This is a genomic window from Bradyrhizobium sp. Arg237L (assembly GCF_029990105.1).
Lineage (GTDB): Bacteria > Pseudomonadota > Alphaproteobacteria > Rhizobiales > Xanthobacteraceae > Bradyrhizobium.
Map to the genome: position 1 here is coordinate 1 of NZ_JAQMIL010000057.1, position 56,574 is coordinate 56,574.

Sequence of the window (56,574 nt, forward strand, 5' to 3'; positions counted from 1 at the left end):
GCCGTCTATCTGCCGGTCGCAGCCGGCGGCGACGGCTCGCTGCATCTGACGGAGGCCTTTGGCGTTCGCGGTGCATTCAACCACAACTGGGACCCATATTGGTCGTCGAGCCTCTTCGGCTCGTATGTGGGCGTCCGCTATGATGGCGCGGCCAAGGCCTTCATTTGCGCGAACTACACCACGCCCGGCAAAGCCGTCAGTGCGGACTACGTCTGCAACCCCGACTTCAACTTGTCGCAGCTTGGTCTCATCACCCGCTGGACCCCGGTCAAGAACCTGACCTTCTCCGCCGAATTCATGTGGTTCCACCTCGACCAGAAATTCCAGGGCTCCGCGGTCCTTGGAGCTTCGGCCCCCAAGCCTACCGCGCGCTACGAGTTCAGCGATCAGGACACGTTCCAACTGCAGCTTCGCGCCCAGCGCAACTTCTGACGGGGTTGCATCGAAGCTTAGCCTGCTGATCGTGGCGGCCAATGGTGAACTGACACCGGCCGTCACTCGTGCCGCCCGCCGTGAACAACGCTTTTCGACCATCGCCTTCATCTCACGCATCGGCGCATTAGCCCGAGTGGCGCTTCGCATCTTTGGCGGGCGTCGAGAGTGAGACCGCTGATCGGACCCTCCATAACGCCAGAATGCCGGAATCGGCCTTGTTGTTGCGATTCATTCGCAACTACGCCGAGGCCGAAATGCGACCCTCGCAACTTGTAAAGCACCCAGGAAGTGCTTTACTGTTTGACATGATCAAATTGCTCCCGGAAACACCGACGGCGACCCTGCGCTATGCGCTCGCACCCGATGAAGCGGGCATCGCTGCGATCGAGGCGACGTTCGCCGCCTATGACCGGATGATGGCGATTCTCGCCGAGGTTGCCCCTGTCGGCGCCAATCTGGTCGCTCTTCATGCCCAGGCCTACGAAAGGATCCGGAAGGAGACCGATCTACCGGCGCGCCTCGTCACGCTCGGCTTGCGCGGCCGCGCCAACTACGTGCCGGGCGCGACCGTGCGTCGCATTCCGCTCGACGAGAAGTTGTTCTCGATCAAGGGACCAACTTCACTCACCGTTAGCACTGTCAAAGGACGCGTCTTGGTCCCATTCGAAGTGCCGGGATATCTTGCCGGCTGGGAAAGCCCCTTCCCGGCTCACTTGGTCTCGGACGGCAGGACTTATGAAATCCACATCGCCGTCAAATCGAAATCAACACCACCGGAGGAGAAGACGATGGTTCACGAAGGTATCCTTGCACGCATGGGACGGTTGCTGGCGGCCATCGCCAGCCAGACGCTCGACAACGCGGAAAACAGCAACAAGGTCGCCCTCGTGAAACAGGCGATCCGCGAGATCGACGCCGGCGCTGACGAGGCGCGCCATGCGCTCGGCAAATCGCGCGCCGAAGAATTCCGCCTCAAGCAGCGGCGCGAAGAACTCGACGCCGAAGTCGCAAGCCTGAACGAAAAAGTGCGTCTGGCGCTCACCGAGGGTCGCGAAGATCTCGCGCGCGCCGGCGTTGCACGACAAATTGATCTTGAGTCCCAGGGCATTGCACTCGAACGCGCGATGGATTTCGTCGAGCTCGAAATCGACGAACAGACCAAGGCGTTACAGGCGATGCTTGCGGCACGACGCGAAGCGGAATCCCGGCTTGCCGATCTCGAGAAAAGTCTCGCGCAGCAAGCGGTGCATGAAACCGGACGGGCTTCAGCCGCGACCAAAACTGTGAGTCCCGATCGGGCCATGGCGGCGATCGCGCGGGTGACGGGTGTGCCTGCCTCCAGCGTCTTCGCCGACAAAGAGCTCGACGAGCTCGATAGACTGCACCGCGAGAAGGAAATCGCGGCGCGGCTTGAAAGGATCAAGTCGCAACAATGAGTGCAATCGGCGACATTCTGCTCGCCCCCGACGTACGGCCCTTCGCGGTCGCGGCAGCAATCATGGTGGCCTTGGGCGGTATTGAACTGCTCACTACCATGATCGGATTTTCAATCAGCGAATTCTTCGGCAAGGATTTTTCTGTCGACGCCGAGAACAACGGCCTCAACGGTCTGTTTCTCTGGATCAATGCCGGCCGACTGCCCCTCCTGATCCTCATCATCCTGGCGCTCGGCATCTTCGCCATCGGAGGATTTTTGATCCAGGGCCTCGCTCACAGCGTGGGCACCGCCCTGCCGGTTTCGATCGTTGCACTGGCCGCCGCCGCCGCCAGCGTTCCTCTGATCAGAACCACAAGTCGCGGTCTCGCCCGCATCATCCCGCGGGACGAGACCTATGCGGTGAGCGATAGCGACTTTGTCGGCAAGGTCGCCACCGTGACCGTCGGTCCTTTGGATCAAGGACTTCCCGGTCGCGTCCGTCTCAAGGATGTCTTCGGCAATTGGCATACCGTGTCGGCGCGTGCCGCGAGCGATTCCGAGGCGTTGCCGGTCGGCGCCGCTGTCTTGCTGGTCGACCGTGACGCCAAGAGCTTTATCGCAATTGCCGCACCCGCCGACTTGATTGAACAACAAGCATCATCCAGCAAAGCATAATACAGGGCATAATCATGTGGGAACTTGCTGTACCCGTCGTCATTGGCGTCCTCGCCATCCTCGTCATCGGGTTGATGTTCGCCAAACTCTACAAACGGTCGACGCGGGATGAAGCGTATGTGCGGACCGGGCTCGGCGGCCAGAAGGTCGTGCTCGACGGCGGCTCGGTCGTTCTCCCGATCTTCCACTCGACGGCGGCGGTCAACCTGAAGACGCTCCGGCTCGAAGTCGTGCGCGGCGGCCCGGATTCCCTGATCACCAAGGACCGCATGCGCGTCGATATCGGTGCGGAGTTCTATCTGCGCGTCAAACCCGACACTTCTTCGATCGCGCTCGCGGCGCAGACGCTGGGCAGCCGCACCAACAACGCCGTCGAACTGCGCGAATTGATCGAGGCCAAATTCGTCGACGGCCTCCGCTCGGTCGCTGCGACCATGAATCTCGAAGAGCTCCAGGAGCAGCGAGCGAAATTCGTCAAGTCGGTGCAGGATGCGGTCGGCGCCGATATCGAGAACAACGGCCTCGAGCTTGAATCGGTGTCGCTGACAAGGCTCGACCAGAGTGACATCAAGCATTTCAACCCGAGCAACTTCTTCGATGCCCACGGTCTCACCACGCTGACCAACATCACCAAGCAGCGTGAGCAGGAACGCAACCAGATCATCCGCAATACAGAAGTGAATATCGCCCAGCAGGATCTGGTCGCGCGCCAGACCACGCTGACGATCGAGCTGATCAAGCGCGAGGCGGAGTTGGCCCAGCAGCGCGACATCGCCAACAAGACTGCCTCGATGCGCGCGGAGACGGCGCAAGCCGAGCAGACGGCCCTGCAGAAGGAAGCCGAATACCGCATCCAGCAGGAACTCGCGGTCGCCAACAAGCAGACCGAGGCCAACCAGGCCCGCGACACCCGGAAGATCGAAGCCGATCTCGCGGTCAAGCGGCGCACCACCGAAGCTGATCGTGAACTCGAGATCGTCGCGCAAGAAGCGGCGATCCTGGTCGCCGACAAGAGCAAGGACCAGTCGGAAGCGCAAACCATTGCCGAAACTGCGCGCGCGCTTGCGATCGCCGCGGAGGAAAAGGTCACGACCGCCCGAGCCACCGAAATCGCCGAACGCGACCGCATCATCAATGTGATCGCGGCGCGCAAGGTGGCCGAGACCGAGGCGATGCCGATCACGGTCATGGCACAAGCCGAACGGCAGGCCGCCGACAACAAGGCGGAAGCCACCAACGTGCTCGCCCAGGCCGATGCCAATGCCGCCACCACCCGTGCCGCCGGCGTCAGGGCGCTCGGCCAGGCCGAAGCGGAAGTCGCGACCTTGAAGACCGAAGCGCGCAACAGACTGAGCGCGGCGATCATCGAGTACGACCTCAATCTCGCGCGCATCAACGTCATCCCGAACGCGCTTGCGGAGGCCGTCAAGCCGGTCGAGAAGATCTCCGACATCCGGATCTTCGACACCGGCGGCATGCTCGGCCGCGGCGGCAGTGGCCATTTGAATGGCATTGGCGGGATAGGATTGGGCGACGGCCTCGCCGCGCAGTTGCTGTCGGTCTCCGCCTTCAAGCCGATGATCGACAAGATCCTGAGCGAGGCCGGTTTCCCGACGGGACCGGATGCGCTGACCAGCCTCACCAGCGCGTTGGCACAGCGGAAGGCGGAAGTGGGCGCCGCCGAGGAAGTGCCAGCGGCAACCAACGGCGCGGCGAGCCCGGCGCCAGCCGCTGCGTTGAGCAAGCCGGCGGCGGAAACGAGGGCATAGTCCCGAACCATCCATCGCATCCAACGGCCCGCCGTGTTCCCCCCACGGCGGGCCTCCTGCTTATCGGGAAACGGGTGGGATCGGAGAAGCTCAAACCACACACTTTGGCGGACTCAAAACTTCGACGGAAGTCTGCCATGTCCGCCCTCAAGACCCCTCACCTGCCTTCGACCTTCGGCCGCCTGGCCTGGTCGAACCTCGCCGCACAGTCGGCTGAGCAGATCGCGCTGGCCGCTGCTCCCATCGTAGCGGTGCTCCTGCTCGGCGTCGGCGAGGGCCAGACCGGCCTGCTGCAGACCGCACTGACGCTGCCCTTCATCCTGTTTGCGATCCCCGCAGGCCTGCTCGCCGACCGCTTCTCGCGGCGCGTCCTGATGGCGGGTTCCGAGGCGTTGCGCGCGGCGGCGCTGGCCGCAACACTGCTCCTAATCTTGCTCGGCCTGTTGACGCTGCCGCTGCTTTCGGTGCTCGGCTTCATCGCTGTGTGCGGGACGGTTGCCTACAGCGTGGCCGCGCCTGCGCTGGTACCGTCGCTGGTGACGCCGGATCAGTTGCCGACGGCGAATGCGCGGATCGAACTGGCCCGCACTGTCGCTTTCGCCAGCGGGCCGGCGCTCGGCGGCGTGCTGGTCGGATGGGTCGGTGCCGCGCCCGCCTTCGGATTTGCCGCCGCGCTTTCGGTGATCGCCGTGGTGCTGCTGGCCGGTATCCACGAGCCGGGCCGCGCGCCGGCGCCCCGCCGACATCCGGTGCTGGAGATCAAGGAAGGCGCCGTGTTCGTGTTTCGTCATGAGTTGCTGCGGCCGGTGTTCATCACCCAGTTCATCTTCAACACCGCCTCCTTCCTGCTGCTCGCGGTGTTCGTGCCCTATGCCGTCAGGCATCTCGGCCTCTCCGCAACCGGTGTCGGCACCACGCTCGCGATGTACGGTGTTGGCATGGTGGTCGGCGCGCTTGCGGCGACGCGGGTGATGCGGCGTCTTGCGTTCGGCACGGTGATCGGGCTCGGCCCGGTGACGGGCTTCATCGCCTCCACCATCATGGCGCTGACGACGATCGTCCCTACGCCGCTGCTTGCGGGCCTAAGCTTCTTCCTGCTCGGCGTCGGCCCGATCCTGTGGGTGATCTCGACGACAACGCTCCGGCAATCGGTGACGCCGCCTTCGCTGCTCGGCCGTGTCTCCGCCATCAACATCATGAGCTACGGCGCGCGCCCGCTCGGCTCTGCACTGGGCGCGATCGTCGGCGGGCTTTTCGGCGCGGAGACCTGCCTCTACCTTGCCGCGGCAATCTTCGCCGCGCAGGCGCTGGTGATCCTGCTGTCGCCGGCGGTCTCGCTCGTCAGGCAACCCGACATGGTCAGCGAACCGGCGGCGTGTTGATGAGAGAAGGACTCAACTGACCTCATCCACGATTGGAGAATGTTTTACGTCATGACCGGATGTCCAGCCATGACGGCAAAATTAGTGGCTAGTCTTTCCCGCTTTGTATGATACATGTCATTCAATATCCGAGCGGGAACACCATGACTGACCAGACTGCAACCCTTGATGCTGCCGCCGCATCTCGCCCCCGATCCTCCTCCGGCGTGCTGCAGATCGCGGTTCTGGCCGCGCTTGCGGCGACCGGCACGCTGGCCACCAACATCCTGCTGCCGTCGCTGCCGCAGATGGCGGCCTCGCTGAACGTGACGACCGCGGCCGTCACGTCGGCCATCACGATCTTTCTCGCCATGTTCGCGCTCGGCCAGCTCGTGGTCGGTCCGATCTCGGATCGCTTCGGCCGTCGCTGGCCGGTCCTGATCGGTTTCGCGGTATTCTTTGCCGGCAGCGTCTGGTGCAGCCTTGCAGAAGACCTCCCGAACCTCTTAATCGGCCGCGTCGTCCAGGCCGCCGGCGCCTGCGCAACGTCGGTGCTGTCGCGCGCCATTGCCCGCGACCTGTTCACCGGCGCCGCCTTGGCGCGGGCGATGGCGCTGATCATGATCGCGATGGCGGCCGCGCCCGGCTTCTCGCCGCTGCTCGGCGGCGCGCTCGATCACTATTTCGGCTGGCGCTCGGAATTCGTGCTGGTCGCGGCCTTTGCAGCGCTTGGCGCGCTCGCCTATGGCGCCGCACTCGGAGAGACCCATCGTTCGACGCGGATCCCGCTCAACCCCCTCGCCATCATCAGCACCTATCTCGGCCTGATCGCGGATCGCCGCTTCGTGGTGCCGACGGCAACCGTCAGCCTGATCATGGGGAGCCTGTTTGCGATGTTCTCGGCCGCGCCCCGGATATTGATCGAGGCGCTGCATTTTTCGCCAATCGAGCTCGGCCTGTTCTTCGCCGGCACGGTGCTGATTGTATTCGCCTCCGGCTGGCTCGCGACAAGGCTTGCGCCGCGCTTTGGCCTCGACCGCTCGATCAAGGGCGCGCTATTGGCAGCAGCCATCGGCGGGGCTGCCATGCTCTTCGTCTCGCTCTTCACCCCGAGCTTCCTGCCGTTCCTGACTGCGATGAGCGTGTTCCTGCTCGGCATGGGCATCGTCAACCCACTCGGCGTCGCGCAGGCGCTCTCGCCCTTCGGCGAAAAGGCGGGTGCGGCTTCCGCGCTACTCGGCTTCTGGCAGATGATGAGCGCGGCGATCGGGGTATGGCTCGCTGCGACCGTGCCGCACGAGGCGATGTTCGGGCTCGGCGTGGTGCTGACCGCTTTCTCACTGATAGCGGTCGTCCTGTACGCGCTGCGCACAAAGTAGGCCAGCGCGTAGCCCGGGTGGAGCGGAGCGCAACCCGGGACATCTGCGTCCGCGTTTGCGGCCGTCCCCGGGTTACGCTGGCGCTTCACCCGGGCTACAGATAAGGCGGAGCTAGCTCGCGAGGTAGCGCTCGTACTTTCCGGCCACCACCTCGTCCGCTGCAATGTCTGGATCGAGCGTATAGAGATTCTGCGCCCGGCTGATGCCGCGCAAGGCGAAGCGGCCGGTCGAAACCAGATAGTTCCGCCCTGCCCCATCCAGGCCATCCCGGAAGGCCTGCGAAGTCAGCAGCTCCCGGTCGACCGAGCTGCACATCGAAGCGATCCGGCTGACCTCATTGACCGCGGGCCCTACCACGGTGAAATCGAGCCGGTCCTCGCTGCCGATATTGCCATAGAACACCTCGCCCACATGCAAGCCGACATAGGCTGAGGTGGTCGGCCGTCCCTCGCCGGCACGGCGGGCGTTGAGCGCATTCAAATTGCGGCGGAAGCGGTGCTCGGCGCGGAGCGCGGCGCGCTTGGCGATCGCCATGTTCTCCTGCGTGAACATTGCCAGCACGCCGTCGCCGATCAGCTTCAGCACCTCGCCGCCGGCATCGTGGATCGCGTCGATGGAAGCCTGGGCATAATCGTTGAGGAACGGGATGATCTCGTCCGGCCCGATGCGCTCGCTGATCGCGGTCGAGCCGCGAACGTCCGAATACCACAACACTGCCTTGATGCGCTCGGTGACGCCGCGCGAGATGCGGCCGCGCATCACCTGCTCGGCGGTCTCGCGCCCCAGATAGACCCGCCCCAAGGTGCGTGCGATGTCGACCTGCGCTGCTGATTTCACCGCCAACCCAAGGACCGGCACCAAGTCGCGCAGCGCCGCCATGTGATGCTCGCCAAACCCCTCGGACTGGCGGGTGGTCCAGTAGGAGTAGAAGCAGTCCATCTCGCCGATCGTGCCGGCTTCGCCGAACCGGTGCACGAAGGAGATGAAATGCTTGTGGCCCTTTTCCGCGAGTTCGTTGATCATCGAGAAATCGAGCGTGGCGCAATCGGCCAGGTCGATCGCCATCTCGTCCTGCCCGCTTTCCAGCATGTGGTAGAAGGTCGAGCGCCGCCAGGTCTGGCTGGCATCGCCGCTGCTGGTCGAGCCGTATTCGAAAGCATCGCTTTCGTTGGTCTCGCTGTCGTTCCAGCGGAATCCGCGGCCTTCGAAGATCGGGTGCAGCGTGTCGATGAAGACGATGGCGCGCGACAGCGGCATTCCGGCCGCGCGGCAGCGTTCGCAGAAGCCGCGCAGCAGGTCGTTTTCGGGCAGGCCCGTCAGACCCTGTCTGACCAGCCAGTTCATCAGGCGCAGGCGGGGTGTGAGTTCCATACGCGGATTATGCCGGGCAATCATGTCGCGCGAAAGATCGGTCGGCGCTCCTCGGGCGCGACTTGACGACACTTCCGCGGCAGCGGCAAATGCGGGAACAACGAGGCAAGACAGAAACGCGACGGACCGATGAGCGCCCGGCAGCTTCCGATCATTCTGGCGCTCGGCACCACCCAGACGCTCGCCTGGGCCTCGAGCTATTACCTGCCCGCGGTGCTCGCTGATCCCATCGCCAGCGATCTCGGCATCGCGCCCAACTGGATCTTCGCCGCCTTCTCCGCCTCGCTCGTGCTCTCGGCCCTGCTCGGCCCCCGGATCGGCCGCCAGATCGACCTGGTCGGCGGCAGGTCCGTGCTGTCGATCTCCAATCTGACGCTGGCGGCAGGGCTGGTGCTGCTCGGCCTCACGGAATCCATTCCGCTGCTGCTGCTCGCCTGGCTCCTGCTCGGGATCGGCATGGGATATGGCCTCTATGATGCCGCCTTCGGCGCGCTCGGGCGCATCTATGGCGAGGCGGCGCGGCGCCCGATCACGGGCATCACGCTGATGGCGGGCTTTGCCTCCACCGTCGGCTGGCCGCTGAGTGCGTGGGGGCTGGAGACGATCGGTTGGCGCGATACCTGCTTTGCCTGGGCGGCGGCACATCTTCTGATCGGCCTGCCGCTCAACTGGCTGATGTTGCCGCCAATCCCCGGCGCCAAGGCCGCGGCGGCCAATGCGGTGAAGCCGCATATCCCGATCGACCGGCCGATGATCCTGCTGGCGTTTGCGTTCGCGACCGCCTGGACCGTCACCGGCGCGATGGCGGCGCACTTCCCGCGCATCCTGGAAGCGGCCGGCGCGACCCCGGTGCAGGCAATCGCCGCCGGCGCCCTGATCGGGCCGGCCCAGGTCGGCGCGCGCACGATCGAGGCGTGGCTGCTCAGCCGCTACCACCCGCTGCTTTCGACCGAATTGGCCTGTCTCGGTCATCCGATTGGCGCCGCGATCGTGGCGATCGCCGGCGGCGGCGCGGCAAGCGTCTTCGCGCTTTGCCACGGCGCCGGCAACGGCATCCTGACCATTTCGCGCGGCACCCTCCCGCTCGCGATCTTCGGCGCGCAGAATTACGCCTACCGCCTCGGCATCATCGGCGCCCCGGCCCGGATGGCGCAGGCGGCGGCCCCGTTGCTGTTCGGGCTGTTGCTCGAGCGCATGGGCAATGGCATCCTGATCGTCTCCTCCGGGCTCAGTCTCGCGGCGCTCGGCGCACTGCTCCTGCTGCGCGACACCAAGCCGACACCACAATAGGCAGCCACTCCATCTGCTCCATCACTCATAAAACGCCGGTGCCATCTTCAGGCTATCGCGCTGGGCCTTGTCGTGATTGATCCAGAGTTGCGCCTTCTCTTTCGTGAGCGTCTCCGCGATCTTCTGCATCGAGGCCGTCGTCTGCTCCTTGCTGGCATTCATCGACGGCACCCGGCGGTTATCCCAGTTGTCCCTGAAGTGAACGGCGTCGCCCGAAAGTACGACCGCCCCGGTCTTCGGCAGTTTCACCAACAGCGACTGGTGGCCCGGCGTGTGCCCGGGCGTCGACAGGATCACCACATTGCCGTCACCAAACACATCGCGGTCGCCGTCCAGCTTGGTCACCGGATGCTCCGCCTTGAAGCGCGGCTGGTTGTCGGCACCGGGCCAATCATATTCGGCTTTCTGCACATAGAGCATCGCGGTCGGGAACATCTCCACATTGCCGATGTGGTCGGGATGGGTATGCGAGACCGCCATCGCCTTGATGTCGGACGGCTTCACGCCGATCTGGTCGAGCTGCGCGGCCAGCGTCTTGGGACGCCGCCAGGTCACCGCTTTCGGATCCGGCGGCACGAGCCCGTCGGGCATGCCCGCCACCGCGTCGGGAATACCGGTATCCCACAGGAACCACCCTTGCGCGTGCTTGATCAGATAGCAGTTGTCGACGAAATCCATCGACTTGCCTTCGTTGACACCGGGCGACCAGCGCGAGATGTCGCCCGCAACACCCTCTCCGCAATTGAGGATGTAAAGCTTCTCGACGCCGGGCTTTTCCGATTGCGCCCGCGCAGGACCCGCAGCCGCCGCAACCGACAGCAACACCACCGCAACACCGATTGTTGTCTTCACGTTCTGCTCCCTCGACCAATCGACCCCAGCGTTCGAGGAAGGAATATTACGTCATCGCCAGCGGCAATCGTCGCCATTGACGGTCTTTTGATCTCTCAAGCGGCGTGCGCCGGCTCGTGATGCGGACACGTCTCGACCTCGATCGTGACATGGCTGAGACCGTGCAGGCCGCCGAGGCGGCGCTTGTAGGTCGCGGGCGGCAGCGGATGGTCGGAGACAACCGAGATCACCGCCGCGCGATGACCGGGGCCAACCTGCCACAGATGCAGATCGGTGACGCGGTCGCCCTTGGTCTCGAGCCGGTCGCGAATGACCGCCTCGAGCTTCTTGTCGGCGCTGACGTCGAGCAGGATCGCGCCTGACGCCTTGATCAGGCCATAGGCCCAGCTCGCGATCACGGCGCTGCCGATGATCCCGACTGCCGGATCGGCCCACACCCACCCCGCGGACATCGCAACCAGCAGCGCCGCGATGGCGAGGATGGAGGTTGCGGCATCCGCCATCACGTGGACATAGGCCGCTCGAAGATTGTTGTCGTGATGGTGATGATGGTGGTCGTCATGGTCATGAGAATGGCCATGACCGTGATGATGGTCGTGGTCGTCTCGCAGCAGCCAGGCGCTGGTGAGGTTGACGGCAAGTCCGAGCACCGCAACCGAGATCGCCTCGCCATAGGCAATGGACACCGGATGGAACAGCCGGTCCACGCTTTCCCAGGCGACCTGCACGGCGATCATCGCCAGGATGATCGCGCTGGCAAAGGCGGCGAGATCGCCGAACTTGCCGGTGCCGAAACTGAAGTGCTCGTTGCCCAACTGGCGCCGTGCGAACAGATAGGCCAGCCCGGCAATGCCCAGCGCCGCCGCATGCGTTCCCATGTGCCAGCCGTCGGCGAGCAGCGCCATCGAGCCGGACCACCACCCCGCCGTGATCTCCCCGATCATCATGACCGTGGTGAGCGCCACCACCAGCCAGGTGCGCCGTTCGTTATGGGCGTGCGTCGCTCCCAGGAACGCGTGATCGTGGGTCCACTGTTCGATCGAATGCGAATGCATGGTTCATCTCCGGATAGTCCGCCCGTCGAATATAGCGATTGCGACGGACGGCCGTTAGACTAGTTCCTCGGGCGCGAGTTTACAGGCGGCGCCGTCGGCCTCGACCTGCAGCGTCGCATGATGGATCTTGAAGCGGTGCGAGAGCTCCGTGCAGACGCGGTGCAGGAACGCATCGTCATGTCCGCCCGGCCGCACCAGATGGGCGGTCAGCGCCGTCTCGTTGGTGCTCATGGCCCAGATGTGCAGATCGTGCACCTCCGAGACGCCATCGAGCGTGCGCAGAAAATCCCTCACCTCGACCAGTTCGATGCCCCTCGGCACCGCATCGAGCGCGAGGTTGACGCTATCGCGCATCAGACCCCAGCCGCTGACCAGCACGACGATCGCGATGACGAGGCTGATTGCCGGGTCGATCCACAACCATCCCGTCGACATGATCAGCAGGGCGGCGATGACGACGCCCAGCGAGACGCTGGCATCGGCGGCCATATGGAGATAGGCGCCGCGGATGTTGAGGTCGCCGTGCCGGCCGCGCATGAACAGCAGCGCCGTGCCGCCATTGACGAGGATGCCGAGCGCCGCGACCCAGACCACCGTCCAGCCCGCCACCTCGGCCGGCTCGCGCAGCCGGTTGACCGCCTCCACCGCGATGCCGCCGACCGCGACCAGCAGGAGCCCGGCATTGAACAGCGCGGCGAGGATCGAGGCGCGGCGATAGCCGTAAGTATGCGTCTCCGTCGGCCGCCTTCCCGCAAGCCACGCCGCGCCCCATGCCAGCAGCAGCGAGAACACGTCGGAAAGATTGTGGACGGCATCGGAGATCAGCGCCAGCGAATTGGCGGCATAGCCGAACACCAGCTCGGCGATCACGAAGGCGGTGTTGAGCGATGCGCCAATGGCAAACGCCCGGCCAAAATCATCCGGGGCATGGCTGTGCCCGGCATGATCATGCGCATGGGAGTGATCGTGATGTTGATGCGCCATGGGAAGAATTTATAGCGCGCCGATTTACGAATACTATTACAGCAATTTCGCTGTCGTTCCGGCCTTGAGCCGGGACCATAACCACCGCTGGCGATTGTTGAAGCGAGAAAACGTAGCCCGGATGGAGCGAAGCGTAATCCGGGACTATCTCGACGCGGATGGGCCGGCCCCGGATTGCGCTTCGCTCCATCCGGGCTACAACAGCCAGCCACTACTCGATCCCGCGGTTGAACTTGTTCGACTTCGGCAGACCGTGCGCGAGGCGGCCGGCGTCGGCGCGGTTGCCGCGCCAGTCGGCGAGCTCCTTCATGCTCATGCCATGCTCGCGGCCTGCGGAGTCCTTCCAGGTCAGGCCCGCCTTGGAATCGAACACCGCGACGTCGGACAGCGAGGCGCTGGTGTATTTCTGCAACCGCACGCCGCGGCCGCGGGCCATTTCCGGCACCTGGTCAAGCGGGAACAGCACCATCTTGTGGTTGGTGCCGATCACCGCCACGGTGTCGCCTGCGACGGTTGCGAGCGTGCGCGCCTCGTTCGGCATATCGACATTCAGCACCTGCTTGCCCTTGCGGGTGGTGCCGACGCAATCGTCCTCATTGACGACGAAGCCCTGCCCTTCGCTGCTCGCGACTAGGAATTTGCGGCCGCCCTTGTTGACGAACAGCGACACGATCGCGGCATCTTGCTCCATGTCGATGAACATGCGGATCGGCTCGCCATGGCCGCGGCCGCCCGGCAGCTTTGCCACATCGAGCGAGTAGAATTTCCCGTTTGTGGCGAACAGCAGGAGCTTCGACGTGGTCTCGGCAAAGAAGGCATGATCGAGCTTGTCGTCGGTCTTGAAGGCAAGGCCCGAGAGATCGGCAACATGCCCCTTGAGCGTACGCACCCAGCCCTTCTCGGAGATCACGACGGTGACCGGCTCGCGCTCGACGAAGGCTTCTTCGATCGCGGCGAGATCATGCTCGGGCGCATCCGCAAAGGTGGTACGGCGCTTGCCGAGCGGCGTCTTCGGCCCGAACATATCGCGGACCTTCCGCACCTGCTCGCCGACCTTGGCCCATTGCTCGGTCTCGGAGCGGAGCAGCGACTCGATGCCCTTCAGCTCCTTGCGGAGGTCCTTCTCCTCGGTCCGGATCTCGATCTCCTCCAGCTTGCGCAGAGAGCGCAGGCGCATGTTGAGGATGGCTTCGGCCTGGATCTCGGTGAGCTTGAAGGTCTTCATCAGCACCGGCTTCGGCTCGTCCTCCGTGCGGATGATCTTGATCACCTTGTCGATGTTCAGATAGGCGATCAGGTAGCCGCCGAGGATTTCCAACCGGTTCTCGATCTGGCCCTTGCGGTAGTTGGAGCGGCGCACCAGCACATCGCGCAGATGGTCGAGCCACTCGCGAAGGCACTCGGCGAGGCCCACCACCTTGGGGATGCGGCCCTTGACCAGCACGTTGAGGTTCAGCGAAATCTTGCTTTCCAGCTCGGTCAGCCGGAACAGCGATTCCATCATCAGCTCAGGGTCGACCGTGCGTGACTTCGGCTCGATCACGAGACGGATGTCCTCGGCCGATTCGTCCCTGACGTCGCCGACCAGCGGCAGCTTCTTCTCGTTAAGCAGCTCGGCGATCTTCTCGACCAGGCGCGATTTCTGCACCAACCAAGGGATTTCGGTGATCACGATCACCCAGGTGCCGCGCGCACCCTCTTCCTGTTTCCAGCGCGCGCGGGTGCGGAACGAGCCGCGGCCGGTGGTGTAGGCCTCGGTGATCGCTTCCTTGGAATCGATGATGATGCCGCCGGTCGGGAAATCCGGTCCCTTGACCCACCGCAACAGGGCCTTCGACTTGGCGTCGGGCTTCTCGATCAGATGTAGCGCGGCGTCGCACAGCTCGGCGGCGTTGTGCGGCGGGATCGAGGTCGCCATGCCCACCGCGATGCCTTGCGAACCGTTGGCGAGTAGGTTCGGGAAGCCGCCCGGCAGAACCACCGGCTCCTTCGACTGGCCGTCGTAGTTGGCGCGGAACTCGACGCCGTCCTCGTCGATGCCCTCGAGCAGCAGCCGCGCGACATCGGTCATGCGCGCTTCGGTGTAGCGGTAGGCAGCCGGGTTATCGCCGTCGATATTGCCGAAATTGCCCTGGCCGTCGACCAGCGGATAGCGCGAGGAGAAATCCTGCGCGAGGCGCACCATGGCGTCGTAGATCGCCTGGTCGCCATGCGGATGGAACGAGCCCATCACGTCGCCGACGATCTTCGCCGATTTCTTGAACGGCGAGCCCGGATCGAGGCGCAGCAGCCGCATCCCGTAAAGGATGCGCCGGTGCACCGGCTTCAGCCCGTCACGGGCGTCCGGCAGCGCGCGATGCATGATGGTCGAGAGCGCGTAAGCGAGATAGCGCTCTTCCAGCGCATCGCGCAGCGGTACCTCGTGAACCTCTGGCGGTTCCGGCGGAATCAGTGCTTTTCCCATGCCGACGGGTTAACCGCTTCGGGCGAATCGGGCAAGAATCGATTCGGCACCATACCCCGCAGAAAAAGCCCGATTTTTCAGCCCGCGCCCGCTAGGGTCGCGGGATCCGGCGTGGCATGGCCATCGGCGATGTTGAATTGCGGGATATGGCCGAGCCCGGTCACGAGACTGGCATCGGCGCCCAGCACCTTCTTCCACTCGTGCCCCTCGGTCAGGATCACGCCGACGCCGACGACCTCGGCGCCGGCCTGCCGCACCAGCTTCAAGGTCGCAGCTAGGCTCGAGCCGGTCGCCACCACGTCATCGACCACGACGACCCGCCTGCCCCTCAGGAGCGGGATCGCCCGGCGGTCGAGCAGGAGTCGCTGCGAGCCGGATGAGGTCACCGATTGCACATATTCGACCAGCGCGTCGCCCAAATGAATCTTCGGTGACTTCTGCACGATGACATATTGGTCGAGCCCGAGATGACGCGAGACTTCGATCGCAACGGGAATGCCGAGCGTCGCCGCGCCGACCACGATGTCCGGCTTCTTCTCCTTCAGCCGCACGGCCAGCGCCTTTCCGATCCGCTCGCCGAAGCCGACGCCCATGTCGATCACCATCAGCAGCGAAATCGCCAGCCGCTCGTTGATTGCGACGAGCGGCAGCTCCGTCGGCTCGCCGCCAACGTCGACGGTATAGGTGGCGGGTGTGAGTGCGCTCATGTGGTCCTGCCCCGGCTTGTCAGAGGAAAGTCGGTCTGGATGGTGAGCCAGCCGATGTCGCGCCAGCTTGTGCGCGCCATCTTCGGGTCGAAGCCGTAGATCGACAGCGCCAGCGCGATCGTCTCAGCCATGCGAAACGTCTGCACCATCAGAGGCACGCCGCGCGCCAGCGCGTAGAGAATGCGTCGCGGCAGCGGCCCGCGGTCGAGTTCGAGGCCCCGCGCCCGCTGGGTCTCGCCGATGCTGTAAAACTCCTCGCGCATCAGCGGGATCATGCCGATCACGAGCACCAGCACGAGCGTCAGCGAACCCGGCAACCGCAGCCGGCTGCAGGCCGCGAGCAGCGTGCCGGCCGAAGTGGTCTCGATCGCGACGAAGAAACTGCCGGTGGTCGCGATCAGGCGGAATGCCATGCGCAGCGCATCATCCATCGCAGCGGCGAGCGGCGTCCCGTTCCAGACGAAGCTCAAGGTCCAGCTCAGCGTCACCAGGCCGCCGACCAGCGCCATCAGTTTCAGATAGCCTTTGGTCTGCGGCAGCCGGCAGGCAATCACGACCGCCAGCACGATCGCGGCGAGCAAGCCGGCAACGAACGCGCTGCCGGCGACCCAGCCGAGCGATGACAGCACCAGCGCCGCCAGCAATTTGACGAACGGATTGATGCGATCAAGCCGATGCACGGTGGCCTCCTCCGATCGACGCCGCATTGCGATCCGGGCGCGGCCAGCCGCGGCGCGCGAATACGTCCGAAGACCAGGCCGCCTCGGTCGTCCCGTCGAACGCCAGCCGGCCATCCTCCAGGATCAGCACGCGGTCGGCGGCGCGGTCGACAAGCTGCAGGTCGTGCGAGACCAGGAGCGCCGCACAGCCCCGCGTGCGGCAGCGGTCGAGGAAGGCCAGCACGCCGGCACGCGAGACGCTATCGCAGGCGATCAGCGGCTCATCCAGGATCACGACCGACGGTGCGGTCGCCTCGATGCAGACCAGCGCCAGCATCAATTGCTCGCGCGCCGACAGCGCGAATGGCGAAAGCTCCGCGCGATCGCCGAGGCCGACGCCCTTCAGAAGCTCGATCGCCCGCTCGCGATGCGCAGCCACGGCCTTGGCGCCGGCATCGCCGCCGGACAGCGAGAACACGACCTCCTCCACGACCGAGAGCAGGAAGAACATCCGCCGCAAGTTCTGCGCGACATAGCCGATCTCGCGCGCCCGCTGCGCGATGGTCCAGCCGGCGCTATCGCGGCCGCCGATCTCGATCGCTCCGCCGGCCGCCTTCTGCAGGCCGAGCAGCGTGCGCATCAGCGTCGTCTTGCCGGCGCCGTTGCTGCCAATCAGCCCCGCCACCTCGCCTTTTCCAAGCGAAAGCTCGATCGACCGCAGCACCGGCTCGCCGTTCGGACGGCGGAGCGTACTCGAAAGCTGCTTGACCGAGAGCGCCGCGTCCGACTGTGCCGGCTGCACCACAGCCCGAGGCACCGGCGGCGCAAAGGGCGGCTCGATACCGGCGACCGCATACGGCGTGGTAGCGCGCACGGCCGCCTGCCAGGGCAGATCGTCGACGATGCCGCCCTCCTTCAGGAACACCACGCGATCGGCCACATCATCGAACCGGGCGAGATCCTGCTCGGCGATCAACAGCGTCAGCTTCGTTCTCTTAAGCTCGCGCAGGATTCCGATCATGCGCAGCCGCGCGTCAGGATCGAGCCCGCTGGTCGGCTCGTCCAGGATCAGTACATCCGGCTGCCAGACCAGCGCCGAGGCGAGCGCCGCAATCCGTCGTTCGCCGCCCGAGAGCGTGCGCACCGTGCGCCCGATCAGCCGGCCGATATTCATCTGCTCGATCACGCTGCCGACGCGCGTGCGGATCTCCGCCTGCGCCACGCCGCGGTTCTCCAGCGGAAAGGCGATCAGATCCTCGACGGAAAGGTCCCAGACCTGGTCCTCGACCGATTGCAGCACGAGGCCGACGCGGCGAAACAAGTCGCTGCCGCCGATTGCCCCGAGATCGGTGCCGTCAAGCGATACCGCGCCCTGCATGTGGTGAGGCCGGATCAGCTTCGGAATGAGACCGGCCGCGACCGCAAGCAGCGTCGATTTTCCCGAACCGCCCGCCCCCGTCACAATCGTGGTGCTGCCGGCTTCGAGACAGAGGTTGATATCGGACAGCACGTGAGCGTCGGCCCGAAAGCCGACGCTCACCCCACGCAGATCAAGCATCAAGTAGCGCTCCCGAAGGGCGGTCAAAACCGGTGCAGCGTGCCCCGACTGATGCCGGCAAGCAGCCTTGCGCCCGGACGTACCAGCAGCGGCGTTCCGATCACCATCGGCACGATGTCGGACAGGCCGATATAGAGCATCGCATACCAGAACGGGAAAATGCCGAGCACCGCCAGACTCGCCGACACCGCCGCCACCATGATTATGCCGACCACCGCGCAGATCACCGCTATCTTGAGCAGCACCGGCATCGACAGATCGAAATTGGTCTTGCGCAGATTGACCAGCATCGGCGGCACGGCGCCCGTGAGTCCGACCATGATGCCGTCGACAACAAGCGAATGCGCGGGAATGAAGGTGCCGGCGAGCAGCGACCAGACGATGGTGCCGATATAGCCGCAGATGAACCCGCTCTTCGGCCCGAGCAGAAGCCCGATCAAGGGCGGCAGGAACGCGAAGATGCGCCACTGGATCACGCCCGGCACGAGCTGGATCGGATTGGCGTAGGCCCACAACACGCCCGTCGCCACGCCGCAGACGACCGCAAGGACGATGGGAAAGAAACCGACCGAGTCGGATTCGCTGTAGGTGATTTGCGTACTCATTGCATGCTCCCCGTCATGAGTTTGCCCTGAGATCTTTCAGGCAAGTTTCGGGCCATGCGGCATGGAACAGGCCGAGGGGCGCACGCAATAGAACCACCATGTGTAGGTTGGCAATTTCGGCGCGCATTGCCGTCAGGACGGGGTGACCGCGATCCGGGCCCGACGGCGCACCACCGCGTTGATGAAGCCGTCCCTGGCGTCGGAATGCCCCTGCCCGCGCGGCTCGAGCACGTTGCGCAGGAGGAAGCGGCCGGTGAGCGCAAAGCCGTCGAGCAGGTCCTGGTCCGAGCAGGCACCCGCGCCGTCATCGTCATCGCGCAGGAAGGGCGGCAGCCGCATCAGGCGGTCGCGCCAGGGTTCGCCGGCGGCGCGCGATACCGCCCCGCCCGATTTCGGCGAGACGTAGACCAGTTCGGAGGTCGCGCCGGTCGCCGCGCAGTTCGAGAGGTCGAGCCCGAAGCCGAGTTCGGCCAGCATCGCCAGCTCGAAGCGGATGAGATGGATAGCGGCACCGCCGGCATCCTCGAAATCATCCAGCGTCCGCTCCAGCATCTCGTAGATGTCCTGGTGCGGATCGCGTTCCGGCAACAGCCGCGCCAGTGAAGCCAGATGGGTGACGCCATAAACGGCATGCGATGACGCGAGCAGGTTCGCCGCGCGCAACTGCGTACCGTCGAGCTGGTAATAGCCGAGATGTTCGTCGAGCCGCGCCCGCCAGATCGCGGTGACGCTGTTGCCGGGCTGCAGCAGCGGCCGCATCCGCGCGCTGGCTCCGCCGCGCACCAGGCCGAGATGGCGGCCGTGCTCGCGCGTCAGGAGCTCGACAATGGCGGAAGATTCGCCATGCCGCCGCACCCCGAGCACGATGCCCTCGTCGGTCCACTCCATGGGGTGGAGAGTAGCATGTAGGGTGGGCAAAGCGTAGCGTGCCCACCTCTCTTGCACCGATCGTGAATGGTGGGCACGCTTCGCTTTGCCCACCCTACGGCTAATCCGCCCTACGCATCCTCACGCGTTGAACCAGCCGTGGGCGTCGCCGGTGAAGGAGAAATAGAGCCCCGCCGCCGTCAGCGCGCAGGAGATCACCTCGACGCCGCTGTCGAGCTGGATGCCGGTGCTGCCGATCACCTGCAACAGCGAGATCACCGACAGCAATAGCACCGCCGCCAGCACCCAGCGCGGCCAGTTCTTGCGGTGCTGCGCCGCCAAATAGACGAAGTAGACCAGGAGCAGGATCAGGCCGGCCTGCATCCAGGTGACGACCGTGATCATCTGCTCGGTCATCTCGCCACCCGGGGTGCGGTCCTGGAACGCCACCGACAGCGCGTCCAGCGTCAGCGACAGATACAGCAGCACCTCGAACAGAAGCACGTTTCTGGGTACTTTCATCGGAAGAGCCCGATCATTCCTTGGGAAACTCCAGTCCCATTTCCCGGTAGCGGTCGGGATCGTCGCCCCAATTTTCGCGCACCTTGACGAACAGGAACAGATGCACGGGAACGCCCGTGATCTCGGCGATCTCCTTCCGCGCCTCTGCGCCGATCGACTTGATCGTGGCGCCGCCCTTGCCGAGCACGATCTTGCGCTGGCTCTCGCGCTCGACAAAGATCGTCTGCTCGATGCGGATCGACTTGTCGTTGCGCTCGGTCCAGCTATCGGTCTCCACCGTCGATTGGTACGGCAGTTCCCGGTGGAGCTTTTGGTAGATCTTCTCCCGCGTGATCTCGGCCGCCAGGTGCCGCATCGGCGCGTCCGACATCTGGTCCTCGGGATAGAGGAACGGCCCGGCGGCCACCATGCTTGCCAGAGCCCTGCGCAGATCGTCCACACCATCGCCTGACAACGCCGAGATCATGAAAGTGTTCTCGAACCGCAGGCGGTCGTTGGCGGCCTTCGCCAAGGCGAGCAGCTTTTCGCGCGGCACCAGGTCGATCTTGTTCAGCACCAGGATCTTCGGATGGGCCACGCTATCGAGCTTGGCGAAGATCGCCTCGGCTTCCGCATCGATGCCGGACTTGGCATCGAGCAGCACGCAGACGAGGTCGGCGTCATGCGCCCCGCTCCAGGCAGTCGACACCATGGCGCGGTCCAGCCGCCGCCGCGGCGCAAAGATGCCGGGCGTGTCGACCAGGATAATCTGCGCATTGCCCTCGATCACGATGCCGCGGATCAGCGCGCGCGTCGTCTGCACCTTGCGCGAGACGATGGTGACCTTCGAGCCGACCAGCGCGTTGACGAGCGTCGACTTGCCGACGTTCGGCGCCCCGATCAGGGCGACGAAGCCGCAACGCGTCCCGGCCGGATCGGCCTCCGCCCTCGACTCAGCCGTCATGACTGCCGGCGCCTTCGCGGGCGATCATTGCGGACGCCGCCGCCTTCTCCGCCGCGCGCTTGTTCGGGCCGACGCCTTCGGCCGGCGCCAAGCCCGGCAGATCGACGGCAACGCGGAATTGCGGATCGTGATGCGGCCCGGTGCGTTCGACCTCGCGGTAGACGGGCGTCGGCAGGCCCCTGCTCTGCGCCCATTCCTGCAGCATGGTCTTGGGATCGCGCAGCGGCCGGCGGAGCTTGCGCATCCGGTCGATCCAGTTCCGCTCGACGAATTTCGCCGCGGCCTCGTAGCCGCCGTCGAGGAAGATCGCCCCGATCACGGCCTCGCAGACGTCGCCCAGCACGGATTTGCGCAACCGTGCCCCCTCGACCGCCTTGACCATGCCGAGCTTGATGTCGTCGAGCAGGCCGAGTTGCTCGGCGACGTCGGCGCAGCTTTCCTTGCGCACGAGATCGGCGAGACGCTTCGACAATTCGCCCTCGTCCGCGCGTGGATGGGCGCGATAGAGCATGTCGGAGATGATCAATCCGAGCACATGGTCGCCGAGGAACTCAAGCCGCTGGTAGCTGTCGGCGCGGTGGCGGGTGGCCGGCTTCAGCGCGGAAACATGGGTGAACGCCGTCATCAATAGCGCCGGATCCGAGAACTTGTAGCCAATACGCGCCTCGGTTGCGGCGACCGCCTCCTTCTCGGCGACCGCCTTGCTGGCCTTGCTGCGCTTCTTCTTCGGCGCAGCGGTGCCGACCGCGTCGGGCTGCTCGCTCGGCTCGCCGGCAGTCGGAAGACTCTGGATGACAGGCGTATCGTCTTTCATCGCACGATGGTGAATAGGCGATTCCAGCGCACCGCGGACGGCCAACGCCAGAACATCCAGGCGTGCTCGCCCTCGCCGATCGAGAAGAAGATCATCTGCGCGCGGCCGACGAGGTTCTCGAACGGCACGTAGCCCACCGACGACAGCACGCGGCTGTCGGTCGAATTGTCGCGATTGTCTCCCATCATGAAGAAGTGGCCGGCCGGCACGGTGTAGACATTGGTGTTGTCGTAGAAGCCATTGTCGACGCAATCCAGCGTCTCATAGCTGACGCCGTTGGGCAGCGTCTCCTTCCAGCGCTTGACGCGTGCGGTCGCCTCGGATCCGCAGGGGTCCTCGCCGATGAAGTCGCTGAGCCGCTCGCGCTTGATCGGGACGTCGTTGATGTGGAGCAGCCCTTCCTTCATCTGGATGCGGTCGCCGGGCAACCCGATCACGCGCTTGATGTAGTCGGTCGAATCATCCTTCGGCAGGCGGAAGACGACGATGTCGCCGCGGTTCGGCTCCGAGCCGAAGATGCGGCCGGAGAACAGGGGCGGCGACAGCGGGATCGAGTAGTGGCTGTAGCCGTAGGAATATTTCGACACGAACAGGTAGTCGCCAACCAGCAGCGTCGCCTTCATCGAGCCGGACGGGATGTTGAAGGGCTGGAACAGGAAGGTACGGATCACGAGCGCGATGATCAGCGCATGGATGACGACCCGGACTGTCTCGCCGAGGCCGCTTTCGGATTTCGTCCCTGTGGTCACGCTCATCGCTTTCCCAATTCCCGCAACTGCCTTAACTGCGCGGTGGCAGAACGCGCTCCTCACGCGAATCGCGCTTTCCGCGTTCGCGTCACGAAGATGGTTCCTACGTCTGGTGTAGAGAGCAAGTCCCGGCGCGAACCCGAATTTGCCCTGGCTCGGTTTACCCTGCGGCGTTTTAGACGGTTGTTACGGGGCGCGCAATCAAGAGCCGCGTTAAAACTTCATAATCAATTGAAAAATCAACGATTTTTTAGTTTTACCCGATTCCGGAGCGCCGCACTGTCCACCGACTCAAGGTTTGGCCGGTGCGACCGCCGAAATTATGACGAAGGCCTGCGCGAGCGGCCAGTCGTCGGTGATCGAAAGGTCGATCTGCGCCTCGAGTCCATCAGGGGTGATTTGCTTGAGCCGCTCCAGTGCCCCGCCGGTCAACCGCATGGTCGGGCGCCCCCCGGGCAGGTTCACCACCCCCATATCGCGCCACCAGACGCCGCGCATGATCCCGGTGCCGAGCGCCTTGGCGCAGGCCTCCTTGGCGGCGAAGCGCTTGGCATAGGTCGCGACCACCATCTTCTCGCTGTTCGCGCGGCGCAGCGCCTTGGCGCGCTCGACGTCGGTGAAGATGCGATCGAGGAAACGGTCGCCGTGGCGCTCGATCACCTTGGCGATCCGGGTGATGTCGATCAGGTCGGAGCCGATGCCGAGGATCATGCCGCGCCCGCACCCTCGATCGCCTTGCGGCCACGGTCCATCGCCTCGCGCATGGCGCGGACGGTCTCCTTCAAGCCGACCAGGATCGCCTCGCCGATCATGAAGTAGCCGATATTGAGTTCCCTGATCTCGGGCAATGCCGAAATCGTCTCGGCCGTGTCATAGTCGAGCCCGTGGCCGGCATGGACCTCGAGCCCGGCCGCCTGCGCCATTTTGGCGCCTTCGACGATGCGCCGCCACTCGGCTTCCGCTTTTTCCCTGTCGCCGTCGACCACGGCATCGCACCAGCCGCCGGTGTGGATCTCGATCACCGGCGCCTTCAGCCTCGCCGCCATCTCGATCTGCCTGGGGTCGGCGGCGATGAACAGGGACACCCGGATGCCGGCGTCGCTCAGCCGCGCGATGAACGGGGCCAGGGCATTATGCTGGCCGACCACGTCCAGCCCGCCCTCGGTAGTAAGCTCCTGCCGCCGTTCCGGCACCAGGCAGACCGCATGCGGCTTGGTGGCGAGCGAAATCCGCAGCATGTCGTCGGTCGCCGCCATCTCGAAATTGAGGGGCTTTGATATCTCCGCCTTCAGCCGCGCCATGTCCTCATCGCGGATGTGGCGCCGGTCCTCGCGCAGATGCGCGGTGATGCCGTCGGCACCGGCCTCGATGGCCAAGAGCGCCGCGCGCACCGGATCGGGCCGCGCCCCGCCCCGCGCATTACGCAGCGTCGCGACGTGATCGACATTGACTCCAAGGCGGAGCGGCGGAACGGGCATGATGTAACTCGCTGCCAGAAAACCTAGACTGTCATGCGCGGGCTCGACCCGCGCATCCATCTTCTTGAAAAGATGGATTGCCGGGTCAAGCCCGGCAATGACGATGACCTACCCATTGACGCGCTCGACCCGCGCGACCACGGCCTTCGCGCGCAACTGGGCGAGAATAGCGCTCAAATGCTTGAGGTCATAGACCTCGAGGTCGATGGTCAGCTCGGTGAAGTCAGGCGAGCGGCGCGACATGTGGATGTTGTCGATGTTGCCGTCATGCTCGGCGATCACGGTCGCGATCTGCGCGAGGCTGCCGGGCTCGTTGACGTTGTGGACCAGGATGCGCGCCGGGAAGCGCTGCGGCATGGTCTCGTCGATGTCCCAGCGCACATCGAGCCAGCGCTCGGGCTCGTCCTCGAAATCCTTCAGCGCCGGCGACTGGATCGGATAGATCGTGATCCCCTCGCCCGGCGTCACGATGCCGACGATGCGGTCGCCCGGCACCGCGCCGCCGTTCGGCGCGAACTTGACCGGCAATTCGGAATTGATGCCGCGCACCGGGATCACCGAAGCCGCGCGCGCCGGATGCGGCGGCGTCTGCGCCTTGGCGGCAAGCGCCTTCCTGGTGCCGTAGCGCACCAGCCGCTCTTCCTTGTAATCCGGATACATCGCGCGCGCGACGTCGGAGGCTTTCAGTTCGCCACGGCCGACGGAAACCAGGACATCCTCGATCGAGGTGCGCGCCAGCCGCGGCAATGCGCCTTTCAGCTTGTCGTCGGCGTATTCGATCTTGGCGCGGGCGAACAGGCGGTCGATGATGCGGCGGCCGAGCCCGGCATATTGGTCGCGCACCGCCGCGCGGGTGGCGCGCCGGATCGCGGCGCGCGCCTTGCCGGTGATCGCGAGCGCTTCCCAGGCCGACGGCGGCGCCGACTGCGCCTTCGAGGTCAGGACCTCCACTTCATCGCCGTTCTGCAGCTCGGAGGACAGCGGCGCGAACTTGCCGTTGATCTTGCAGCCGACCGCGCTGTTGCCAACGTCGGTGTGAACGGCATAGGCGAAGTCGATCACATTCGCGTTGCGCGGCAGCGCGATCAGCTTGCCCTTCGGCGTGAAGCAGAACACCTGATCGTGAAACAGCTCTAGCTTGGTGTGCTCCAGGAACTCTTCCGGATTGGCGCTCTCGGAGAGAATGCCGATGGTGTGGCGCAGCCAGGCAAACGCGTTGGACTCGTGCTTCAACCGCTCGGTCGGCGAGCCCGTGCCGTCCTTGTAGAACGCATGCGCCGCGATGCCGAATTCGGCGATCTGGTTCATCTCCTCGGTGCGGATCTGCAGCTCGACGCGCTGCTTGCCGGGACCGATCACGGTGGTGTGAATCGAACGGTAGTCATTCTGCTTCGGCGTCGAGATGTAGTCCTTGAAGCGCCCGGGCACGACCGGCCAGGTCGTGTGCACGACGCCGAGCGCGCGGTAGCAGGCTTCGACGTCGCCGAGCACGATCCGGAAGCCGTAGATATCCGACAACTGCTCGAAGCCGATCGACTTGCGCTCCATCTTGGTCCAGATCGAAAACGGCTGCTTGCGCCGGCCGTACACGCGCGCGGAAAGGCCGTTCTTCTGCAGGTTCTTCGAAAGCTGGCTTTCGATCTCGCCGATCAGATTGCGGTTGCGCTCGGCGAGCGCATCTAGCCGATGCTTGACCACCGCATAGGCTTCCGGATCGAGCACGTGGAACGAGAGGTCCTCGAGTTCCTCCCGCATCTCCTGCATGCCCATGCGGCCGGCGAGCGGCGCGTAGATATCCAGCGTCTCCTCGGCGATGCGGCGGCGCGAGGCCGGCGGCACGAACTCCAGCGTGCGCATGTTGTGCAGGCGGTCGGCGAGCTTGATCAGGAGCACGCGGACGTCATCTGCGATCGCGAGCAGCAGCTTGCGCAGGTTCTCCGCCTGCTTGGCCTCGCGCGAGACGAGCTCGAGCCGCTTCAACTTGGTCAGCCCCTCCACCAGCGCGCCGATCTCGTGGCCGAACACCTGGTCGATCTCGGCCCGCGTCGCCTCGGTATCCTCGATGGTGTCGTGCAGCAGCGCCGCCACGATGGTGGCGTCGTCGAGCTTGAGGCCGGTCAGGATCGCCGCCACCTCGAGCGGGTGCGAGAAATAGGGATCGCCCGACGCCCGGGTCTGGGTGCCATGCGCCTTCATGGCGTAGACATAGGCGCGGTTCAAAAGATCTTCGTTGGTATCGGGATTGTAGGAGCGGACGCGCTCGACCAGGTCGTACTGCCGCATCATGCGGGCGCGTGGCTTGGGCGGCTTCTGCACCACCGCGGAATCAGGCGCCACCGCGACCGCGTCGGTCGCAGCCTGCATCTGGCGGGGTGTGCGGCGCCAATACGCCATGGAATGACTGCCTCAACTCGCGAGCCAACCGCGGCTCGCGCCTTTAATCTAGTGCGCTTTCGAACCAAGCTTTAGCCTGTTCGAACCGAAAATCGTTCAATTTCCGTCAAGGCTTGAGGGACGCATCTCGCGGTCGGAATGTCAACAAAAGCAAAGGCCCGGGCAGTGCCCGGGCCTTCAGCCAGTTCAAACGTGTTGGGGACCGCCGCGAGGACCTATTCGTCCTCTTCGGGCTGCTCTTCCGGCGGCGCGAGGCCCTCGAGGCCCTTCAGCAGCTCTTCCTCGGTCATCCGCTCCATCGCCACTTCGGTATCATCAGCATCGACGCTGGCGCCGGCCGAACCGATCAGCGGCACGGTGTCGGGCTCCGGCTCGTCGACCTCGACGAACTTCTGCAGCGAGTGCACCAGTTCCTCGCGCAGGTCTTCCGGGGAAATAGTCTGGTCCGCGATCTCGCGGAGCGACACGACCGGGTTCTTGTCGTTGTCTCGATCAACCGTGAGTTGTGATCCCGAGGATATCATCCTAGCGCGATGGGCAGCCAACAGGACCAGGTCGAACCGGTTGTCGACCTTATCAATGCAATCTTCGACGGTGACGCGCGCCATATGCTGTCGCTCCGTTAAGTTGGGACAGGAATTTGCTGATTATTGTGCGTTAGTTATAGGGCGAAGCGGGGTTTCGCAAGATTAAATTTGTGATTTGCCTTCGCCCAAACCTCTGCTAACCCGTGAGGGGGCCAGAAGGCCGGAGCGTCCGTAACGCGGCTAAGCGCCGTTGTGGACAAGTAACTCTCTTCATTGCATCGTCAAAAGTGTAGGTATTTCGCCCTCGCCGCACCATAATTGCGATGGTGACTGTGGTTGGGAAAGATTCACCGGACTTTAGGCTGCAACGCGAAACTAAGGTGCGCGGCTCGTCGCCGCTGCGCCGAGAAGCTAACAAAAGGCGAGAAACTTTGATGTCGTCACCCGTTTCCAACAAGATCGCGCTCTTTATCGATGGAGCCAATCTGTATGCAACCGCCAAGACGCTCGGGTTCGACATCGACTACAAGCGCCTCCTGAAGGAATTCCAGAGCCGCGGCACCCTGCTCCGCGCCTTCTACTACACCGCGATCATCGAGGATCAGGAGTATTCGTCCATCCGGCCGCTGATCGATTGGCTCGACTACAACGGCTACACCGTCGTCACCAAGGCCACGAAGGAGTTCATCGACGCCAGCGGCCGCCGCAAGGTGAAGGGCAACATGGACATCGAGCTCGCGGTCGATGCGATGGAACTTGCCGAGCATATCGACCAGATGGTGCTGTTCTCCGGCGACGGCGATTTCCGCTCGCTCGTCGAGGCGGTGCAGCGGCGCGGCGTCCGGGTAACCGTAGTCTCGACCATCGCAAGCCAGCCGCCGATGATTGCCGACGAACTCCGCCGCCAGGCCGACGTCTTCACCGACCTGGTGGAACTGCAATCCAAGCTCGGCCGCGACCCGTCCGAGCGCCCGGCCCCGCGCGAGCGCGGCGAGTCTCGCCACCACGCGCCGCAATTCCTGCAGCGCGCCACCACCACGGCGCCCCGGGCCGATGACGACGATTTCGACGACTAGCCTCCTTCCCGCCTCCATCGAACCCGACCGCAACTGCCCGCTCTGTCCGCGGCTCGCCGAGTTTCGCGCCGAGGCGCGTACGAAGCAGCCGGGCTGGTTCAATTCGCCGGTGGCATCCTTCGGCGATGCAGATGCGCGGCTGCTGATCGTCGGGCTGGCGCCGGGGCTGCAGGGCGCCAACCGCACGGGGCGCCCCTTCACCGGCGACTATGCGGGTGACCTGCTATACGCGACGCTGCTGGAGTTCGGCTTTGCCGAGGGCGTCTACGAGGCGCGACCGGACGACGGCTTGCGGCTGATCGATTGCCGGATCAGCAACGCCGTGCGCTGCGTGCCGCCGCAGAACAAGCCGTTGCCGATCGAGATCAACACTTGCCGAAAGTTCCTGGTGGCGACGATCGCGACCATGCCCAGGCTGCGCGCCATCGTCCTGCTCGGCCGCATCGCGCATGAATCGACGGTGAAGGCGCTCGGCCTGCGCAATGCCACTGCGCCCTTTACGCACGGTGCGGTGCACAAGGCAGGCAATATCCGCCTCTACGACAGCTACCACTGCTCACGCTACAACACGAATACCGGCGTGCTCACGCCAAAGATGTTCCGCGACGTATTCGCTCAGGTGCGCGCGGACTTGGATCGCTGATCCGGTAGGGGTGGGCAAAGCGCAGCGTGCCCACCTTTCTTGCACCGACCGTAAATGGTGGGCACGCTGCGCTTTGCCCACCCTACAAATCTAATTGCTTACCGGATTTTCCCGCAGCCATTCCAGCACGTCGCCGGCGTTCCGGTCGGGCGGGAACACGGGATAGAAGACGTGGGTGATGCGCCCGTCGTCGATGATCAGCGCCAGCCGCCTGATCAGCGTCAGCCCCGCCACCTCCATGGTCGGCAGTTTGAGCGCTCGCGTCAGCTCGAGCGTCTCGTCCGAGAGCACCGGAAACGGCAGATGCAGGCGCGAGGCCATCTCGGTCTGGTATTCGTTGCTCTGCGTCGAGAGGCCGAACACGTGGCTGGCTCCGGCGGCCTTGAGCTCGGCGAACAGGTCGCGGAAGGCGCAGGTCTGCGGCGTGCAGCCGCGCGCACCTGGGATCATGTCCCAGTCGTCGACGAGCGCAATCTTGCCGGGCTCGCCGGTGCGCGGATAAGCGAACACCACGGTGCGTCCCTTCAGCGAAGACAGTGTCACTGACGTATCGTCGGTCGCCACCAGGCTGACTGGCGGGATCGCCATGCCCTCCAGATGCGCGGCGCCGCCATCATCGGTCGGCGCGGGGATCTTGCTCCAGTCGACTTCAAGCAGGTTTGGTTGAGCCATCTTACGCTCCGTCATGTGGCGAATGGCGAGTAGCGAATGGCGAATAGGGAAGGTCTCCGCCACTATTCGCCATTCGCCACTCGCTATTCGCTTATCTCACCCCCGCGCGCGCAGCAGGCGGCCCTTCTCGCGGCCCCAGTCACGCTTCTTTTCGGTCTCGCGCTTGTCGTGCAGCTTCTTGCCCTTGGCGACCGCGAGCAACAGCTTAGCGCGACCGCGTTCGTTGAAATAGAGCTTCAGCGGGATCAGCGTCATGCCTTCGCGATCGACCGCGCCCATCAACTTGCTGATCTGCTTCTTGTGAAGCAGCAATTTGCGCGGGCGCTTCGGCTCGTGATTGAAGCGGTTGGCCTGCAGGTATTCCGGGATATTGGCGTTGATCAGCCATATCTCGCCGTTCTTGGAATCCGCATAGGACTCCGCGATCGTGCTCTTGCCGCCGCGGATCGACTTCACCTCGGTGCCGGTCAGTGCAATGCCCGCCTCGATGGTGTCCTCGATCGCATAGTTGAAGCGCGCCTTGCGATTCTCGGCGACGACTTTGATCGGACGTTCGTTTTTCTCGGCCACTTCAGGATTTCTTGAGGAGATCGCGAATTTCGGTCAACAATTCTTCCTGCCGGGTCAATTTCGCCGGCGCCGGCGCTGCCTCTTGGCTGCGCTTCAACTGGTTCATGAGCCGGATCACGATGAACAGCACGAAGGCGACGATCAGGAAATTCAGGGTCAGCGTCAGGAAACTGCCCCAAGCCAATACGGCACCTTGCTTCTTGGCGTCCGCGAGGTTGCTGGCGGTAACCGCCTTCGACAGCGGCGTGAAGTAGTTGGAGAAGTCGAGCCCGCCGGTGATCGCGCCGATCACGGGCATGATCACGTCGCCGACCAGCGAATTCACGATCGCGCCGAAGGCCGCGCCGATGATGACGCCGACCGCGAGGTCGACGACATTGCCCTTCATCGCGAACTCTTGGAATTCCTTGAGCATGCGAAGCCCCTTCTCCTCGACCTGGCCGACCGGACCAGCCAGGCGCCACCCGACGTGCTTTAGTTAATCAGGCCGGCATGCACCATGGCACTGCGCACGGCCACGCGCGTGGATTCGGCAACCGGCACCATCGGCAGCCGCAGCCGCTCCTCCAGTTTGCCCAGCAGCGACATCGCGTATTTCACCGGCCCGGGATTGCTCTCGACGAAGAGGTTGGTGTGCAGCGGCATCAACTTGTCGTGCAGCTTCAGCGCGGTCGCGACATCGCCCTTCTGCCAGGCGGCATGGAACTCGGCGCATAGCCGCGGCGCCACGTTCGAGGTCACGGAGATGCAACCATGGCCGCCATGGGCCATGTAGCCGAGCACGGTCGCGTCCTCGCCCGAGAGCTGGTTGAAATCCTCGCCCATCGCCGCCCGCTGCTGCGACACCCTCACCATGCTCGCGGTGGCGTCCTTGACGCCGGCGATGTTCTTCAGTTCCCACAGCCGCATCATCGTGTCGACCGACATGTCGATCACCGAGCGCGGCGGGATATTGTAGATAATGATCGGGATTCCAATCGCATCGTTGATCGCCTTGAAGTGCTGGTAGAGCCCCTCCTGGGTCGGCTTGTTGTAATAGGGGGTGACGACCAGCACGGCGTCGGCGCCGGCCTGCTCGGCGTGCTCGGACAGCTCGATCGCCTCCTTGGTCGAATTGGAACCGGCGCCCGCGATGACGGGCACCCTGCCCTTGGCCTCACTGACGCACCATTCGACCACCCGCTTGTGCTCGTCATGGCTGAGCGTCGGGCTTTCGCCCGTGGTGCCGACCGGAACCAGGCCGTTGGTGCCCTCGGATATCTGCCAGTTCACCAAGGAGCGAAAGGCCGCCTCGTCCACGGAGCCGTTCTTGAATGGCGTCACCAAAGCGGTGAACGAGCCGCGGAATTTTGTCTTGGCTGCCATGGACTTCCTCCAAACACTTCTAAGGGTTGCGGCGCGGGTCAGAAAGGCCAATTCATATCGAGTCCGGCGGCCAGGCGAAAGGGCCGCAGTCCCCGTCCCATTGCCAGCCGCGATTTTGCCGCTGTCATGGCGCAAATATCGCTTCCGCGACACTTTTAGCAATTTGTCCACATATTCAATCAAATACAGCTAAGGCCTCAGCGATCAGATGATTCGCCGCCGCAGAGGAAAGCCGTGACCCCTTCCCCCCGCGCTGCCGCATTGCGATCGACCGCCTTGGCGACATCGCTAGCGTTGGCCTTCGCCCTGGCCGCGATGGCAGAAGCCGCGGCCGGCCCAAATGTTCCCTTGCCAAAGCCGCGGCCGATCGCGCGCAGCGTGGTTCCGAAAACCACGCCTGCCACCACCACACCCGCAGCCGCCAAGAATACCGCCACCGCTCCCAAAGCTACATCGTCCAACGCACCTGCTCCGCCCCCAGCCCATTTGGCGCCGGCCACGCGCCAGCATGCGGCGCCGGCGCGGAGCAAGCCGACGGTGCCTGCCGCTGTGGCCGCGACCTCATCGACTTCGCAGAGCGACAAGGACGCGCTCGAGAACGTCATCGAGCTCGTCCGCAAGCAGAAGCCCGGCGATGCGACCCAGGTCGAGGCGACGATCTCCGACCCCGTCGCCAGAAAGCTCGCCGAGTGGCTGATCCTGCGCAGCGAAAACAACGGCGCCTCGGTCGAACGCTACCGCGCCTTCATCTCCGCCAACCCGAGCTGGCCCTCGCAGACCTTCTTGCGCCGCCGTCTCGAGGCTGCGCTTTGGGACGACCGCCGCGAGGATGCCGCGGTCTGGTCGTGGTTCGAGAACGAGTCGCCGGTGTCGGCCAAGGGCCGGTTCGCGCTGGCCAAAGCGATGCTCGCACGCGGCGACCGCGCCAATGCCGAGCGGCTGGCGCGCGAAGCCTGGCGCAGCGATCCCATGAGCGAGGACACGGAAACCACCGCGCTCGACCTGTTCGGGGCGCTGCTCACCGCCGGCGATCACAAGGCGCGCATGGACACGATGCTCTATGGCACCGAGCAGGAGGCTGCTGGCCTGCGCGCGGCCAAGCGGCTGGGCTCGGGCTATCTCGCGCTCGCCAAGGCACGGATCGGCGCCAACAAGAGAGCATCCAACCTGAGGGCGCTATTGGAAGCGGTGCCGCGCGAACTGCACGGCGACACCGGCTATCTGTTCGCCCGGATCCAGTTGCTCCGCCGCGAGGAAAAGTTCGCGGAAGCGGCGCAGTTGATGCTGAGCACGCCGAAGGATCCGGCGAGGCTGTTCAATGTCGACGAATGGTGGATCGAGCGGCGCCTGCTGGCGCGCAAGATGATCGACGTCGGCGAGAACCGCACCGCCTATCTGATCGCGCGCGATGCGGCGCTGCCCGCACGCGACATCTACAAGACCGAGCAGGAGTTCACCGCCGGCTGGATCGCGCTGCGCTTCCTCAGAGATCCCGGGCTCGCCGCGCAGCATTTCGCCCGCATCGGCGTTGGCAGCGTCAATCCAACCGCGCTGGCGCGCGCCGGCTATTGGCAAGGCCGCGCCGCCGAAGCCGCCGGCCGCAACCAGGAGGCGCGCGCGGCCTATCTGCGCGCGGCCGAGCAATCGACCAGCTATTACGGACAGCTCGCGCGGGCCAAGCTCGGCTTGCCGCAGATCGAGCTGAACGGTGTCCCGGGCGCACGCGGCCGCGGCGTCGAACGGTTGGAGATCGTGCGCGCGGCGCAACTGCTCTATGAGCTCGACGAGCGCGAGTTCGCAATTCCCCTGCTCGCCGACATGGGCGAGAACGGCGACCCTGAGGCGCTGGTCGGGCTCGGCGAACTGACGGCGCGCTACAGCGATGCGCGCGGCATGCTGTTGATGGGCAAGGCCGCGCTCAACCGTGGTCTGCCGTTCGACTTCTACGCCTATCCCATCAACGGGATTCCGTCCTTCAGGTCGATCGGCCCGGACATCGAGCGGAGCATCGTCTATGCGATCGCGCGGCAGGAGAGCGCGTTCAATCCGGCCGTGGTTTCGCCGGCGCAAGCCTATGGGCTGATGCAAGTCACGCCGGATGCGGGGCGCTATGTCTGCAAGCGCGCCGGCGTCGCGTTTGATCTGAACCGGATGAAGACCGACTCGGTCTACAACGCCGCGCTTGGCGCCGCCGAGCTCGGCGGATTGCTGGAGGACTATCGCGGCTCCTACATCCTCACCTTCGCGGCCTACAATGCCGGCCGCGGCAGCGTGCGGAAATGGATCGATCGCTACGGTGACCCGCGCGATCCCAAGGTCGACGCGGTCGACTGGGTCGAGCTGATCCCGTTCTCCGAGACGCGCAACTATGTGCAGCGGATCATGGAGAACCTGCAGGTCTATCGCGCGCGGTTCGGTGGCGGCACGCGGCTGCAGATCGAAGCCGACCTCCACCGCGGTGCCAGCGTCGAATAGGCGAATAGCGAATAGAGAGTGGCGAATGGCAGGGCAGGTTGGCGGTCCCGAGCAGCGCGCTTAACGACAGATGCGGCGACCCTGCTGTTGCGAACACACGGAGGCCCTGGGCTGGTTCGGAGTGCCATCTGTGAGCGCGAAGAAGGGCGAGATCGTCTGAGCCGGGCTGCAAGCCATGGGCGCCGAGACAAGATTGCGGGGAACAGGGAACCCAGAGGGCTTTCAACCGCCTGAGAGGCCGTTCCGCGTTATTTCTCGACACCGGTAAATGTTAGGGTTCAGCCAGCCGTGACAGCCTGCCCTATCCCCTGGCAAGCCGATCGCACCATAACTCTTTGAAATAACTAGAATTACTGCAAAAATCCACTTTCAAGATCAGCACTGTCCGATCGAGTCGCGTGTTAAACGTCAGATGTTATCCACAGCGTAATCAGGCCTCGGGTCGCCAACGCCAGCGCACAGTCCGGTGTCCCCTCAATCTGCCGCTTGCGGCTCGCCCGCGCGTCGTGCATATCGGCGCAGCCGGAGACGTGGCCGAGTGGCTGAAGGCGGCGGTTTGCTAAACCGTTATAGGCTTGTAAAGGCCTATCGAGGGTTCGAATCCCTCCGTCTCCGCCATTTGCACTCTATAGTTCGATATTGCCTCCGATCACCGCATTCTACCAAGCGGGTCTAGCACCGCTGATTCTACTGTCTTGGAGACTAGTTCGGCGCAATCAGGCGGCTTACGACCCCAAAGCGGACCTGACGCGTCGGTGCAGTCCGTCGGGCGACTAAGCAGGAACGTATGTCAGCCTGACCGTGTCCTCGCCAACGAGATCGGTGGAAACAAGGCGGAGCGGCGGTCGGGGACCGGCGAAGAATGGCTTGCCGCGACCAAGCACGATGGGGTGGAAGTAGAGTCGATACTCATCGATAAGACCAAGGTCGGTTAGGCTTTGTGCCAGGTCCGGGCCGGAAACTGTAATCTCTCCAACAAGCCGAGCCTTCAGGCCACGTATCACCGCCTCGATGTTATCCTCGACAAGTGTGGCGTTGGGGCCGACTGAGTTCAACGAGCGCGACACGACCCACTTCGGTTGGCGCCGCCACGCCGCCGCGAACTCGTGATGCTCCGCATTCCACTCAGGACGGTCTTCGTCCCAATAACGCATAACCTCGTACATGCGGCGACCGTACACACTGCCGGTCAGGTCGCGCACGTGCTCTATCCAGTGACGAAAGAGTGCGGAACTTGGCGCAAATTCCTGGTGATCGACATAACCGTCCAAGGACTGGTTCATTCCGAAGACGATCTTTGCCATGCTACCAAATCTCCATCCCAAGATCTTCACGATAGTATGAACAGAGTGATGCAGAAAGTGGAGTTGGCCGCAAACTGCGTGCCGCGTTGTCGATGCCGGTAAGATATGTGATCGGACAGAGCGGCTACATCCTGTATGCAGAAATCAATTCTGATTACACCCGCCGACCCGAGCCGGAGAACTGCTGCCCGCGCTCAAGAAGGCGGCGAACGTCTCCGCTTAAGATCGTTCGTGCAGGGCGCCGGCATCACGCTGCAGGTGCCCTCGCCGTCTAGCTAACGTGCGGCCCCTCCCGCTCGGCTTTTTACTTGCGATACTGCGCCGGAGGCTGCGGGTTGTTCGCCGGATTGGTGTCGTGCTTGGAAAGTCGCGTGATCAGCTTGCCGCCGACAAGGGGCTGCAAGTCTGCTTCCAGCGCGTCAGCGAGCGGCTTGGCATAGACTTCATTACCGTCAACATAGAGCGTGAACGACTTGACGTATTTCGCCTGCTTTTCAGGATCCTCGATCGTCGCTTTGGTCCATGCGTAAAGCGGATAGTTTTCGGTGCCCCGCTTCTCAGCTTCAGCCACATAGTCGGCGAAGGCATCGAACTGAGACTTCATCGTCGCATGATGTCTGGCGAGGATGTCCGCCAGCGGCTTGATTGCCGGATTGTCGGGATCGCGCCGCGCCACTCCGGCAAGCTCGTCGCCGAGATAGATCCGCACCTGGAATTCCCATTGCTTACTCATCGTTGGCTTCCCCGAGGCCGTCACGAGCTCGCCTCGTCGGCTATCTAAACAGATGTACGCTACGGACCATCGGCCAAGCTCCCGACCAATCGCCCTTGATGCGACGCCGTCCTCTCGCGGTCCAGACAAAAGTGGTTGAATACCTTCGCAGAAATCGCCAAGCGGGATGCATCTCCGCAAACACCGGTCAGCCGATCCGCATCGAAAGCTCGACGTCCCCACCGAATGGCGTGGACATGTAACCGTTCGCGGGCGAGCGAACATGCGCCAGGTAGTCGGGGCTGTAGTCAGCGTTGTCGGCGACGATGAAGGCGCCCGGCCGGAGGCGGCGCTCCACCAGGCTCAGTATCTCGGGATAGAGCGCCTTGGCGCCGTCGAGCAGCAGCAGGTCGATCGTTTCGGGGAGATCGACGCTCAGCGTCTGCAAGGCATCTCCTTCTCGGATCTCCACGAGGTCGATGAGACCGCCGGCGGTCAGATTGTCGCGGGCCCGTGCGGCCTTGGACGGCTCGAACTCGCTGGAGATCAGGCGGCCACCGCCATTGTCCCGCAGCGCTGCGGCGAGATGCAGTGTCGAGATGCCGAACGAAGTCCCGAACTCGACGATCACCCGCGCGCCGCCGCCTCGCGCCAGCATGTAGAGCAGCGCGCCGGTCTCTCGCGAGACCGCGAGCGGAAGATCTTTCAGCCGGCCGTAGAACTCGCGGTAGTCGGTCTTGCTTCGCATCAGACGCGAATGCTCCTCGCTGGAGAGATCGGCCACTGCAGGATTGGCCGCGGGCGAAGCCGCATCGGCCTCTTCGAATAAGCGATCCAGCAAGGGAGCAAGCGGGATGGTGGTCAGGGTGGTCATGCAGGTCTCCACTCTCGGATGAGCGCGTTCTTGCGCCGGATCAGAAATACGACTAATCCCTCGCATTTCCTATTCGCATTACCAGGCCACTCCATGACCGATCGGCGAAGTACCCGGATTTCCTCACGAAAACAGCCCAAGCAGGCGCGCTCGGCGGAGCTCGTCGCCGCGATTTTGGATGCTGCTGTTCAGGTTTTGGCGAAGGAAGGCGCGCAGCGCTTCACCACGGCGCGCGTGGCCGAGAAGGCCGGAGTCAGTATCGGATCGCTGTACCAGTATTTTCCGAACAAGGCGGCGATCCTCTTCCGACTGCAGAGCGACGAATGGCGGCAGACGACCGACCTGTTGCGCGGAATCCTCGAGGACAACCAGCGACCGCCGCTCGAACGGCTGCGCACCCTGGTCCACGCCTTCGTGCGCTCGGAGTGTGATGAAGCCGCGATGCGTGTGGCGCTCAATGACGCCGCCCCTCTCTATCGCGATGCGCCCGAAGCGCAGCAAGCGATGGCGTCGGGCGAGCGCATTGTCCAGGTCTTCATGCAGGAGGCGTTGCCCGAGGCATCAGAAGCAACTCGCGCGTTGGCCGGCGACCTGATCACGACGACGCTGACCGAGGTGGGCAAGCAGTTCTCGGAGACCCCTCGCTCGCCCACAGAGATCGAAGCCTATGGCGACGCCATGGCCGATATGTTCTGCGCGTACCTTAAAGATCTCGGGCACTGCTGAGATCGGCGGCAGAGCCGATCGCAACGGACCGATCAGCGCCGCGGCCAAGGATGATCGCGGCGACGAGCTCCGCCGGCTTAGTGCGCCGTCATCCAGGCGCGGGCTTCGCGCTGCGCCGCGGCGATCTCGGCTTCCGTCATCTGCTCGGCGATCTCGCGCCGCATCACCATGGCATCCGTACGGCCCTTCAGGGCGGCAAGGTTGAACCACTTGTGCGCCGCGACCAGGTTGACCACGCCGGAACGGCCGCTCGCCCAGTAGAGACCACGCTCGAACAGCACGTCCGAGATCGCGGTCGCGTCCACCGGAATGGCCGTCTCCAGATTGATATGTCCCTGAAACATTCTCGTAGCTCCCCTTTTTTGTTGTTGGCCGCTCTCCCCCGAGCGCGGCCCCCGTCCACATCTAACGCCTTACTTCCCCAACGCCGTTTGCCGGCTTGTTGAGGGAGATCATGACGGGCAAATTTGAAAAGCAGTTTAAGTATCGCGATGAACGGGGTGTAAACGCGGGGGGCGCGGCGAGTTCCCGAAATCCGAGAAGTGCCTGCAGCACAATGGTTTATGCGCAATGGTGAAGTCTGGTTTACCCTGGCGGTTGGCGGAACGATAACCATCGCGCGCAAACGCCAACTGGACGCGGCAGCACCGCCGCCCGCCATACGGCAGCGGAAGCCAACCGGTCGTCATGTGGGAGAGATCAGGCAATAAAAAAGCCGGCACCAAACGGCCGGCTATTGGAACGAGGGCGTCGGCGAACACGTCAGGATCAGATCTCACGATGGGCCTTGGGCCCTGTGAAATTGCGGAGCCGAATAGAGGTCCGCACCGAACGAAGAAACCTGTTTCTTCTGCCGGATCGACTTCGAAGGGCAAGCCCTTCTTATAAGGCGATCCAGCCGTTTGACCTGATGTCTCGCCGACACCCTCTTTCGTCAACCGGATCCGCCTGAGTGGATTGCTCCAAGGAAGCAGATCGTCCGAAGGTCCGGGTGACGGGCCGGCGTCAATCCGCCGGCATCCTCTCTCGGGCGAGAGTTACTTCTTCTTCTTCGCGACCTTCTTGGTCTTCTTCGCAGTCTTCTTCACTGCGCTCTTCGCCTTCTTCGCCTTCTTAGCTTTCTTCGCCATGTTGCCCTCCAATATCGTGAGATGGCTATACTTCGCTGCGTGCACTCGGGAATCGAGATGCACTGCATCCCGAATACACCAACACATCGAAAAAAACAGCGTCCAGCTTAAGGAAGTGTTGATGTTACGAGGCGCGAGAAGTATGCGCGCGCCAAGCGCAAGCGCGACGTTGCGCTGACGCGGTGATGCAGGAAATGCAGAGTCGATCGACATCGACACTCATCGCGAATGCAGAAAGTGCCTGTGCCACAGGCATTTCTTGAATTCTCGTTTCTTCGCGCATGATGCGACGGAGATGTCGGCGCAACTCACGAGGCCTGCCGAGAAGGCGTTGCGCAGGCGTTGAGACGCCAATTCCGGCTACAAAAAAAATTTCGTGGGTAAGCCGTATCGGCGGCATCTCCGCCCGCCGAAACGGCCTTTTCGGACGAATCTCGGCCGACCGATTCGGTGGAGGGACGATCCCGACGCGGTGATTGAAGGCGTGAGAAGCGAGCCGCGGACGCCTTCGCGCATCGCACAGAGCGCCTGCTGCGATGCCGTTCGCGTCCGCGAGCGATGCGTTCAGAGGCCGAGCTTCGACTTCAGGAGATCGTTCACAGCCTGCGGGTTGGCCTTGCCGCCAGACGACTTCATCACCTGTCCGACGAACCAGCCGATCATCTGCGGCTTCGCTTTCGCCTGCGCCACCTTGTCCGGATTGGCGGCGACGATGTCGTCGACCACCTTCTCGATCGCGCCGAGGTCAGTGACCTGCTTCATGCCGCGCGCTTCGACGAGCGCACGGGGATCGCCGCCTTCCTGCCAGACGATCTCGAACAGGTCCTTGGCGATCTTGCCGGAAATCGTCCCCTCGCCGATCAGGTCGATGATCGCGGCAAGCTGCTCGGAGGAGACGGGCGAGCCCGTAATATCCCGGCCTTCCTTGTTGAGGCGCCCGAACAGTTCGTTGATCACCCAGTTGGCCGCGAGCTTGCCGTCGCGCGCACGGTCGGCGAGGCGGGCAAGCACCGTCTCATAGAACTCCGCGCTCTCGCGCTCGGCGACCAGCACGCCGGCGTCATAGGGCGACAGCGCGAAGTCGGAGATGAAGCGCGCCTTTTTCTGATCGGGCAGCTCGGGCAGCTCGGTCTTCAGCTCGTCGACGAACGCCTGGCTGAACTCCAGCGGCAACAGGTCGGGATCGGGAAAATAACGATAGTCGTGCGCCTCTTCCTTGGAGCGCATCGAGCGCGTTTCGCCCTTGCCCGGATCGAATAGCCGCGTCTCCTGGTCGATGCTGCCGCCGTCCTCGAGGATCTCGATCTGGCGCCGCGCCTCATACTCGATCGCCTGGCCGATGAAGTTGATCGAGTTCATGTTCTTGATCTCGCAGCGGGTGCCGAGCGGGCCGCCCGGCTTGCGCACGGAGACGTTGACGTCGGCGCGCAAGCTTCCCTTCTCCATGTCGCCGTCGCAGGTGCCGAGATAGCGCAGGATCGAGCGCAGCTTGGCGACGTAAGCCTTGGCCTGCTCGGCATCTCGGATGTCGGGCTTGGAGACGATCTCCATCAGCGCGACGCCGGAGCGATTGAGGTCGACATAGGACATCGTCGGCGACTGGTCGTGCAGCGACTTGCCGGCGTCCTGCTCCAGATGCAGCCGCTCGATGCCGACGGTGACGCTGCGGCCGCCTTCGAGCTCGACCAGCACCTCGCCCTCGCCCACGATCGGCGACTTGTACTGGCTGATCTGGTAGCCCTGCGGCAGGTCGGGATAGAAATAATTCTTGCGGTCGAACACCGAGCGCAGGTTGATCCTGGCATTCAGCCCGAGCCCGGTGCGCACTGCCTGCCGCACGCATTCCCCGTTGATCACGGGCAGCATGCCCGGCATCGCCGCGTCCACCAGCGAGACATGGCTGTTCGGCTCGCCGCCGAACGCGGTCGAGGCGCCCGAGAACAGCTTTGAATTGGAGACGACCTGGGCATGGATCTCCATGCCGATCACCATCTCCCAGTCGCCGGTCGCGCCCTTGATGAGCTTGTGTGATGTGACAGGTGCGTTCATTGGTCTCGGTTTCCGGACAATTGATATCTGGGACGGCTTTGGGCTTCGCGCAACGGACCGCGGCAGTCAAGCCGGAGAGCATGATCCGGAAAAGATCATGCTCAAACAAAGGGATTCGGGTGGTCAAAGCCCGCGTCGAAACGCCTGGTAGGACTTGCTCAGGCGGAGTGCGTCGGCCCCGCCCGCGATCAAGAGGTCGACCTGTTCCGGCGGCAGCGCGAACCGCGTCGGGATCGCGTTCAGGATGCCGGCGCGCTCTTCGCCCAACTGATCGAAGCCGAGCCGCTCGACATAGATGTGGACGTCACCGCATTGCCAGTTGCCGCCGACGCCAAGGCGGGCGCGATCGGCCGCCGACAGTCCGCACCGCCACCGCTTCAGCTTGCCCGACCATTCGGTGGCAAGCCCCGAGAATGCCGCGTAGCTCGAGCGCACGCTGGCATCGATGGCGGTGTCGGCCGCCGCCGCAACCAGCTCCGCCCCGCTCGGGCCTTCGAGGCGCTGCGCGAAATCGCCGGATATGCCGCGCCCGGCATCGACCACCATGAACAGGATCCGCTGGAGCTTCACCGCCTGCCGCTCCGTCAACGGCTGGTACGGCCGCTCCGCTGCCAACAGCCCGATGGTGAGACCGGACAGGCCAAAATTGTCGACGAGCCCGCCGTCCAGCAGCTTCACGTAGCGCATGGAGCCGTCGCGGTAGCGCGCATTGGCCTCGGCGAACGAGCGCAGCAATGGCTGCGCGTTCGGGTCGCGCCGCACGCGTTCGAGCCAGGCCGGCAGCGGCTTCGAGCAGCCGCCGGGATAGGTCTCCAACACGATCGGCGCGAACGCGAGCGGCACCGCGGCCGATGCGGCAACCGCTTCGGACACACGGTAGGAGCGGATGTCGCTGCACAGTGCGTCAAAGGAGGTCTTTCCGAACACGAACGGCGTGCGGTTATAGATGTCGGAGGCGTTGATCCAGACCTTTGGCCGCCGGTCCTCGCGCAGCGCATCGAACCGCGCGCCGTCGAACAGGTTCTGGTCCAGCCACTCGGTGAGCTGGCTGTTGTTGACGCCACCGGCGAGCGCACGGCCGATATTGCCGAGCGAGACATTGGTCCTCAGCCCCTCCTCCGCATTCCGCAACAGGAAGCGTTCGCGGAAATCGTCGAGCGCGGCGCGCTTCTTCAGACCGAAATAGGCGGCGGTGATCGAGCCGCCGGACACGCCGGAGACGAAGTCGACACGATCGAGCAGGGTCTTCGCTTGGTTAGAACCGCCGTGAGAGCGATCGAGCTCCTTGAGCACGCCGAACGAGAAGGCCGCCGCGCGCGTGCCGCCGCCCGAGAAGGACAGCGCGACCAGCACGTCGTCGTCATAGCTTGGGATGTCGCGCCCGAGATTGCTGTCGGCGAGCGCATTGGCAAGCGGCACGTTGCTCGGCAGGTTGTAGACGGTTGCGCATCCGGCAAGCGCCACCGCAAAACTGGCCGCCAGTATCGTCGACAGCCACGCCCCTATGCCCGATCTACGCACAAACACCCTCTTGCCGCGCCCCCGCCACGCTTCCCTATCGCGGGCAATCTGGGCGCCCGCGTGGCGCGCAAAGACAGGGCCAATGTCCATCCGGGCGAATTGAATTGCGGTCAAGTAAAGAAACCGCGTCAAAATGAACCACGAAAGCCTTCACAACTTGGAGAGGTTAGAGCGTTTTCGAGCGAAGTGGACACCGGTTCGCGTAGCAATCAAGTTTACGCAGATTGCGTAGACTTATCTGCGCAGAAAACGCGTCAAACAACAATCTAGAGCAGCGCAGAGACGATCCGCTCCCACTCGGCATCGAGGGCATCCTTGGCCACCGGTTGGCCCGCCCGGCGGTACCAGTAGCCGGCATTGCCGACATCGCCCTCGACGCGATGTAGATAGGCGTGCACCCAGGCGGCCTCGGCGGTGCTTTCGTCCTGCACGATGCGGTGCGCCTTGTCCCAATTGCCTTTCGCCGCCCACCACAGCGCCGCCAGCGGCGGCGACAGCGAAGGCTCCGGCGCGGCGTCGTTGAGGCTGGCGCGGAAATCGGCCATCTCACCACCACCTCGGCGGCGTAGAGCGTCCGGCCGCCTGCTCGATCACTTCGCCGAGCGAGAACAGCGTCTCTTCATCGAAGGCGCGCCCGATCAGTTGCAGCCCGAGCGGCAAGCCCTGCGCATCCTTGCCGGCGGGGACCGCGATGCCGGGCAGGCCTGCCATGTTCACGGTCACCGTGAAGATGTCGTTGAGATACATCTCGACCGGGTCAGTGCCGCCCTTCTCGCCGACGCCGAACGCCGCCGACGGCGTTGCCGGCGTCAAGATCGCGTTCACGCCCTTGACGAAGCAGTCCTCGAAGTCGTTCTTGATCAGCGTGCGCACCTTCTGCGCGCGCAGGTAATAGGCGTCGTAATAGCCGGCCGAGAGCACATAGGTGCCGATCATGACGCGGCGCCGTACCTCATCGCCAAACCCTTCGGCGCGGGTGCTTTCATACATCTCGCCGATGCTGCGGCCGGGCACGCGCAGGCCGTAGCGAACACCGTCGTAGCGCGCCAGGTTCGACGAGGCTTCCGCCGGCGCCACGATATAGTACGCCGGCAGTGCGTATTTGGTGTGCGGCAGCGACACCTCGACCAGCTCGGCGCCGGCGGCCTTCAGCCATGCCGCACCGTCACTCCAGAGCTTCTCGATCTCCGCCGGCATGCCGTCGAGACGGTACTCCTTGGGGATACCGATCTTCATCCCCTTCACCGACTTGCCGATCGCAGCCTCGTAATCGGGCACGCCAATGTTGACCGAGGTGGTGTCCTTCGGATCATGCCCCGCCATCGAGCGCATCAGGATCGCGGAATCGCGCACCGTGCGCGCGATCGGGCCGGCCTGGTCGAGCGAGGACGCGAATGCGACGATGCCCCAGCGCGAGCAGCGGCCATAGGTCGGCTTCACGCCGACGGTTGCGGTGAACGCGGCCGGCTGGCGGATCGAGCCGCCGGTGTCGGTCGCGGTCGCGCCCATGCAGAGCAATGCGGCGACGGCGGACGCCGAGCCGCCGGAGGAGCCGCCCGGCACCAGATGCGTGTTGGAGCCCTCGCGCCGCCACGGATTGACCACCGGGCCGAAGCACGAGGTCTCGTTCGACGAGCCCATCGCGAACTCGTCATTGTTGAGCTTGCCGAGCAGGATCGCGCCGTCGCGCCAGAGCTGCGAGGTCACGGTCGATTCGTAAGGCGGCACGAAATTGCCGAGGATCTTCGAGCACGCCGTGGTGCGGATATCGCGCGTCGCGAACAGGTCCTTGATGCCGAGCGGGATGCCGGCGAGCGGACCGCCATCGCCCTTGCCGATCTGCTCGTCGGCGGCTTTGGCCATCTCGCGTGCGCGGTCGGGCGTCTCCAGCACATAGGCGTTGAGCACGCGCGCCGCTTCGATCGCGGCAAGATGCGCGTCGGTGAGCTCGCGTGCGGTGAAGGATTTGCTCGCCAGGCCCTCGCGGGCCTCGGCGATCGTCAGCGATGTCAAATCGGTCATCTATTTATTGATCGGGCTGCAGAAGAACGGAGACAGGGTCTTGTCGTCGGCGGGGTCGTCCTTTTTGGCGCGCGCCTTGTCGGCGGCCTCGAGCTGATCCAGCACGGTTTGCATCACCGCATTCGGATCGGCGGCCTTGCCCTGCCGCTCCATCACGTCGAGATAGTTCATGTAGGCCTGATAGGCTTTTTCATCGTCGCAGAGCAGACACATCGGACTTCCCGCAAAACAACAGAGAGAGGAGCTTACTCGACGACCTTCGGCACCAGGAAGAAGTGATTCTCGGTGGCCGGCGCATTGCGGACGATATCATCCGCAATCTCGCCGTCATTGACCACGTCGGCACGCTTCTTCATCTCCATCGGAGTGACCGAGGTCATCGGTTCGACGCCCTCGACATTCACCTCCGAAAGCTGCTCGACGAAGGCGAGCATCGCGTTCAGCTCGCCCTGCAGATGGGGAACTTCAGCCTCGGAGACCGCGATCCGCGCAAGCTGCGCGATGCGGCGGACGGTCGTGGCGTCGACTGACATTATATAAGGCCTTTGGGCAGCAACATCAGCCCGCCGTATAGCAGACGCCGGTTTTGCGCCGCAACCCGCAGGGAACGTAGCCGTCTCTCCAATGAGAGAGCCCCGTAGCCCGGGTGGAGCGTCAGCGTAACCCGGGGCCGCCCGTAAATATTGATGCAGGTGTCCCGGGTTGCGCGTTCCGCTCCACCCGGGCTACGAAGCAAGCGATGTGGCGCTAGCGGGCCAATTTGCCCATCCGCGCCAGTGCCTCGCCGGCCAGCGTCCGGGTCAGCTCGGCCGCCGGCATTTCGCGGCCCAATGGCAGCGCCTGCCCGGCCCACATATTGGTGAAATCGACCCTGCCGAGTTTTTCGGCAGCCATCTTCAACGGCGCCAGCGCGGTTGCGGCATGCGGAAAGGCCGGCGCATCCGGCGAGATTGGCCCGATCTCTGACATCACGCGGTTGGCGACCCCGCGCGCCGGCCGCCCCGTCATCACATTGGTGATCACGGTGGAATCGTCCCTCGCCTGCGCCAGCGCTGCACGCGCCGCCGGGCCCACCCTGGATTCCGGGCAGCGCAGATAGGCACTGCCGATCTGCACGCCGGAGGCGCCCAGCGCGAACGCCGCCGCGATCCCGCGTCCGTCCGCGATGCCGCCGGCCGCGATCACCGGCACCTTCACCGCATCGACCACCTGCGGCACCAGCGCGAAGATGCCGGGCTGCTCGGCAATATTGTCGGTCAGGAACATGCCGCGATGGCCGCCCGCCTCCGCGCCTTGCGCGATGATGACATCGGCGCCGTGCTCCTCGAGCCAGACCGCTTCCTTCACGATCGTCGCCGACGACATCACGATCGCGCCCGCTTCCTTCACGCGCCTGAGCAGCCGCTCCTCCGGCAGACCAAAATGGAAGCTGACGACTTCCAATTTCAATTCCTCGACCATCTCGCACATCGCATCATCGAACGGCGCGCGATTGGCGGCGTTGACGGGCGCCGCGGAATCCAGCCCAAGCTCCTTGTAGTACGCCGCAAGCCGCGCCTTCCAACGCGCCTCGTGCTGCGGATCCGGATCGTCCGGCTGGTGGCAGAAGAAGTTCATGTTGATCGGCGCGGAGACACGCTGGCGGATGATGTTGACCTGCTCGCGCGCCTTCGCCGCCGTGAGCATCGCGCAGGGCAATGAGCCGAGCGCACCGCCTTGCGCGGCCGCGATCACGAGGTCTGCATCCATCACGCCGGCCATCGGCGCCAGCACGATCGGAAACTCGGTCTTGAACAGATCGATAATTCGGCAGTCCGGCCACATGATTCAACTCTCGCGTTGGCTCGTTGCTAGTAACCTTCTCCCACAACGGGAAAAGACGAGATGCGCCGAATGAGGGGTTCTCTCCACGGGCGCACGTGTTCGTGGAGAGAACCCCTCACCCAAGCGAATTCGGTCGCAGCCGCCAGAGATGCCCTCTCCCACAAGGGGCGAGGGCGCATCAACCGGCAGCATCGAGCCACGATCAATTCAGCGCGAAAGCGTTTATTGCCCGAAAACCCCCATCTCGACAGTCAGATTAGGCAGCGCTACCATTCTCTCGAAATGAATACTTGAGAACGCTGCCATCTCAATAATGAAACGCAGGCTGCGATCATGGAACTCACCGACCTCCAGACCTTTGCAACTGTCGCCCGTCTCGGCGGCATCACCCGCGCCGCCGATGAGCTGCACACCGTGCAGTCCAACGTCACCCAGAGGATCAAGGCGCTCGAAGCCGAGATCGGCACCGCGCTGTTCGAGCGGCACAGCCGCGGCATGACGCTGACCGGCGCGGGGCGACGGCTGCTCCCGTATGCGCAACGAATGGCCGCGCTCTCACGCGAAGCGATGCTCGCCGCGCGCGATGATGGCGAGCCGAAGGGACCGCTGGCGATCGGCTCCATGGAGACGACGGCCGCCGTCCGCCTGCCCGTGCTGCTTGCCGAATTCCATCGCCGCTTCCCCGCGGTGCGACTGACCCTGAAGACCGCGACCACGACCGATCTCGTCACTGCCGTGCTTGATGGCACGCTGGACGGCGCCTTCGTGGCCGGTCCGATCGATCACGCCGAGCTCACCTCCACCCTCGCCTTCCGCGAAGAACTGGTGCTGGTCACCGCGCGCCGCTGGGCCAACCTCGCCGCCTTGCGTGCGGGCACGTCGGAATCCGGACCGACCGCGCTGGTGTTCCGCACCGGCTGCACCTATCGGCAGCGGCTCGAGCAGATCTTCACCGACTTGGGCTGGCCGTCGGCCGCACGCTTCGAGCTCGGCACGCTCGACGGCATGGTCGGCTGCGTCGCCGCCGACATGGGCGTGACGCTGTTGCCGCGCGTCGTCGTCGAGCGCAACGCGTTGCATGCCAGCGTCAGCATCCACGCGCTCGATCCATCCTATGCGCGCGCCGAAACGATCTTCATCCAGCGCCGCAGCGCCCATCAATATAGCGCTCTGCAGAGTTTTGCCGCCTGTCTCGACAAGGACGATCAGGTCATCGCGGCCTGACCGCTCGTTCCGCTCCGCGAAATCCGGAAAGCCTTATTTCTGTGACGGAGCCATCACAGGTTTCGCGCGTGCGGGCACCCGTATGGTGCGGGCCCGCCATCAAAAATTTTTGGATCGTGCCCCGCGTCTACGTTAGTATGTGGCGCTTTCTACCAACAACCATAACGTCAACATCTGGGAGGGACTGCGATGCGCACCGCATTCGTGTTGTGCTGTTCTGTTGCTTTGTTGGTTACGGTCGGAACGGCAAGCGCACAAGACTGGACCAAGTCGAAATGGGGGCCGAACGACGAGATCGGCGCCGCCAACTACATGACGCCAGAACTCGTCGTCAAAGCCGCATCATTGGTGAAGACCGGCAAGACCTACGCGCTCGGCATTCCCGTCGATACCAAGACGCCGGCCTATCCGCCGCGCAGCTTCAAGATCACCATCGTTCAGCCCGGACAGGCCGGCAGCTCCGGCATCGGTCCGAACAAGGCGACCTACAATGACGATATCATCGATACCTGGGTCGGCATCGGCAGCCAGCTCGACGGGCTCGGCCATCTCGGCATCGAGCACGTCTACTACAACGGCAACAAGCTCGCCGATTTTGCCGATCCTACGGGCTTGAAGAAGCTCGGCATCGAGAAGGTGCCGCCGATGGTCGCCCGCGGCGTGCTGCTCGACATGGCCGCCTATTACAACACCGACGTGGTCAAGGAGGGCACCGCCTTCAACGTCAAGGAGATCGAGGAAGTCGCGAAGAAACAGGGCGTCGAGATCCGCCAGGGCGACGTCGTGATCTTCCACACCGGCTGGCTTAGCCTGATCGGCAAGGACGACAAGCGCTATTCCGCGGGCGAACCCGGCCTCGGGGTCGAGGGCGCCAATTATCTCACCGGCAAGGGCGTGGTGGCCGTCGGTGCCGACACCTGGGCCGTCGAGACCATCCCGTTCGAAAGCCCCAACGTGTTCGAGGTGCACCAGATCCTGCTTGCCAAGAACGGCACCTACATCCTGGAGAACATGGACACCGCCGAGCTCGCCAAGGACAAGGGGTATGAGTTCCTGTTCGTGCTCGGTCAGCCGCGCTGGCGCGGCGGCGTACAGAGCATGATCAACCCCATCGCGATCCGCTGACATCAGCCGCGAACGCGCTTCCACCTCTCTCCGCTGGGGAGAGGTGGCCCCGTAGCCCGGGTGGAGCGGAGCGCAACCCGGGGGCATTTGCGTCAGCGTCGGCGAGCGTTCCCGGGTTACGCTGCGCTTCACCCGGGCTACCGATCTTCGCCTTCCCGCTGGGGGGAGGTGAAGGGCGGCTTTGCCTCCGCAGGGCACCACGTGTTAATCGCATCCTCATGCCCGCCCCTGTCCTCCCCCTGATCGAAGCTGTCGCGCACTGGCCTGAACGTGGCGCGTTGATCGGGCTCGATCTTGGAACGAAGACCATCGGCGTCGCCGTCTCCGATCCCGATCGCCGGCTGGCTACTGGCGTCGAGACCATCCAGCGCAAGGCGTTCAAGGCCGACGCGGCACGGTTGATGGCGATCGCCGGCGAGCGCAACGTGGTCGGCTTCGTGCTTGGGCTTCCCATCAACATGGATGGCAGCGAGGGGCCGCGGGCGCAATCGACCCGCGCCTTTGCCCGCAACCTCTCCAACCTGACCACGCTCGCGATCGGGCTCTGGGATGAGCGGCTCTCGACGGCGGCGGTCGAACGCGAATTGATCGGCATGGATGTCAGCCGCGCCAGGCGCGCTGAAGTGATCGACGAGCACGCCGCGATCTTCATCCTGCAGGGCGCGCTGGATCGGCTGGCAAAATTGCGGGGCGAGCGCTGAAGCATGGCCGTCGTCATCGCGGCGCTGTTGCCGACATTCCTCTTGATCGTGCTCGGCTTCATCCTGAAGCGGACGCTACTCAAGCCGGAGACGCAATGGCACGGCCTGGAACGGCTGACCTATTACGTGCTGTTCCCGGTGCTTTTGATCCAGACGCTGGTGAAGGCCGACCTGACAAAGGTGCCGATCGGCGGCGTCGGTGGCGCGCTGTTCCTCTCGGCGCTGGCGATGTCGCTACTGTGCCTCGCACTCCGCCCGCTGCTCGCACGCAGCGGCGTCGACGGCCCCGCCTTCACCTCGGTGTTCCAGGGCGCCACCCGCTGGCAGACCTATGTCGCGCTCGCGGTGTCAGGCAGTCTCTACGGCGATGTCGGGCTCGCGCTCGCCTCCGTCGCGATGGTCGCGATCATTCCGCTGGTTAATGTCTTCAGCGTCTCCGTGCTCGCACACTACGCCGCGCCGCAAAAGCAATCGGCCGGCACCATCGTGATGACGGTGGTGAAAAACCCACTGATCTGGGCCTGCGTCGTCGGGCTCCTCTTGAACGTGACCCACTTCCCACTGCCAAAGCTCTGGCATGACGTCGCCGACGCGCTCGGCCGCTCCTCGCTTGCGATCGGCCTGCTCGTCACCGGCGCCGGCCTGCACCTCGAAGGCATGTTCCGTCCGAGCCTCGCCGCCAGCGTCACGGTGTTCCTGAAGCTGATCGCCCTGCCCATGCTTGCTGTGACACTCGGGCTCGCGTTCGGGCTGTCCGGCCCGAGCCTTGTGATCGTCGCCGTCGGCTCGGCGGTACCCACTTCCTCTTCGGCCTATGTGCTCGCCCGCCAGATGGGCGGCGATGCGCCGCTGCTCGCCCAGATCATCACGCTGCAGACGATACTGGCGGCGATTACGATGCCCGTTATCATCGCGCTCGCGGCAAGCGGGCTTTAGATATAAGGCCCTATCAGGAAGAAGTAGACGGTGTTCATGGCTGAATGAAGCACCACCGTCAGCCAGGTTGAATTGCTGCGCCAACGAAGGTGGCCAAGCACAAGGCCCACGACGAAGATCTCCAGCCGTCCAAACCAATCATATTGAGTGTGGTACACGGCCCATACCGCGGAGGTCAGCACGATGGCCCCGATCGGACCAAGAAACGATTGCGACCAGCCACGGAACATGAAGCCGCGGAAGACAAACTCTTCGAGTATCGGCCCTGCAATGCAGCTGCCGATCAGCAAGGCGAGCAAACCGCTCGCGTCTCCGACGACGAGAAGCGGAGCAGCCGTAGGGTCTTGTGGGACGTCTTGGCCAACAGCATATGCGACGAAACTTTCGGCTACTAAGACCATCGTCACAATGGCCACGCCGCGCCACAGTTCGCCCGCACTCGGCCACTTCAACGCAAGATATTCCGCGAAATCTCTGCGGATCATTCGGATCGCAATCCACAACACGGCGACGGTAGCCGGAGCTGCCGCGATTGTGCCGGCGCCTTGCCAGCGCCCCTGCATCCACACCGCCTCAAATTGAGCTGGCGATAAGCCCGTCGTCCCCCCGTCCGTGGCCAGCATGATGCTGATGGTTAGTTGCCCTGCCAGAACGAACACGCCGGCAGCGATCAGACTGACAAACGTCGTCTCCATGAAGTCCCACGTTCGCGGCGAGACCGAGGCCGGCGATTTGGCATTTTCGAAGTCCGACATATCGATTTTTTCCGCGACAACGTCGCAGCGTGCGCTAAGCCTCTACCTAGCATGCCCGGCGATCATCCTGCCAGTAGGGTGCAAGCAGCTACGACTGCCCCGTCAGCCACAACGTCTGCAGCGTCGCCGCCAGATTGTTCAGCCCGTGCAGCACGATGGTGAGCCAGGTCGAATCAAAACGGTAGCGCAGATAGCCGAACACGAGCCCGATCGAAAACACCTCGCTCAGGAAGAACCAGTCATATTGCAGATGCAGCACGGTCCAGACGAGCGACGACAGCAGGATCGCGCCTCCAGGCCGCAGGGCCGTTTCGGACCAGCCGCGATAGAGGAAGCCGCGGGCGAAAAGCTCCTCTGATACCGGCGCGGCAATACAAAACGCGATGACGAGCAGCCAAAGCGCGCCTTCGGCCTGCGCCGACTTCAACACCTCGCCCATGAAGCCCGGCGAGGATTCCCGGCCGACCACGCGCGAGACCAACTCCCACACGCCAGCCAATAACGCCAGCGCGGCCACGCCGATGGCGAAGTTCTTCCAGGAGGTCCAGCGCAGCGCGAGGTAATCGGCGAAGGAAATCCGGGTCGGACGGATCGCGATCCAGAGCGCCAGCAGCGCCCCTGGCAGTCCCGTGGTGACCGAGAGCGCAATCGTCCATCCACCGCCCAGAACCTGGATGGCGGACGCGACATCGGGCGCCTCCCGTTTCAGCATGAAGTAGATGACGACGGCGAGCTGCCCGAGGAACAAGCCGCCGAACACGAACAATCCCCACAGCGTCGTACCCCAGAATTTCCACACCCGCGGCGGCGGCGGTGGAGCGGTCGTCAGCGGAGGGTTTTCGGAACTGAGGACATCCATCAGCTAACTCTCGATCGAATGCGATCCTGCCTCCACAACGTCATGGCCGGGCTCGTCCCGGCCATCCACGTCCCTTTTCTCTGCGTGGCACGAGAGTCGTGGATGCCCGGGTCAAGCCCGGGCATGACGGGATGTACGGCAGTCAATGCGGCAGCGCCCGCTCCAGCAGCGCGCGCATGTCGCTCTCGGCAAGCTCCACGGCGCCGTACATGCCGGCGTGTGTGGTCGCGAGCCGTGTCGCCGCGAACCGTTCGGCGTGACGCGGCATCACGCCATTGAGCGCGGCGCTCGCGGCCAGCAGCGCCAGTCTCTCCACCGCAAGCCGCGCGACGCGCTCGCTGTCGGGCCTGCGGAACGCCTTGCTGATGAACGCAACCGCCTCGCTTGCGCCCGGCAGGCCCTGCGTCTCCCCCGACAATTCCTGCAGAATGGCCGCAGCCGCGTCGGCCTCGCGTGACAGCGCGCGCAGCACGTCGAGGCACATCACGTTGCCCGAGCCTTCCCAGATCGCATTGACCGGCGACTCCCGGTAATGCCGCGCCAGAATGCCCTCCTCGACATAGCCGTTGCCGCCGAGGCACTCCATCGCCTCGTAGAGGAATCCGGGCGCGCTCTTGCAGGTCCAGTATTTGATCGCGGGCGTGAGCAGCCGCATATAGGCCGCCTCCTTGGCGTCATCGGGCGTGCGGTCGAACGCGCGGCATAGGCGCATCACCAGCGCGATCGAAGCCTCGACATGCAGCGCCATGTCCGACAGCACCGCCTGCATCAGCGGCTGATCGGCGAGATGCTTCTGGAACACGCTGCGATGGCGCGCGTGATGCAGCGCATGCGCAAGCCCCGAGCGCATCAGCCCGGCGGAGGCGATCGCGCAATCCTGCCGGGTCAGTTGCACCATCTGGATGATGGTACGGATACCCTTGCCCTCCTCGCCGATCCGCTCGGCATAGGCGCCGTGGAATTCCACCTCCGACGACGCATTGGAGCGATTGCCGAGCTTGTCCTTCAGGCGCTGGAAGTGGATGGCATTGACCGATCCGTCAGGCGCAAAGCGCGGCATGAAGAAGCAGCTCAGGCCCTCCTCGGCCTGCGCCAGCACCAGGAACGCGTCGCACATCGGCGCCGACATGAACCATTTGTGCCCGGTGATGCGATACGCATCGCCATCGCGCGCCGCGCGCGTTATGTTGGCGCGCACGTCGGTGCCGCCCTGCTTCTCGGTCATGCCCATGCCGAGCGTCATGCCGCGCTTCTCCCACCAGGGCATGAAGCTCGGATCATAGGAGCGCGTGGCGATCACCGGCATCGTCCTCGCCATGAGATCCGGCTGCGAGGCCAGCGGGGCGACGGCGGCGCGGGTCATCGTGATCGGGCAGAGATGCCCGGTCTCGACCTGCGCGGCGATATAGAATTTCGCTGCGCGCACCACCTCCGCCGCCCCGCCCGCGGGCTTGCCGTCCGTGGTCCAGGTCGAGTTGTGCACGCCGGCATGCGCGCTGTGCGCCATCAGTTCGTGATAGGCCGGATGAAACTCGACCACATCGCGCCGGTTGCCGCGGGAGTCGAAGGTGCGCAGTTTCGGCGTATTCTCATTGGCGATGCGGCCCCGCTCCGCCATCGCAGACGAGCCCCAATGCTTGCCGAATTGTGCCAGCTCGCCCTGCGCCGAGCCGCCGCCATTGGCGGCCACCGCCGCCACCAGCGGCTTGTCGAGTGTGAACAGATCGACGTCCTCGAACGGTGGCGACTGGTTGAAGACCTCGTGGGTCGAGAAGGTGGGCTGGGTCATGGCGCTTCCTGAAAGCCGGAACTAAAGCATGATCCGGAAAAGTGGACACCGGTTTTCCGAAAAGATCATGCTCAAACAAGGAGCTAAAGCGGGATGACGATTCGAAGAAAAGTCATCACGCTTTAGCGGCGCGGCGGAATCGGGAAATCATAGGCCTGACCACCCGCGCCGGGCAGCGAAAAATGCCACCACTCCTTGGAATAGTTGACAAAACCCTGTCGCGCCATCGCTGCGACGAGCATTCTCCGCCACCGCCGCTGTGACTGGTTGATCGAGGGTGCGGCGGTATGCGCCTTGACGTCGGAGCAGTCATAGCCCGTGCCCATATCGACGCTGCCTTCCGGCGCCCGCTTTTCCACTGACGACGTGCAGTCAGCATAGTCCCTCGCGGGATCGAACTTGCCGGAATTGTCGGCGGCAAGATCGACCAGCGTCAGGTCGAGCGCGGCCCCGGTCGAATGGCCGGAGCGGGTGGCGATATAGCCGAGCCGGAACAGATCGACCTTCCTGAACGCCGGATTGTAGCGCTTGCCGGAGGCCGTCTCCTTGCCATCTCTCGACCACACCACCATGTCGGCGACCGCCCGCGTCGGGCGATAGCAATCGAACATCTTCAGCGACAGCTTTTGTCCCGCGAGTTCCTGCTGCACGGCCTTCAGCCTGAGCCCGACCTCGCGCTTCACCACGCAGTCGCCCGCGCCGTAACCCCTGAGCGGCCGGCCGACGAAATTGTTCGAGCCGGCATAGCGGATGTCCTGGATGATCGTCGGATCGATGTCGCGCAGGAACACGAAGCCGCCGGGAAGTTGCTGCGCGCGGGCCGGTGCAGCCAAGACGACGGCCATCAATGCGATCACGACAATTTTCATGAAACTCGTCCCCCATCACGGCCGGGCACGCCAAGACTACGACAGACCCGGGGATAACTCATCCACCCCTGATTCCCGCTTGCCCCGCCGGCCATCCCCGCCTATAGCTCTGGCTTTAATGACCCCATCATTGAAATCGACCTTTGTCCTCGGTCACCGGCACTTGCTGGGCATCGAGGGGCTTTCCGCTGCCGACATCACCGGGCTGCTCGACCTGTCCGAGGAATATGTCGAGCTCAACCGCCAGGTGGACAAGAAACGCGCATCCTTGCGCGGCCGCACCCAGGTCAACCTGTTCTTCGAGGCTTCGACCCGCACGCAATCCTCGTTCGAGATCGCGGGAAAAAGGCTGGGCGCCGACGTCATGAACATGTCGGTGTCCTCGTCCTCGATGCGCAAGGGTGAGACCTTGATGGACACCGCGGTGACGCTGAACGCGATGCATCCGGATATCCTGGTGGTGCGCCACCACGCCTCCGGCGCCGTGGAACTGCTGGCGCGCAAGGTTGACGGTTCCGTGATCAATGCCGGCGACGGCGCGCACGAGCATCCGACCCAGGCCCTGCTCGACGCGCTGACGATCCGCCGCAACAAGGGCCGGATCGAGGGGCTCGTGATCGCGATCTGCGGCGATGTCATGCATTCGCGCGTCGCGCGTTCCAACATCCTCCTGCTCAACACGATGGGCGCCCGCGTCCGCGTGGTCGCGCCGTCAACGCTGCTGCCGCGCGGCATCGAGCGGATGGGCGTCGAGGTCGCCCGCGACATGCGCGAGGGGCTTGACGGTGCCGACATCGTGATGATGCTGCGCCTGCAGCGCGAGCGCATGAACGGCTCCTTCGTGCCGTCGTCGGGCGAATATTTCCAGTATTTCGGCCTCGACCAGAAGAAGCTGTCCTACGCCAAACCAGATGCGCTGGTGATGCATCCGGGGCCGATGAACCGCGGCGTCGAAATCGACTCGGCCGTGGCCGACGGCGCGCAGTCGGTCATCCGCGAACAAGTCGAAATGGGAGTGGCAGTGCGCATGGCGGTGCTCGAAGCGCTCGCCCGCAACCTGCCGAACGCGTGAGATCATGCTGACCGATCGTCGCCCAATCCTGCTTGCCAATGCCCGCGTCGTCGATCCCTCCCGCGATCTCGACGGGCCCGCCGACGTCCTGATCGCCGACGGCATGATCCGCGACTCCAAGCGCGGCATCGGCACAGCCGGCGTCCCTGAAGGCACCGACATCGTCAATTGCGCCGGCAAGATCGTGGCTCCCGGCCTGATCGACATGCGCGCCTTTGTCGGCGAGCCCGGTGCGAACCATCGCGAAACCTTTGCGTCGGCGAGTCTCGCCGCGGCCGCCGGCGGCATCACCACCATCATCTGCCAGCCGAACACCTCGCCCGTGATCGACAATTCGGCGACCGTCGATTTCGTGATGCGCCGCGCCCGCGACACCGCGATCGTCAACATCCATCCAATGGCGGCGCTGACCAAGGGCCTGCGCGGCGAGGAGATGACCGAGATCGGGCTCCTGAAGGCCGCCGGCGCGGTCGCCTTCACCGACGGCGACAAGAGCGTCACCAACGCGCAGGTGATGCGCCGCGCGCTGACTTATGCGCGCGACTTCGACGCGCTGATCGTGCATCACACCGAGGATCCCGACCTCGTCGGCGAAGGCGTGATGAACGAGGGCGAGTTCGCGACAAGGCTGGGGCTTGCCGGCATCCCGAACGCCGCCGAGTCGATCATGCTCGAGCGCGACGTGCGGCTCGCGGCGCTCACCGGCGGGCGCTATCACGCGGCCTCCCTCTCCACGGCGGAGTCGCTTGAGATCCTCAAACGCGCCCGCGATGCCGGCGCCGACGTCTCCGCCTCGGTCTCGATCAACCATGTCACGCTGAACGAGAACGACATCGGGCCTTACAGGACGTTCCTGAAACTGTCGCCGCCACTCCGCACCGAGGACGACCGCCAGGCATTGGTCGCCGCGCTGGCCTCCGGTCTCATCGACGTCATCATGTCCGACCACAATCCGCAGGACGTCGAGGTCAAGCGCCTGCCGTTCGCCGAGGCCGCTTTCGGCGCGGTCGGGCTGCAGACCATGCTGCCGGCGGGCCTGCGTTTGATCCACAATGGCGAGATGGACTTCAAGACCTTGATCCGCGCGATGTCGACCCGACCCGCCGAACTGCTGGGCCTGCCCGGCGGCTCGCTGCGCGCCGGTTCGCCGGCCGACGTGATCGTGATCGATCCGGAGACGCCCTGGGTGCTCGATCCCGTCGACCTCAAATCGCTGTGCAAGAACACGCCCTTCGACGAGGCCCGCTTCTCCGGCCGCGTCGTGCGCACCATTGTCAGCGGCCGGACGGTGTATGAACATGTCTAACACCCGCGGGAGCGCCGGCCATGTCCTCTGACGCCTTCCTGATCGTCGCCTTCCTGATCGGCTATCTGTTCGGCTCGGTCCCGTTCGGCCTGGTCCTGAC

Annotated in this window: 56 protein-coding genes and 1 tRNA gene (1 of these 57 only partly in view); 19 read left to right on the forward strand and 38 right to left on the reverse strand. The window is 64.3% G+C overall.

The window, feature by feature from the left end; genetic code table 11:
• The 6 genes from OZ411_RS29305 to OZ411_RS29330 all read left to right on the forward strand — a co-directional run.
• On the forward strand, positions 1–432 hold a 432-nt coding region (locus OZ411_RS29305; protein ID WP_282530751.1), incomplete at its 5' end, for a porin.
• Between the two features lie 308 nt (positions 433–740).
• The gene (locus OZ411_RS29310) at positions 741–1,871 is read left to right on the forward strand and encodes a PspA/IM30 family protein (protein WP_282530792.1); all 1,131 of its coding nucleotides are present in this window, start codon (positions 741–743) and stop codon (positions 1,869–1,871) included.
• A complete protein-coding gene (locus tag OZ411_RS29315; RefSeq protein WP_282530752.1) occupies positions 1,868–2,527 on the forward strand; it encodes an OB-fold-containig protein in 660 nt (219 codons plus the stop codon). The genes OZ411_RS29310 and OZ411_RS29315 overlap by 4 nt, the downstream gene beginning before the upstream one ends.
• Positions 2,528–2,538: 11 nt before the next feature.
• On the forward strand, positions 2,539–4,296 hold the full coding sequence (locus tag OZ411_RS29320; RefSeq protein WP_282530793.1) for a flotillin domain-containing protein: 1,758 nt from the start codon (positions 2,539–2,541) through the stop codon (positions 4,294–4,296).
• A gap of 137 nt (positions 4,297–4,433) precedes the next feature.
• Positions 4,434–5,678: an MFS transporter gene (locus OZ411_RS29325; RefSeq protein ID WP_282530753.1), complete on the forward strand. Its 1,245-nt coding sequence runs from the start codon at positions 4,434–4,436 to the stop codon at positions 5,676–5,678.
• Between the two features lie 143 nt (positions 5,679–5,821).
• Positions 5,822–7,036 carry a Bcr/CflA family efflux MFS transporter gene (locus tag OZ411_RS29330; protein WP_282530754.1) on the forward strand — a complete coding sequence of 405 codons (1,215 nt, stop codon included), beginning with the start codon at positions 5,822–5,824 and terminating at the stop codon, positions 7,034–7,036.
• A 111-nt stretch (positions 7,037–7,147) separates the two neighbouring features.
• Here OZ411_RS29330 and OZ411_RS29335 read toward each other — a convergent pair whose 3' ends face one another.
• Positions 7,148–8,407, reverse strand: a complete 1,260-nt coding sequence (locus tag OZ411_RS29335) for an adenylate/guanylate cyclase domain-containing protein (protein ID WP_282530755.1) — start codon at positions 8,405–8,407, stop codon at positions 7,148–7,150.
• Positions 8,408–8,536: 129 nt separating this feature from the next.
• On the opposite strand from OZ411_RS29335, the gene OZ411_RS29340 reads away from it, so the two are divergent.
• Positions 8,537–9,697 (forward strand): MFS transporter, encoded by a 1,161-nt coding sequence (locus OZ411_RS29340; RefSeq protein WP_282530756.1) that lies wholly within the window; start codon positions 8,537–8,539, stop codon positions 9,695–9,697.
• A 21-nt stretch (positions 9,698–9,718) separates the two neighbouring features.
• Here the strand turns inward: OZ411_RS29340 and OZ411_RS29345 are convergent, their stop codons facing one another.
• The 17 genes from OZ411_RS29345 to rpoZ all read right to left on the reverse strand — a co-directional run bounded on the left by OZ411_RS29345 (position 9,719) and on the right by rpoZ (position 26,956).
• Entirely contained in the window at positions 9,719–10,537 is an 819-nt protein-coding gene (locus OZ411_RS29345; RefSeq protein WP_282530794.1) for an N-acyl homoserine lactonase family protein, read from the reverse strand.
• A 107-nt stretch (positions 10,538–10,644) separates the two neighbouring features.
• Positions 10,645–11,604, reverse strand: coding sequence for a CDF family Co(II)/Ni(II) efflux transporter DmeF (dmeF, locus tag OZ411_RS29350; RefSeq protein WP_282530757.1), 960 nt, complete (start codon positions 11,602–11,604; stop codon positions 10,645–10,647).
• A 54-nt stretch (positions 11,605–11,658) separates the two neighbouring features.
• Positions 11,659–12,588, reverse strand: coding sequence for a cation diffusion facilitator family transporter (locus OZ411_RS29355; RefSeq protein ID WP_282530758.1), 930 nt, complete (start codon positions 12,586–12,588; stop codon positions 11,659–11,661).
• Positions 12,589–12,799: 211 nt separating this feature from the next.
• Positions 12,800–15,052: a DNA topoisomerase IV subunit A gene (parC, locus tag OZ411_RS29360; protein WP_130581855.1), complete on the reverse strand. Its 2,253-nt coding sequence runs from the start codon at positions 15,050–15,052 to the stop codon at positions 12,800–12,802.
• 77 nt (positions 15,053–15,129) lie between these two features.
• A complete protein-coding gene (locus OZ411_RS29365; protein WP_282530759.1) occupies positions 15,130–15,759 on the reverse strand; it encodes a phosphoribosyltransferase family protein in 630 nt (209 codons plus the stop codon).
• Entirely contained in the window at positions 15,756–16,439 is a 684-nt protein-coding gene (locus OZ411_RS29370) for an energy-coupling factor transporter transmembrane component T (protein WP_282530760.1), read from the reverse strand. Before OZ411_RS29370 ends, OZ411_RS29365 begins: the two co-directional genes overlap by 4 nt.
• Positions 16,426–17,976: an ATP-binding cassette domain-containing protein gene (locus OZ411_RS29375; protein WP_282530761.1), complete on the reverse strand. Its 1,551-nt coding sequence runs from the start codon at positions 17,974–17,976 to the stop codon at positions 16,426–16,428. Before OZ411_RS29375 ends, OZ411_RS29370 begins: the two co-directional genes overlap by 14 nt.
• 23 nt (positions 17,977–17,999) lie before the next feature.
• Positions 18,000–18,581, reverse strand: coding sequence for an aminotriazole resistance protein (locus tag OZ411_RS29380; protein ID WP_130581851.1), 582 nt, complete (start codon positions 18,579–18,581; stop codon positions 18,000–18,002).
• A 132-nt stretch (positions 18,582–18,713) separates the two neighbouring features.
• On the reverse strand, positions 18,714–19,469 hold the full coding sequence (gene recO, locus OZ411_RS29385; protein ID WP_282530762.1) for a DNA repair protein RecO: 756 nt from the start codon (positions 19,467–19,469) through the stop codon (positions 18,714–18,716).
• A 120-nt stretch (positions 19,470–19,589) separates the two neighbouring features.
• The gene (locus tag OZ411_RS29390) at positions 19,590–19,970 is read right to left on the reverse strand and encodes a hypothetical protein (RefSeq protein ID WP_130581849.1); all 381 of its coding nucleotides are present in this window, start codon (positions 19,968–19,970) and stop codon (positions 19,590–19,592) included.
• A gap of 13 nt (positions 19,971–19,983) precedes the next feature.
• On the reverse strand, positions 19,984–20,913 hold the full coding sequence (gene era, locus OZ411_RS29395; RefSeq protein ID WP_282530763.1) for a GTPase Era: 930 nt from the start codon (positions 20,911–20,913) through the stop codon (positions 19,984–19,986).
• The gene (rnc, locus tag OZ411_RS29400) at positions 20,903–21,727 is read right to left on the reverse strand and encodes a ribonuclease III (RefSeq protein WP_130581847.1); all 825 of its coding nucleotides are present in this window, start codon (positions 21,725–21,727) and stop codon (positions 20,903–20,905) included. The genes era and rnc overlap by 11 nt, the downstream gene beginning before the upstream one ends.
• Complete coding sequence (lepB, locus tag OZ411_RS29405; protein ID WP_282530764.1) at positions 21,724–22,482, reverse strand: signal peptidase I; 759 nt, start codon at positions 22,480–22,482, stop codon at positions 21,724–21,726. The genes rnc and lepB overlap by 4 nt, the downstream gene beginning before the upstream one ends.
• A 285-nt stretch (positions 22,483–22,767) precedes the next feature.
• Complete coding sequence (gene acpS, locus OZ411_RS29410) at positions 22,768–23,187, reverse strand: holo-ACP synthase (RefSeq protein WP_282530765.1); 420 nt, start codon at positions 23,185–23,187, stop codon at positions 22,768–22,770.
• The gene (locus tag OZ411_RS29415; protein WP_282530766.1) at positions 23,184–23,954 is read right to left on the reverse strand and encodes a pyridoxine 5'-phosphate synthase; all 771 of its coding nucleotides are present in this window, start codon (positions 23,952–23,954) and stop codon (positions 23,184–23,186) included. The genes acpS and OZ411_RS29415 overlap by 4 nt, the downstream gene beginning before the upstream one ends.
• 108 nt (positions 23,955–24,062) lie before the next feature.
• Positions 24,063–26,348: a bifunctional (p)ppGpp synthetase/guanosine-3',5'-bis(diphosphate) 3'-pyrophosphohydrolase gene (locus OZ411_RS29420; RefSeq protein WP_282530767.1), complete on the reverse strand. Its 2,286-nt coding sequence runs from the start codon at positions 26,346–26,348 to the stop codon at positions 24,063–24,065.
• A 215-nt stretch (positions 26,349–26,563) separates the two neighbouring features.
• Positions 26,564–26,956, reverse strand: a complete 393-nt coding sequence (rpoZ, locus tag OZ411_RS29425; RefSeq protein ID WP_027583153.1) for a DNA-directed RNA polymerase subunit omega — start codon at positions 26,954–26,956, stop codon at positions 26,564–26,566.
• Between the two features lie 353 nt (positions 26,957–27,309).
• On the opposite strand from rpoZ, the gene OZ411_RS29430 reads away from it, so the two are divergent.
• Both OZ411_RS29430 and OZ411_RS29435 read left to right on the forward strand, forming a co-directional pair.
• Positions 27,310–27,951 carry an NYN domain-containing protein gene (locus OZ411_RS29430; RefSeq protein WP_028166658.1) on the forward strand — a complete coding sequence of 214 codons (642 nt, stop codon included), beginning with the start codon at positions 27,310–27,312 and terminating at the stop codon, positions 27,949–27,951.
• A complete protein-coding gene (locus OZ411_RS29435) occupies positions 27,929–28,594 on the forward strand; it encodes a uracil-DNA glycosylase (RefSeq protein WP_282530768.1) in 666 nt (221 codons plus the stop codon). Before OZ411_RS29430 ends, OZ411_RS29435 begins: the two co-directional genes overlap by 23 nt.
• A gap of 90 nt (positions 28,595–28,684) precedes the next feature.
• Here the strand turns inward: OZ411_RS29435 and OZ411_RS29440 are convergent, their stop codons facing one another.
• The 5 genes from OZ411_RS29440 to OZ411_RS29460 form a co-directional block, all read right to left on the reverse strand.
• Positions 28,685–29,266, reverse strand: a complete 582-nt coding sequence (locus tag OZ411_RS29440; RefSeq protein ID WP_282530769.1) for a peroxiredoxin — start codon at positions 29,264–29,266, stop codon at positions 28,685–28,687.
• A 96-nt stretch (positions 29,267–29,362) separates the two neighbouring features.
• Positions 29,363–29,836, reverse strand: a complete 474-nt coding sequence (gene smpB / locus OZ411_RS29445) for an SsrA-binding protein SmpB (protein ID WP_130584182.1) — start codon at positions 29,834–29,836, stop codon at positions 29,363–29,365.
• A 1-nt stretch (position 29,837) separates the two neighbouring features.
• Positions 29,838–30,251, reverse strand: a complete 414-nt coding sequence (gene mscL, locus OZ411_RS29450) for a large conductance mechanosensitive channel protein MscL (protein WP_282530770.1) — start codon at positions 30,249–30,251, stop codon at positions 29,838–29,840.
• A 59-nt stretch (positions 30,252–30,310) separates the two neighbouring features.
• Entirely contained in the window at positions 30,311–31,201 is an 891-nt protein-coding gene (gene dapA, locus OZ411_RS29455; RefSeq protein ID WP_282530771.1) for a 4-hydroxy-tetrahydrodipicolinate synthase, read from the reverse strand.
• A 197-nt stretch (positions 31,202–31,398) separates the two neighbouring features.
• Positions 31,399–31,662 (reverse strand): hypothetical protein, encoded by a 264-nt coding sequence (locus tag OZ411_RS29460; RefSeq protein WP_282530772.1) that lies wholly within the window; start codon positions 31,660–31,662, stop codon positions 31,399–31,401.
• 76 nt (positions 31,663–31,738) lie between these two features.
• On the opposite strand from OZ411_RS29460, the gene OZ411_RS29465 reads away from it, so the two are divergent.
• Entirely contained in the window at positions 31,739–33,676 is a 1,938-nt protein-coding gene (locus tag OZ411_RS29465; protein ID WP_282530773.1) for a lytic transglycosylase domain-containing protein, read from the forward strand.
• A gap of 524 nt (positions 33,677–34,200) precedes the next feature.
• Positions 34,201–34,294 (forward strand) — tRNA-Ser (locus tag OZ411_RS29470).
• A gap of 155 nt (positions 34,295–34,449) precedes the next feature.
• Here the strand turns inward: OZ411_RS29470 and OZ411_RS29475 are convergent.
• The 3 genes from OZ411_RS29475 to OZ411_RS29485 all read right to left on the reverse strand — a co-directional run bounded on the left by OZ411_RS29475 (position 34,450) and on the right by OZ411_RS29485 (position 36,566).
• On the reverse strand, positions 34,450–34,980 hold the full coding sequence (locus OZ411_RS29475) for a dihydrofolate reductase family protein (protein ID WP_282530774.1): 531 nt from the start codon (positions 34,978–34,980) through the stop codon (positions 34,450–34,452).
• A 304-nt stretch (positions 34,981–35,284) separates the two neighbouring features.
• A complete protein-coding gene (locus OZ411_RS29480; protein ID WP_282530775.1) occupies positions 35,285–35,713 on the reverse strand; it encodes a hypothetical protein in 429 nt (142 codons plus the stop codon).
• 187 nt (positions 35,714–35,900) lie between these two features.
• Positions 35,901–36,566 (reverse strand): O-methyltransferase, encoded by a 666-nt coding sequence (locus tag OZ411_RS29485; RefSeq protein ID WP_282530776.1) that lies wholly within the window; start codon positions 36,564–36,566, stop codon positions 35,901–35,903.
• Positions 36,567–36,659: 93 nt separating this feature from the next.
• Here OZ411_RS29485 and OZ411_RS29490 point away from each other — a divergent pair, with 93 nt between their 5' ends.
• Positions 36,660–37,292: a TetR family transcriptional regulator gene (locus OZ411_RS29490; protein WP_282530777.1), complete on the forward strand. Its 633-nt coding sequence runs from the start codon at positions 36,660–36,662 to the stop codon at positions 37,290–37,292.
• 77 nt (positions 37,293–37,369) lie between these two features.
• On the opposite strand, the gene OZ411_RS29495 is transcribed toward OZ411_RS29490, so the two are convergent.
• The 8 genes from OZ411_RS29495 to OZ411_RS29530 form a co-directional block, all read right to left on the reverse strand.
• Complete coding sequence (locus OZ411_RS29495) at positions 37,370–37,636, reverse strand: hypothetical protein (RefSeq protein WP_130579610.1); 267 nt, start codon at positions 37,634–37,636, stop codon at positions 37,370–37,372.
• Positions 37,637–38,986: 1,350 nt separating this feature from the next.
• Positions 38,987–40,471, reverse strand: a complete 1,485-nt coding sequence (gene gatB / locus OZ411_RS29500; protein ID WP_130579609.1) for an Asp-tRNA(Asn)/Glu-tRNA(Gln) amidotransferase subunit GatB — start codon at positions 40,469–40,471, stop codon at positions 38,987–38,989.
• A gap of 123 nt (positions 40,472–40,594) precedes the next feature.
• Positions 40,595–41,965: a patatin-like phospholipase family protein gene (locus OZ411_RS29505; protein ID WP_245476315.1), complete on the reverse strand. Its 1,371-nt coding sequence runs from the start codon at positions 41,963–41,965 to the stop codon at positions 40,595–40,597.
• 293 nt (positions 41,966–42,258) lie between these two features.
• Positions 42,259–42,537, reverse strand: a complete 279-nt coding sequence (locus OZ411_RS29510; RefSeq protein WP_282530778.1) for a hypothetical protein — start codon at positions 42,535–42,537, stop codon at positions 42,259–42,261.
• A gap of 1 nt (position 42,538) precedes the next feature.
• The gene (gene gatA / locus OZ411_RS29515; protein ID WP_282530779.1) at positions 42,539–44,014 is read right to left on the reverse strand and encodes an Asp-tRNA(Asn)/Glu-tRNA(Gln) amidotransferase subunit GatA; all 1,476 of its coding nucleotides are present in this window, start codon (positions 44,012–44,014) and stop codon (positions 42,539–42,541) included.
• The gene (locus OZ411_RS29520; RefSeq protein WP_028166674.1) at positions 44,015–44,227 is read right to left on the reverse strand and encodes a hypothetical protein; all 213 of its coding nucleotides are present in this window, start codon (positions 44,225–44,227) and stop codon (positions 44,015–44,017) included.
• 32 nt (positions 44,228–44,259) lie between these two features.
• Complete coding sequence (gatC, locus tag OZ411_RS29525) at positions 44,260–44,547, reverse strand: Asp-tRNA(Asn)/Glu-tRNA(Gln) amidotransferase subunit GatC (RefSeq protein WP_028166675.1); 288 nt, start codon at positions 44,545–44,547, stop codon at positions 44,260–44,262.
• 214 nt (positions 44,548–44,761) lie between these two features.
• Positions 44,762–45,838, reverse strand: a complete 1,077-nt coding sequence (locus tag OZ411_RS29530; RefSeq protein WP_130579605.1) for a nitronate monooxygenase — start codon at positions 45,836–45,838, stop codon at positions 44,762–44,764.
• 333 nt (positions 45,839–46,171) lie between these two features.
• Between OZ411_RS29530 and OZ411_RS29535 the strand changes: the two genes are divergently transcribed.
• The 4 genes from OZ411_RS29535 to OZ411_RS29550 all read left to right on the forward strand — a co-directional run bounded on the left by OZ411_RS29535 (position 46,172) and on the right by OZ411_RS29550 (position 49,824).
• A complete protein-coding gene (locus OZ411_RS29535; RefSeq protein WP_282530780.1) occupies positions 46,172–47,062 on the forward strand; it encodes a LysR family transcriptional regulator in 891 nt (296 codons plus the stop codon).
• Positions 47,063–47,251: 189 nt separating this feature from the next.
• Positions 47,252–48,187, forward strand: a complete 936-nt coding sequence (locus OZ411_RS29540; RefSeq protein WP_130579603.1) for a cyclase family protein — start codon at positions 47,252–47,254, stop codon at positions 48,185–48,187.
• Between the two features lie 218 nt (positions 48,188–48,405).
• Entirely contained in the window at positions 48,406–48,888 is a 483-nt protein-coding gene (gene ruvX, locus OZ411_RS29545; protein ID WP_130579602.1) for a Holliday junction resolvase RuvX, read from the forward strand.
• Positions 48,889–48,891: 3 nt separating this feature from the next.
• Entirely contained in the window at positions 48,892–49,824 is a 933-nt protein-coding gene (locus OZ411_RS29550) for an AEC family transporter (protein ID WP_130579601.1), read from the forward strand.
• On the opposite strand, the gene OZ411_RS29555 is transcribed toward OZ411_RS29550, so the two are convergent.
• The 4 genes from OZ411_RS29555 to OZ411_RS29570 all read right to left on the reverse strand — a co-directional run bounded on the left by OZ411_RS29555 (position 49,821) and on the right by OZ411_RS29570 (position 54,096).
• Positions 49,821–50,579, reverse strand: a complete 759-nt coding sequence (locus OZ411_RS29555) for a CPBP family intramembrane glutamic endopeptidase (RefSeq protein WP_282530781.1) — start codon at positions 50,577–50,579, stop codon at positions 49,821–49,823. The genes OZ411_RS29550 and OZ411_RS29555 overlap by 4 nt on opposite strands.
• Positions 50,580–50,667: 88 nt before the next feature.
• Positions 50,668–51,438, reverse strand: coding sequence for a type II CAAX endopeptidase family protein (locus OZ411_RS29560; RefSeq protein WP_282530782.1), 771 nt, complete (start codon positions 51,436–51,438; stop codon positions 50,668–50,670).
• 142 nt (positions 51,439–51,580) lie between these two features.
• Positions 51,581–53,227 (reverse strand): acyl-CoA dehydrogenase family protein, encoded by a 1,647-nt coding sequence (locus OZ411_RS29565; protein ID WP_282530783.1) that lies wholly within the window; start codon positions 53,225–53,227, stop codon positions 51,581–51,583.
• Between the two features lie 122 nt (positions 53,228–53,349).
• Positions 53,350–54,096, reverse strand: a complete 747-nt coding sequence (locus OZ411_RS29570; protein ID WP_282530784.1) for a M15 family metallopeptidase — start codon at positions 54,094–54,096, stop codon at positions 53,350–53,352.
• A 118-nt stretch (positions 54,097–54,214) separates the two neighbouring features.
• Here OZ411_RS29570 and OZ411_RS29575 point away from each other — a divergent pair, with 118 nt between their 5' ends.
• The 3 genes in view from OZ411_RS29575 to plsY are tightly spaced (at most 20 nt apart) and all read left to right on the forward strand, a layout consistent with a single transcriptional unit that may run on beyond the window.
• Positions 54,215–55,168, forward strand: a complete 954-nt coding sequence (locus OZ411_RS29575) for an aspartate carbamoyltransferase catalytic subunit (RefSeq protein ID WP_130579598.1) — start codon at positions 54,215–54,217, stop codon at positions 55,166–55,168.
• A 4-nt stretch (positions 55,169–55,172) separates the two neighbouring features.
• Positions 55,173–56,474 (forward strand): dihydroorotase, encoded by a 1,302-nt coding sequence (locus OZ411_RS29580; protein WP_130579597.1) that lies wholly within the window; start codon positions 55,173–55,175, stop codon positions 56,472–56,474.
• 20 nt (positions 56,475–56,494) lie between these two features.
• Positions 56,495–56,574, forward strand: partial view of a glycerol-3-phosphate 1-O-acyltransferase PlsY gene (plsY, locus tag OZ411_RS29585; protein ID WP_130579596.1) — the 5' portion only. Its footprint extends 517 nt past the window's final position; 80 of the gene's 597 nt are visible here — the first part of the coding sequence; the start codon lies at positions 56,495–56,497; its stop codon lies beyond the right edge, outside the window.

Bases quoted from the DNA above. Each gene is read 5' to 3' on its own strand.
- OZ411_RS29380 (WP_130581851.1), bottom strand. From the start codon at position 18,581: ATGAGTACGCAAATCACCTACAGCGAATCCGACTCGGTCGGTTTCTTT.
- ruvX (WP_130579602.1), top strand. From the start codon at position 48,406: ATGCCCGCCCCTGTCCTCCCCCTGATCGAAGCTGTCGCGCACTGGCCT.
- lepB (WP_282530764.1), bottom strand. From the start codon at position 22,482: ATGAGCGTGACCACAGGGACGAAATCCGAAAGCGGCCTCGGCGAGACA.
- parC (WP_130581855.1), bottom strand. From the start codon at position 15,052: ATGGGAAAAGCACTGATTCCGCCGGAACCGCCAGAGGTTCACGAGGTA.
- gatC (WP_028166675.1), bottom strand. From the start codon at position 44,547: ATGTCAGTCGACGCCACGACCGTCCGCCGCATCGCGCAGCTTGCGCGG.
- OZ411_RS29340 (WP_282530756.1), top strand. From the start codon at position 8,537: ATGAGCGCCCGGCAGCTTCCGATCATTCTGGCGCTCGGCACCACCCAG.
- OZ411_RS29330 (WP_282530754.1), top strand. From the start codon at position 5,822: ATGACTGACCAGACTGCAACCCTTGATGCTGCCGCCGCATCTCGCCCC.
- rpoZ (WP_027583153.1), bottom strand. From the start codon at position 26,956: ATGGCGCGCGTCACCGTCGAAGATTGCATTGATAAGGTCGACAACCGG.
- OZ411_RS29575 (WP_130579598.1), top strand. From the start codon at position 54,215: ATGACCCCATCATTGAAATCGACCTTTGTCCTCGGTCACCGGCACTTG.
- OZ411_RS29540 (WP_130579603.1), top strand. From the start codon at position 47,252: ATGCGCACCGCATTCGTGTTGTGCTGTTCTGTTGCTTTGTTGGTTACG.
- OZ411_RS29315 (WP_282530752.1), top strand. From the start codon at position 1,868: ATGAGTGCAATCGGCGACATTCTGCTCGCCCCCGACGTACGGCCCTTC.
- OZ411_RS29580 (WP_130579597.1), top strand. From the start codon at position 55,173: ATGCTGACCGATCGTCGCCCAATCCTGCTTGCCAATGCCCGCGTCGTC.
- OZ411_RS29310 (WP_282530792.1), top strand. From the start codon at position 741: ATGATCAAATTGCTCCCGGAAACACCGACGGCGACCCTGCGCTATGCG.
- OZ411_RS29555 (WP_282530781.1), bottom strand. From the start codon at position 50,579: ATGTCGGACTTCGAAAATGCCAAATCGCCGGCCTCGGTCTCGCCGCGA.
- dapA (WP_282530771.1), bottom strand. From the start codon at position 31,201: ATGGCAGCCAAGACAAAATTCCGCGGCTCGTTCACCGCTTTGGTGACG.
- OZ411_RS29355 (WP_282530758.1), bottom strand. From the start codon at position 12,588: ATGGCGCATCAACATCACGATCACTCCCATGCGCATGATCATGCCGGG.
- mscL (WP_282530770.1), bottom strand. From the start codon at position 30,251: ATGCTCAAGGAATTCCAAGAGTTCGCGATGAAGGGCAATGTCGTCGAC.
- OZ411_RS29435 (WP_282530768.1), top strand. From the start codon at position 27,929: ATGACGACGATTTCGACGACTAGCCTCCTTCCCGCCTCCATCGAACCC.
- OZ411_RS29375 (WP_282530761.1), bottom strand. From the start codon at position 17,976: ATGCTTGATCTGCGTGGGGTGAGCGTCGGCTTTCGGGCCGACGCTCAC.
- OZ411_RS29430 (WP_028166658.1), top strand. From the start codon at position 27,310: ATGTCGTCACCCGTTTCCAACAAGATCGCGCTCTTTATCGATGGAGCC.
- gatB (WP_130579609.1), bottom strand. From the start codon at position 40,471: ATGAACGCACCTGTCACATCACACAAGCTCATCAAGGGCGCGACCGGC.
- recO (WP_282530762.1), bottom strand. From the start codon at position 19,469: ATGGAGTGGACCGACGAGGGCATCGTGCTCGGGGTGCGGCGGCATGGC.
- OZ411_RS29480 (WP_282530775.1), bottom strand. From the start codon at position 35,713: ATGAGTAAGCAATGGGAATTCCAGGTGCGGATCTATCTCGGCGACGAG.
- gatA (WP_282530779.1), bottom strand. From the start codon at position 44,014: ATGACCGATTTGACATCGCTGACGATCGCCGAGGCCCGCGAGGGCCTG.
- dmeF (WP_282530757.1), bottom strand. From the start codon at position 11,604: ATGCATTCGCATTCGATCGAACAGTGGACCCACGATCACGCGTTCCTG.
- OZ411_RS29415 (WP_282530766.1), bottom strand. From the start codon at position 23,954: ATGCCCGTTCCGCCGCTCCGCCTTGGAGTCAATGTCGATCACGTCGCG.
- OZ411_RS29475 (WP_282530774.1), bottom strand. From the start codon at position 34,980: ATGGCAAAGATCGTCTTCGGAATGAACCAGTCCTTGGACGGTTATGTC.
- OZ411_RS29365 (WP_282530759.1), bottom strand. From the start codon at position 15,759: ATGAGCGCACTCACACCCGCCACCTATACCGTCGACGTTGGCGGCGAG.
- OZ411_RS29485 (WP_282530776.1), bottom strand. From the start codon at position 36,566: ATGACCACCCTGACCACCATCCCGCTTGCTCCCTTGCTGGATCGCTTA.
- OZ411_RS29520 (WP_028166674.1), bottom strand. From the start codon at position 44,227: ATGTGTCTGCTCTGCGACGATGAAAAAGCCTATCAGGCCTACATGAAC.
- OZ411_RS29420 (WP_282530767.1), bottom strand. From the start codon at position 26,348: ATGGCGTATTGGCGCCGCACACCCCGCCAGATGCAGGCTGCGACCGAC.
- era (WP_282530763.1), bottom strand. From the start codon at position 20,913: ATGACGGCTGAGTCGAGGGCGGAGGCCGATCCGGCCGGGACGCGTTGC.
- rnc (WP_130581847.1), bottom strand. From the start codon at position 21,727: ATGAAAGACGATACGCCTGTCATCCAGAGTCTTCCGACTGCCGGCGAG.
- OZ411_RS29550 (WP_130579601.1), top strand. From the start codon at position 48,892: ATGGCCGTCGTCATCGCGGCGCTGTTGCCGACATTCCTCTTGATCGTG.
- OZ411_RS29560 (WP_282530782.1), bottom strand. From the start codon at position 51,438: ATGGATGTCCTCAGTTCCGAAAACCCTCCGCTGACGACCGCTCCACCG.
- OZ411_RS29510 (WP_282530778.1), bottom strand. From the start codon at position 42,537: ATGGCCGATTTCCGCGCCAGCCTCAACGACGCCGCGCCGGAGCCTTCG.
- OZ411_RS29490 (WP_282530777.1), top strand. From the start codon at position 36,660: ATGACCGATCGGCGAAGTACCCGGATTTCCTCACGAAAACAGCCCAAG.
- OZ411_RS29335 (WP_282530755.1), bottom strand. From the start codon at position 8,407: ATGGAACTCACACCCCGCCTGCGCCTGATGAACTGGCTGGTCAGACAG.
- OZ411_RS29325 (WP_282530753.1), top strand. From the start codon at position 4,434: ATGTCCGCCCTCAAGACCCCTCACCTGCCTTCGACCTTCGGCCGCCTG.
- OZ411_RS29565 (WP_282530783.1), bottom strand. From the start codon at position 53,227: ATGACCCAGCCCACCTTCTCGACCCACGAGGTCTTCAACCAGTCGCCA.
- OZ411_RS29440 (WP_282530769.1), bottom strand. From the start codon at position 29,266: ATGGCTCAACCAAACCTGCTTGAAGTCGACTGGAGCAAGATCCCCGCG.
- OZ411_RS29495 (WP_130579610.1), bottom strand. From the start codon at position 37,636: ATGTTTCAGGGACATATCAATCTGGAGACGGCCATTCCGGTGGACGCG.
- OZ411_RS29535 (WP_282530780.1), top strand. From the start codon at position 46,172: ATGGAACTCACCGACCTCCAGACCTTTGCAACTGTCGCCCGTCTCGGC.
- OZ411_RS29570 (WP_282530784.1), bottom strand. From the start codon at position 54,096: ATGAAAATTGTCGTGATCGCATTGATGGCCGTCGTCTTGGCTGCACCG.
- OZ411_RS29390 (WP_130581849.1), bottom strand. From the start codon at position 19,970: ATGAAAGTACCCAGAAACGTGCTTCTGTTCGAGGTGCTGCTGTATCTG.
- OZ411_RS29530 (WP_130579605.1), bottom strand. From the start codon at position 45,838: ATGTGGCCGGACTGCCGAATTATCGATCTGTTCAAGACCGAGTTTCCG.
- acpS (WP_282530765.1), bottom strand. From the start codon at position 23,187: ATGATCCTCGGCATCGGCTCCGACCTGATCGACATCACCCGGATCGCC.